59 protein-coding genes and 2 pseudogenes (2 of these 61 running past the window's edge) are annotated in these 54,115 nt (G+C 72.2%); 30 read left to right on the forward strand and 31 right to left on the reverse strand.

Annotated features, from left to right (window positions below; genetic code table 11):
- Both ACIA5D_RS27655 and ACIA5D_RS27660 read right to left on the reverse strand, forming a co-directional pair.
- Positions 1–45, reverse strand: the 5' portion of a protein-coding gene (locus ACIA5D_RS27655; protein WP_396033149.1) for an NYN domain-containing protein. 948 nt of this gene lie to the left of the window's left edge; the window shows 45 of its 993 coding nt (coding positions 1–45); it begins with the start codon at positions 43–45; its stop codon lies beyond the left edge, outside the window.
- Between the two features lie 23 nt (positions 46–68).
- Positions 69–341: pseudogene (locus ACIA5D_RS27660) on the reverse strand (electron transfer flavoprotein subunit alpha/FixB family protein); the annotation flags it as partial.
- A gap of 338 nt (positions 342–679) precedes the next feature.
- Between ACIA5D_RS27660 and ACIA5D_RS27665 the strand changes: the two are divergent.
- The 4 genes and pseudogenes from ACIA5D_RS27665 (at position 680) to ACIA5D_RS27680 (ending at position 2,143) form a co-directional block, all read left to right on the forward strand.
- Complete coding sequence (locus tag ACIA5D_RS27665; RefSeq protein WP_396033150.1) at positions 680–904, forward strand: hypothetical protein; 225 nt, start codon at positions 680–682, stop codon at positions 902–904.
- A gap of 10 nt (positions 905–914) precedes the next feature.
- The gene (locus tag ACIA5D_RS27670; protein WP_396033151.1) at positions 915–1,085 is read left to right on the forward strand and encodes a hypothetical protein; all 171 of its coding nucleotides are present in this window, start codon (positions 915–917) and stop codon (positions 1,083–1,085) included.
- Positions 1,085–1,591: pseudogene (locus ACIA5D_RS27675) on the forward strand ((Fe-S)-binding protein); the annotation flags it as partial. The gene ACIA5D_RS27670 and the pseudogene ACIA5D_RS27675, both read left to right, overlap by 1 nt.
- Before the next feature lie 66 nt (positions 1,592–1,657).
- Positions 1,658–2,143: an alpha/beta fold hydrolase gene (locus tag ACIA5D_RS27680; RefSeq protein ID WP_396033152.1), complete on the forward strand. Its 486-nt coding sequence runs from the start codon at positions 1,658–1,660 to the stop codon at positions 2,141–2,143.
- Here the strand turns inward: ACIA5D_RS27680 and ACIA5D_RS27685 are convergent.
- Positions 2,140–3,327 carry an NAD(P)/FAD-dependent oxidoreductase gene (locus ACIA5D_RS27685; RefSeq protein ID WP_396033153.1) on the reverse strand — a complete coding sequence of 396 codons (1,188 nt, stop codon included), beginning with the start codon at positions 3,325–3,327 and terminating at the stop codon, positions 2,140–2,142. The two genes, ACIA5D_RS27680 and ACIA5D_RS27685, sit on opposite strands and share 4 nt — an antisense overlap.
- Before the next feature lie 99 nt (positions 3,328–3,426).
- Between ACIA5D_RS27685 and ACIA5D_RS27690 the strand changes: the two genes are divergently transcribed.
- From ACIA5D_RS27690 to ACIA5D_RS27725, 8 genes are all read left to right on the forward strand, one after another.
- Entirely contained in the window at positions 3,427–4,008 is a 582-nt protein-coding gene (locus ACIA5D_RS27690; protein WP_396033156.1) for a glycerophosphodiester phosphodiesterase, read from the forward strand.
- A 93-nt stretch (positions 4,009–4,101) separates the two neighbouring features.
- Positions 4,102–5,289 (forward strand): ROK family protein, encoded by a 1,188-nt coding sequence (locus tag ACIA5D_RS27695; protein ID WP_396033158.1) that lies wholly within the window; start codon positions 4,102–4,104, stop codon positions 5,287–5,289.
- A gap of 102 nt (positions 5,290–5,391) precedes the next feature.
- On the forward strand, positions 5,392–6,447 hold the full coding sequence (locus ACIA5D_RS27700; protein ID WP_396033159.1) for an ABC transporter substrate-binding protein: 1,056 nt from the start codon (positions 5,392–5,394) through the stop codon (positions 6,445–6,447).
- On the forward strand, positions 6,444–7,274 hold the full coding sequence (locus ACIA5D_RS27705) for an ABC transporter permease (RefSeq protein ID WP_396033161.1): 831 nt from the start codon (positions 6,444–6,446) through the stop codon (positions 7,272–7,274). Before ACIA5D_RS27700 ends, ACIA5D_RS27705 begins: the two co-directional genes overlap by 4 nt.
- Entirely contained in the window at positions 7,250–7,945 is a 696-nt protein-coding gene (locus ACIA5D_RS27710) for an ABC transporter ATP-binding protein (RefSeq protein ID WP_396033162.1), read from the forward strand. Before ACIA5D_RS27705 ends, ACIA5D_RS27710 begins: the two co-directional genes overlap by 25 nt.
- A complete protein-coding gene (locus ACIA5D_RS27715; RefSeq protein WP_396033163.1) occupies positions 7,942–9,267 on the forward strand; it encodes an LLM class flavin-dependent oxidoreductase in 1,326 nt (441 codons plus the stop codon). Before ACIA5D_RS27710 ends, ACIA5D_RS27715 begins: the two co-directional genes overlap by 4 nt.
- Positions 9,264–10,304 carry an LLM class flavin-dependent oxidoreductase gene (locus tag ACIA5D_RS27720; protein ID WP_396033164.1) on the forward strand — a complete coding sequence of 347 codons (1,041 nt, stop codon included), beginning with the start codon at positions 9,264–9,266 and terminating at the stop codon, positions 10,302–10,304. Before ACIA5D_RS27715 ends, ACIA5D_RS27720 begins: the two co-directional genes overlap by 4 nt.
- On the forward strand, positions 10,304–11,065 hold the full coding sequence (locus ACIA5D_RS27725) for an NADPH-dependent oxidoreductase (RefSeq protein ID WP_396033165.1): 762 nt from the start codon (positions 10,304–10,306) through the stop codon (positions 11,063–11,065). Before ACIA5D_RS27720 ends, ACIA5D_RS27725 begins: the two co-directional genes overlap by 1 nt.
- Positions 11,066–11,250: 185 nt before the next feature.
- Here ACIA5D_RS27725 and ACIA5D_RS27730 read toward each other — a convergent pair whose 3' ends face one another.
- A complete protein-coding gene (locus ACIA5D_RS27730; RefSeq protein WP_396033166.1) occupies positions 11,251–11,514 on the reverse strand; it encodes an ArsR/SmtB family transcription factor in 264 nt (87 codons plus the stop codon).
- Positions 11,515–11,629: 115 nt separating this feature from the next.
- Between ACIA5D_RS27730 and ACIA5D_RS27735 the strand changes: the two genes are divergently transcribed.
- Positions 11,630–12,319 carry a M23 family metallopeptidase gene (locus ACIA5D_RS27735; RefSeq protein WP_396033167.1) on the forward strand — a complete coding sequence of 230 codons (690 nt, stop codon included), beginning with the start codon at positions 11,630–11,632 and terminating at the stop codon, positions 12,317–12,319.
- Positions 12,320–12,341: 22 nt separating this feature from the next.
- Entirely contained in the window at positions 12,342–13,112 is a 771-nt protein-coding gene (locus tag ACIA5D_RS27740; protein ID WP_396033169.1) for an SDR family NAD(P)-dependent oxidoreductase, read from the forward strand.
- Positions 13,113–13,359: 247 nt separating this feature from the next.
- Here ACIA5D_RS27740 and ACIA5D_RS27745 read toward each other — a convergent pair whose 3' ends face one another.
- From ACIA5D_RS27745 to ACIA5D_RS27760, 4 genes are all read right to left on the reverse strand, one after another.
- Positions 13,360–13,977 (reverse strand): TetR/AcrR family transcriptional regulator, encoded by a 618-nt coding sequence (locus ACIA5D_RS27745; RefSeq protein ID WP_396033170.1) that lies wholly within the window; start codon positions 13,975–13,977, stop codon positions 13,360–13,362.
- Positions 13,978–14,000: 23 nt separating this feature from the next.
- Positions 14,001–14,729 carry an FHA domain-containing protein gene (locus ACIA5D_RS27750; protein ID WP_396033171.1) on the reverse strand — a complete coding sequence of 243 codons (729 nt, stop codon included), beginning with the start codon at positions 14,727–14,729 and terminating at the stop codon, positions 14,001–14,003.
- Between the two features lie 7 nt (positions 14,730–14,736).
- Positions 14,737–15,120, reverse strand: coding sequence for a hypothetical protein (locus ACIA5D_RS27755; RefSeq protein ID WP_396033172.1), 384 nt, complete (start codon positions 15,118–15,120; stop codon positions 14,737–14,739).
- A gap of 67 nt (positions 15,121–15,187) precedes the next feature.
- Positions 15,188–15,436, reverse strand: a complete 249-nt coding sequence (locus ACIA5D_RS27760) for an ABC transporter permease (RefSeq protein ID WP_396033173.1) — start codon at positions 15,434–15,436, stop codon at positions 15,188–15,190.
- 91 nt (positions 15,437–15,527) lie between these two features.
- Between ACIA5D_RS27760 and ACIA5D_RS27765 the strand changes: the two genes are divergently transcribed.
- The 3 genes from ACIA5D_RS27765 to ACIA5D_RS27775 are packed head-to-tail and all read left to right on the forward strand — an operon-like array spanning position 15,528 to position 18,997.
- Positions 15,528–15,833, forward strand: a complete 306-nt coding sequence (locus ACIA5D_RS27765) for a hypothetical protein (protein ID WP_396033175.1) — start codon at positions 15,528–15,530, stop codon at positions 15,831–15,833.
- 5 nt (positions 15,834–15,838) lie between these two features.
- Positions 15,839–16,402, forward strand: a complete 564-nt coding sequence (locus ACIA5D_RS27770) for a carboxypeptidase regulatory-like domain-containing protein (RefSeq protein WP_396033176.1) — start codon at positions 15,839–15,841, stop codon at positions 16,400–16,402.
- 12 nt (positions 16,403–16,414) lie between these two features.
- The gene (locus ACIA5D_RS27775) at positions 16,415–18,997 is read left to right on the forward strand and encodes a hypothetical protein (RefSeq protein ID WP_396033178.1); all 2,583 of its coding nucleotides are present in this window, start codon (positions 16,415–16,417) and stop codon (positions 18,995–18,997) included.
- Positions 18,998–19,024: 27 nt separating this feature from the next.
- Here ACIA5D_RS27775 and ACIA5D_RS27780 read toward each other — a convergent pair whose 3' ends face one another.
- On the reverse strand, positions 19,025–21,262 hold the full coding sequence (locus ACIA5D_RS27780; RefSeq protein ID WP_396033179.1) for a HelD family protein: 2,238 nt from the start codon (positions 21,260–21,262) through the stop codon (positions 19,025–19,027).
- 110 nt (positions 21,263–21,372) lie between these two features.
- Here ACIA5D_RS27780 and ACIA5D_RS27785 point away from each other — a divergent pair, with 110 nt between their 5' ends.
- The 3 genes from ACIA5D_RS27785 (at position 21,373) to ACIA5D_RS27795 (ending at position 22,461) form a co-directional block, all read left to right on the forward strand.
- The gene (locus ACIA5D_RS27785; protein WP_396033180.1) at positions 21,373–21,714 is read left to right on the forward strand and encodes a hypothetical protein; all 342 of its coding nucleotides are present in this window, start codon (positions 21,373–21,375) and stop codon (positions 21,712–21,714) included.
- On the forward strand, positions 21,711–21,941 hold the full coding sequence (locus tag ACIA5D_RS27790; RefSeq protein WP_396033181.1) for a hypothetical protein: 231 nt from the start codon (positions 21,711–21,713) through the stop codon (positions 21,939–21,941). Before ACIA5D_RS27785 ends, ACIA5D_RS27790 begins: the two co-directional genes overlap by 4 nt.
- Positions 21,942–22,101: 160 nt before the next feature.
- The gene (locus ACIA5D_RS27795) at positions 22,102–22,461 is read left to right on the forward strand and encodes a helix-turn-helix domain-containing protein (RefSeq protein ID WP_396033182.1); all 360 of its coding nucleotides are present in this window, start codon (positions 22,102–22,104) and stop codon (positions 22,459–22,461) included.
- Positions 22,462–22,525: 64 nt separating this feature from the next.
- On the opposite strand, the gene ACIA5D_RS27800 is transcribed toward ACIA5D_RS27795, so the two are convergent.
- The 6 genes from ACIA5D_RS27800 to ACIA5D_RS27825 form a co-directional block, all read right to left on the reverse strand.
- Positions 22,526–23,143: a ClpP family protease gene (locus ACIA5D_RS27800; RefSeq protein ID WP_396033183.1), complete on the reverse strand. Its 618-nt coding sequence runs from the start codon at positions 23,141–23,143 to the stop codon at positions 22,526–22,528.
- Entirely contained in the window at positions 23,140–23,748 is a 609-nt protein-coding gene (locus ACIA5D_RS27805; RefSeq protein WP_396033185.1) for a ClpP family protease, read from the reverse strand. The genes ACIA5D_RS27800 and ACIA5D_RS27805 overlap by 4 nt, the downstream gene beginning before the upstream one ends.
- A gap of 127 nt (positions 23,749–23,875) precedes the next feature.
- The gene (locus ACIA5D_RS27810; protein WP_396033186.1) at positions 23,876–24,907 is read right to left on the reverse strand and encodes an LLM class flavin-dependent oxidoreductase; all 1,032 of its coding nucleotides are present in this window, start codon (positions 24,905–24,907) and stop codon (positions 23,876–23,878) included.
- Between the two features lie 69 nt (positions 24,908–24,976).
- The gene (locus tag ACIA5D_RS27815) at positions 24,977–25,489 is read right to left on the reverse strand and encodes a hypothetical protein (RefSeq protein WP_396033187.1); all 513 of its coding nucleotides are present in this window, start codon (positions 25,487–25,489) and stop codon (positions 24,977–24,979) included.
- 91 nt (positions 25,490–25,580) lie between these two features.
- A complete protein-coding gene (locus ACIA5D_RS27820) occupies positions 25,581–26,297 on the reverse strand; it encodes an MMPL family transporter (protein WP_396033189.1) in 717 nt (238 codons plus the stop codon).
- Positions 26,298–26,639: 342 nt separating this feature from the next.
- Positions 26,640–27,254 (reverse strand): LysE family translocator, encoded by a 615-nt coding sequence (locus ACIA5D_RS27825; RefSeq protein ID WP_396033190.1) that lies wholly within the window; start codon positions 27,252–27,254, stop codon positions 26,640–26,642.
- Between the two features lie 103 nt (positions 27,255–27,357).
- Here ACIA5D_RS27825 and ACIA5D_RS27830 point away from each other — a divergent pair, with 103 nt between their 5' ends.
- Positions 27,358–28,413: a LysR substrate-binding domain-containing protein gene (locus ACIA5D_RS27830; protein ID WP_396033191.1), complete on the forward strand. Its 1,056-nt coding sequence runs from the start codon at positions 27,358–27,360 to the stop codon at positions 28,411–28,413.
- A 136-nt stretch (positions 28,414–28,549) separates the two neighbouring features.
- Here ACIA5D_RS27830 and ACIA5D_RS27835 read toward each other — a convergent pair whose 3' ends face one another.
- Positions 28,550–28,807, reverse strand: coding sequence for a hypothetical protein (locus tag ACIA5D_RS27835; protein WP_396033192.1), 258 nt, complete (start codon positions 28,805–28,807; stop codon positions 28,550–28,552).
- 449 nt (positions 28,808–29,256) lie between these two features.
- Between ACIA5D_RS27835 and ACIA5D_RS27840 the strand changes: the two genes are divergently transcribed.
- Positions 29,257–29,493 carry a BRCT domain-containing protein gene (locus tag ACIA5D_RS27840; protein WP_396033193.1) on the forward strand — a complete coding sequence of 79 codons (237 nt, stop codon included), beginning with the start codon at positions 29,257–29,259 and terminating at the stop codon, positions 29,491–29,493.
- Positions 29,494–29,500: 7 nt separating this feature from the next.
- Here the strand turns inward: ACIA5D_RS27840 and ACIA5D_RS27845 are convergent, their stop codons facing one another.
- The 3 genes from ACIA5D_RS27845 to ACIA5D_RS27855 are packed head-to-tail and all read right to left on the reverse strand — an operon-like array spanning position 29,501 to position 31,345.
- Positions 29,501–29,932 carry a LuxR C-terminal-related transcriptional regulator gene (locus tag ACIA5D_RS27845; protein ID WP_396033194.1) on the reverse strand — a complete coding sequence of 144 codons (432 nt, stop codon included), beginning with the start codon at positions 29,930–29,932 and terminating at the stop codon, positions 29,501–29,503.
- On the reverse strand, positions 29,896–30,993 hold the full coding sequence (locus ACIA5D_RS27850; RefSeq protein WP_396033195.1) for a sensor histidine kinase: 1,098 nt from the start codon (positions 30,991–30,993) through the stop codon (positions 29,896–29,898). The genes ACIA5D_RS27845 and ACIA5D_RS27850 overlap by 37 nt, the downstream gene beginning before the upstream one ends.
- 4 nt (positions 30,994–30,997) lie before the next feature.
- The gene (locus ACIA5D_RS27855) at positions 30,998–31,345 is read right to left on the reverse strand and encodes a hypothetical protein (protein ID WP_396033196.1); all 348 of its coding nucleotides are present in this window, start codon (positions 31,343–31,345) and stop codon (positions 30,998–31,000) included.
- A 424-nt stretch (positions 31,346–31,769) separates the two neighbouring features.
- Between ACIA5D_RS27855 and ACIA5D_RS27860 the strand changes: the two genes are divergently transcribed.
- Positions 31,770–32,591 (forward strand): alpha/beta fold hydrolase, encoded by an 822-nt coding sequence (locus ACIA5D_RS27860; protein ID WP_396033197.1) that lies wholly within the window; start codon positions 31,770–31,772, stop codon positions 32,589–32,591.
- A 41-nt stretch (positions 32,592–32,632) separates the two neighbouring features.
- On the opposite strand, the gene ACIA5D_RS27865 is transcribed toward ACIA5D_RS27860, so the two are convergent.
- Positions 32,633–32,929: a hypothetical protein gene (locus ACIA5D_RS27865; RefSeq protein WP_396033198.1), complete on the reverse strand. Its 297-nt coding sequence runs from the start codon at positions 32,927–32,929 to the stop codon at positions 32,633–32,635.
- On the opposite strand from ACIA5D_RS27865, the gene ACIA5D_RS27870 reads away from it, so the two are divergent.
- Genes ACIA5D_RS27870 through ACIA5D_RS27880 form a run of 3 tightly spaced genes read left to right on the forward strand, consistent with a single transcriptional unit; the run spans position 32,924 to position 36,186 of the window.
- Complete coding sequence (locus ACIA5D_RS27870) at positions 32,924–33,457, forward strand: TetR family transcriptional regulator (protein WP_396033201.1); 534 nt, start codon at positions 32,924–32,926, stop codon at positions 33,455–33,457. The two genes, ACIA5D_RS27865 and ACIA5D_RS27870, sit on opposite strands and share 6 nt — an antisense overlap.
- A gap of 9 nt (positions 33,458–33,466) precedes the next feature.
- On the forward strand, positions 33,467–35,593 hold the full coding sequence (locus tag ACIA5D_RS27875; RefSeq protein ID WP_396033202.1) for a prolyl oligopeptidase family serine peptidase: 2,127 nt from the start codon (positions 33,467–33,469) through the stop codon (positions 35,591–35,593).
- The gene (locus tag ACIA5D_RS27880; protein WP_396033203.1) at positions 35,590–36,186 is read left to right on the forward strand and encodes an HD domain-containing protein; all 597 of its coding nucleotides are present in this window, start codon (positions 35,590–35,592) and stop codon (positions 36,184–36,186) included. The genes ACIA5D_RS27875 and ACIA5D_RS27880 overlap by 4 nt, the downstream gene beginning before the upstream one ends.
- Here ACIA5D_RS27880 and ACIA5D_RS27885 read toward each other — a convergent pair.
- The 5 genes from ACIA5D_RS27885 to ACIA5D_RS27905 all read right to left on the reverse strand — a co-directional run bounded on the left by ACIA5D_RS27885 (position 36,154) and on the right by ACIA5D_RS27905 (position 43,223).
- Positions 36,154–37,578 (reverse strand): DHA2 family efflux MFS transporter permease subunit, encoded by a 1,425-nt coding sequence (locus tag ACIA5D_RS27885; RefSeq protein ID WP_396033204.1) that lies wholly within the window; start codon positions 37,576–37,578, stop codon positions 36,154–36,156. The genes ACIA5D_RS27880 and ACIA5D_RS27885 overlap by 33 nt on opposite strands.
- Before the next feature lie 96 nt (positions 37,579–37,674).
- Complete coding sequence (locus ACIA5D_RS27890) at positions 37,675–37,854, reverse strand: YegP family protein (protein WP_396033205.1); 180 nt, start codon at positions 37,852–37,854, stop codon at positions 37,675–37,677.
- Between the two features lie 61 nt (positions 37,855–37,915).
- On the reverse strand, positions 37,916–40,357 hold the full coding sequence (locus ACIA5D_RS27895; protein WP_396033206.1) for an ABC transporter permease: 2,442 nt from the start codon (positions 40,355–40,357) through the stop codon (positions 37,916–37,918).
- Positions 40,354–41,076, reverse strand: coding sequence for an ABC transporter ATP-binding protein (locus ACIA5D_RS27900; protein WP_396033208.1), 723 nt, complete (start codon positions 41,074–41,076; stop codon positions 40,354–40,356). The genes ACIA5D_RS27895 and ACIA5D_RS27900 overlap by 4 nt, the downstream gene beginning before the upstream one ends.
- Before the next feature lie 107 nt (positions 41,077–41,183).
- Positions 41,184–43,223 carry a serine/threonine-protein kinase gene (locus tag ACIA5D_RS27905; RefSeq protein ID WP_396033209.1) on the reverse strand — a complete coding sequence of 680 codons (2,040 nt, stop codon included), beginning with the start codon at positions 43,221–43,223 and terminating at the stop codon, positions 41,184–41,186.
- Positions 43,224–43,304: 81 nt separating this feature from the next.
- Between ACIA5D_RS27905 and ACIA5D_RS27910 the strand changes: the two genes are divergently transcribed.
- The 3 genes from ACIA5D_RS27910 to ACIA5D_RS27920 all read left to right on the forward strand — a co-directional run bounded on the left by ACIA5D_RS27910 (position 43,305) and on the right by ACIA5D_RS27920 (position 47,048).
- Entirely contained in the window at positions 43,305–45,995 is a 2,691-nt protein-coding gene (locus ACIA5D_RS27910; RefSeq protein ID WP_396033210.1) for a TIM-barrel domain-containing protein, read from the forward strand.
- A 106-nt stretch (positions 45,996–46,101) separates the two neighbouring features.
- Positions 46,102–46,380 (forward strand): hypothetical protein, encoded by a 279-nt coding sequence (locus ACIA5D_RS27915; RefSeq protein WP_396033211.1) that lies wholly within the window; start codon positions 46,102–46,104, stop codon positions 46,378–46,380.
- Positions 46,380–47,048 carry a class I SAM-dependent methyltransferase gene (locus tag ACIA5D_RS27920; RefSeq protein WP_396033212.1) on the forward strand — a complete coding sequence of 223 codons (669 nt, stop codon included), beginning with the start codon at positions 46,380–46,382 and terminating at the stop codon, positions 47,046–47,048. Before ACIA5D_RS27915 ends, ACIA5D_RS27920 begins: the two co-directional genes overlap by 1 nt.
- A 115-nt stretch (positions 47,049–47,163) precedes the next feature.
- Here the strand turns inward: ACIA5D_RS27920 and ACIA5D_RS27925 are convergent, their stop codons facing one another.
- From ACIA5D_RS27925 to ACIA5D_RS27935, 3 genes are read right to left on the reverse strand one after another with little or no spacing between them, the layout of a single operon-like run.
- Positions 47,164–47,361, reverse strand: coding sequence for a hypothetical protein (locus tag ACIA5D_RS27925; protein ID WP_396033213.1), 198 nt, complete (start codon positions 47,359–47,361; stop codon positions 47,164–47,166).
- 56 nt (positions 47,362–47,417) lie between these two features.
- Positions 47,418–48,818, reverse strand: a complete 1,401-nt coding sequence (locus tag ACIA5D_RS27930; RefSeq protein WP_396033214.1) for an FAD-dependent oxidoreductase — start codon at positions 48,816–48,818, stop codon at positions 47,418–47,420.
- A gap of 46 nt (positions 48,819–48,864) precedes the next feature.
- Positions 48,865–49,866 (reverse strand): LLM class flavin-dependent oxidoreductase, encoded by a 1,002-nt coding sequence (locus ACIA5D_RS27935; protein WP_396033216.1) that lies wholly within the window; start codon positions 49,864–49,866, stop codon positions 48,865–48,867.
- A gap of 88 nt (positions 49,867–49,954) precedes the next feature.
- On the opposite strand from ACIA5D_RS27935, the gene ACIA5D_RS27940 reads away from it, so the two are divergent.
- On the forward strand, positions 49,955–50,548 hold the full coding sequence (locus ACIA5D_RS27940) for a hypothetical protein (protein WP_396033217.1): 594 nt from the start codon (positions 49,955–49,957) through the stop codon (positions 50,546–50,548).
- On the opposite strand, the gene ACIA5D_RS27945 is transcribed toward ACIA5D_RS27940, so the two are convergent.
- The 3 genes from ACIA5D_RS27945 to ACIA5D_RS27955 form a co-directional block, all read right to left on the reverse strand.
- On the reverse strand, positions 50,508–50,933 hold the full coding sequence (locus ACIA5D_RS27945; RefSeq protein ID WP_396033218.1) for a DUF6010 family protein: 426 nt from the start codon (positions 50,931–50,933) through the stop codon (positions 50,508–50,510). The genes ACIA5D_RS27940 and ACIA5D_RS27945 overlap by 41 nt on opposite strands.
- A gap of 74 nt (positions 50,934–51,007) precedes the next feature.
- Complete coding sequence (locus tag ACIA5D_RS27950; protein ID WP_396033219.1) at positions 51,008–51,454, reverse strand: type 1 glutamine amidotransferase domain-containing protein; 447 nt, start codon at positions 51,452–51,454, stop codon at positions 51,008–51,010.
- Between the two features lie 37 nt (positions 51,455–51,491).
- Positions 51,492–54,115 carry the 3' portion of a diguanylate cyclase gene (locus tag ACIA5D_RS27955; protein ID WP_396033220.1) on the reverse strand. It continues 2,665 nt past the right edge of the window, so 2,624 of the gene's 5,289 nt are visible here — the last part of the coding sequence; its start codon lies beyond the right edge, outside the window — the gene reads right to left on this strand; it ends in the stop codon at positions 51,492–51,494.

Genomic DNA, 54,115 nt, shown 5'->3' on the forward strand with positions numbered 1-54,115 from the left:
GTTTTCGTAGTCGATGAACAGGGCGATGCGTTCCTCGTGATCCACGCCGCCCAGCCTACTGCCATCGCTCACTCGCGCCTGCGGATCTCCTCCGCCGCCTGGGGCACGACCTGGAACAGGTCACCGACGACGCCGTAGTCGGCCAGCTCGAAGATGGGCGCCTCGGGATCCTTGTTGACCGCGACGATGGTCTTCGACGTCTGCATGCCGGCCCGGTGCTGGATCGCCCCCGAGATGCCCAGCGCGATGTAGAGCTGCGGTGCCACCGTCTTGCCGGTCTGCCCGACCTGGAACTGGTGGGGGTAGAAGCCGGAGCCGACTGCGGCGCGGGACGCGCCGACCCCACCGCGAGCGGCCGTCCACGGGTGACCCGGACTTCACGACGACGGTGCCCGCGAAGACGGCCTGGGTGGCGGTGCCGTCGGGGTCGAGCGCCACCGCGTCGGTGATCAGGCCGTTGTGCAGTCACCGCGTCGAAGCCGGTCGCGAAGACCAGGATGTCGAGATCGTACGAGGCGGCGGCGGTGCGCAGCCCGGTCGGGGTGATCTCGGCGATCGGGTCGGCGCGGATGTCGACGAGCGTGACGTTGTCCCGGTTGTAGGCCTCGAAGTAGCCGGTGTCCATGCAGATCCGCTTGGCGCCGATCGGGTATGTCCGAGGGCAGACCAGCACGGCGACGTGCTGATCCTGGGCGACGGGCGGAACAACCACCGCGCCGCGCAGGAGGACCGGTTGCGCTTTTTCGCCCGGCGCGTCGCCCACGTCTTCTGGCTCAACCCGGAGCGTCAGGTCAACTGGGACACCGGCGACTCGGCGATCCGGCTCTACGCCCCCCACTGCGAACGCGTGGTCGAGTGCGCCAACCTGGCCCAGCTCCGCGACTTCGCCGACCACCTCGTCTGAAGGGCACCACATGGGCACTGCGCAGATTGTCGCCACCGTCTTGGCGGGCGCCGTCACGGTCACGGCTGTGGTGTTGGCGGTGCGGGCGGTTCTGACGATCACGTCGGTGATCCGGCTGGGTCAGCCGGCGCCGGAGCGGTTCGCCGGTAAGGGCGCCCGGACGAAGACGGGGCGGGGGTGAAGAAGATCGTGGCGACCTGCCCGCATTGTTTCAACACGCTCGGCAACGAGTACGAGCAACTCGGCCTGAAGGTCGAGGTGGTGCACCACACCCAACTCCTCGCGCACCTCGTCGCCACCGGCAGGTTGACGCCGGTCGAGCCGATCGGCGGTGAGGTCACCTACCACGACCCGTGTTATCTGGGCCGGCACAACCGGGTCTTCGACGCCCCCCGCGAGGTCCTCGGCGAGGCCGCCGGCCTGGTCGAGATGCCCCGGAGCCGGGAACGGTCGTTCTGCTGCGGGGCCGGCGGCGCCCGGATGTGGATGGAAGAGAAAATCGGTAAGCGGATCAACATCGAACGCACCGAGGAAGCCCTGTCCACCGGCGCCAAGACCATCGCGGTCGGCTGCCCGTTCTGCCACACCATGATCGGCGACGGCGTCACCGCCAAAGCCGAACACGACAACGTCGAAGTCGTCGACGTCGCGACGGTACTGCTCCGCTCACTCAAACAGGAGGTTTGAGCGCTTCACGGGGCCGTCGCAGGGGTATAGCCGTCGCCAACCTCCCGTCACGGAAGTTGATGAGATATGCGTCCCCTTCGCTCGACCCACGCCGCCGGCAGCCCGAAGAGCATGCTCGTCTACGACCGCTGGGGGGAGTTCGGCCGCCCCGTCCTGCTGCTGCACGGCCTGCTGCACGACCGCACGGTGTGGTGGCCGCTCGCCGCCGACCTGATCGCGGTGGCGAGCTGCACGGTGATCGCGCCCGACCTGCCGGGGCACGGCCTGAGCCCGGCCCGCGACGGCTGCCCGGTCGAGGGCCTTGCCCGTGACCTCGACCGCCTGGTGGGCGGTCTCGGACTGCTGCGCGCGCCGATCGTGGTGGGGCACGGCGCGTCGGCGGCTCTCGCCATGGCGTTCGCCGACGCGTACGCCACGCGGTGCGTGCTGACCTTCGACGAGGACCAGCAAGGGATCGAGGACGCGGTGCTGCGAAGCGTGGGCCGGTCAGGTTCCATGCTGCACCTGACCGACCCGCAGGGCTTCGCCGCCGAGATCCGGACGCTGCTCTAGGAGGAGAGCAGCTTGCCCACGTTCTCGGGCGCGAAGAACTCGACCGGCGACGTCACCCCGGAGTTGAGGCGGGCGAACGCGTCCATGGCGGGCTGCTTGCCGGCGATCCCCGAGACCAGCTGGATCATCTGCTCGTCCGGCGGCTGCAGCGACGCGATGCCCAGCGTCATCTGGTAGACCGGCATCGCGCGGGTGTCCCGGTGGGACCGGTAGGCGCCCAGCGCGTCGGCCCACCGCGCCCGGCCGCTCAGCGCCTCGTCCAGCGACAGCGCGAGCTCCTCGGCGTCCAGGAACGCGTCGGTGATGCCCTGCGCGGTGATGAAGTCGCGGCTGTAGCCGGCGTCGCCGACCAGCGCCCAGCCCTCGCCGTACGGAACCCGGAAGTAGTTGGGCACCGACGCGCCGACGATCCGCTCTTCCCGCTTCGCGTCGCGGATGCGCTCGAGGAAGGCGGGGGAGAGCGCGAACGTCTCCATCAGCGTCTCCTCGATGTTGTCCCGGTGCGATGCGAGCTCCGCGTGCGGCCAGCCGCCGATGACCAGCGTCAGGTCGTCGTTCGTCGGGCAGACCGCCCACCCGCGCCCGGGCCGGCTGTACGCCTCGAACGTGTCGGCCGGCAGGTTGCTCCAGTACGAGTAGTAGCCGACGGTGAGCGGCGGCACCTCCTCGTACGAGGCGGGGTTCAGCGCCTTGGCGACCACCGAGTTGCGTCCGTCCGCGCCGACCACCACGCGCGCCCGCTCGGTCACGCCGTCAGCGCCGCGGATCCCGGTCACCTTGCCGTCGTCGACGAGCACCTCCTCGACCACGAACCCCTCGCGAATCTCCGCGCCGGCCGCCCCCGCGGCGTCCAGCAGGATCTTGTCGAGAAGCGTGCGGCGCGGCGCGTACGCGTACGGGGAATCGGCAGTGCCCGGCGCCCCGGCGAGCGTGACCGGTCCGAAGTCGAAGGAGTAGCGCCCGACCGGCGGGCAGCCGGTCGCCGTGACCTGGTCGAGCAGGCCCCAGCGCTGCAGCGCGGCCGCGCCCGGCGGGTGGATGACGTGGGTCGAGACGGTGTCGCTCGGAAAGGTGGCCCGGTCCACCAGCAGCGTGCGGTACCCGCGGCGGGCGAGCAGCATCGCGAGCGGCGACCCGGCGCAGCGGGCCCCGACCACGATGACGTCGTACGTCGAATCGGTCATGCGGCCATAGTGGTCGATGGTGGCGATCTCCCAAAGAGGGCACTCGCGATCTTCTGCACATCGCGACGCCACTCACCGCCACCGGGCAGACTTGATCGCATGCTCGCGGTGGCCCATCGGGCCGGAAACTCCGTTGCCGGCCTGAGGGCCGCCCTGGCTACCGGCGTCGACCTGGTCGAGGCCGACGTCTATCTGCGGCGGGACGCTTTGGAGGTACGGCATGGGCGGGCCCGCCGCGGCACGGTGGCGCCGAGCCTCGACGAGATCCTCGCCGTTGCCGGCGACGACCCGCGCCTGATGCTGGATCTCAAGGGCCGCTCGATCGAGGTGGCGTCCCGGGTCGCGCAGGCGCTGCGTGCGGGACCGTCGGTCGCGGTCTGCACCAAGCAGTGGGCGATGCTCGAGGCGTTCGCCGGCGACCCGAACGTGCGGCGCATCCTCTCCGCCGCCAACCGGCTCCAGCTGGCCCGGCTGCGCGCCCGCCTGCGCCGCTCACCGGCTGACGGCGTGTCGATCCGGTTGCGGTTGCTCACCGAACCCGTGGTGGCCGAGCTCCACCGCGCCACCGACCTGGTGCTGGCCTGGCCGGTCGACACCGAGGCCGACCTCGCCCGCGCCGAGCGCCTCGGTGTCAGCGGGGTGGTCAGCAAGAGCCTGCCGCTGCTCAGCCGGCTCGCTTGAGCTCGTACGCCGCAAAGATCTGAGCATTACCGTCTGTGAAACGAGTGGTAACGCGACGGGGATTCGCGCGCAAGGTCGCGTTAGCGTCGTTCCATGCCGGTGGGACTCGAGCGCACGACGCGGCGCGGCGACCTGCCGGCGCAGGCGTCCCGCCGGCCGCGCGACTCGGCGGCGGCGGTGCTGCGCGCCATCCTCGAGCACGGCCCGATCGCCCGCAGCACGGTCGCCCGGGCGTCCCAGCTCTCCGCGGCCTCGGTGACCGGCATCGTCGCCTCCCTCCTCGAGCGGGGGCTGATCCGCGAGGCGCCGGAGGCGGCCGGTCCGCCCGGCAACGGCCGCCCGCACGTGCCGCTGGACATCGAGCCGGATCGGGTCGCGGTGATCGGGGCGCACGTCGCCGTTCCGCGCACCACAGTGGCCCTGCTCGACCTGCGTGGCCGGGTGCTGGCCCAGCGCCAGGACCCGCACGGCGCGTCCGACCCGGGCAGTGTCCTGGCGGCCATCGCCGTCCGCGTCGCCGAGCTCAGCGACAGTCCCCGCGAGATCCTCGGCGTCGGTCTCGCCACCGGCGGCTGGGTCGACCCGACGACCGGCACGGTGGTCGATCACCACCTGCTCGGCTGGCGCGACGTTCCGGCCGGCGCGGTGCTGGCCGAGGCCACCGGCCTGCCCGTGTGGGCCGACTGCAACTCGCGGGCGCTGCTGCGGGCCGAGCAGCTCTTCGGCGCGGCCGTCCGCCGCGCCGGCGCCGTGCACCTCTTCGTCGGCAACGTGGTCGATGTCGCCTTCTCCACCGACGGCGTGGTCCACCAGGGCCCGCGCTCTGCGGCGGGCGTCGTCGCGCACCTCCCGGTCGAGGGCTGCACGGTGGTCTGCGCCTGCGGCCGCAGCGGCTGCCTTCAGGCCGCCGTCTCCGAGCAGACGCTGGTGCGCCGCGCCCTCGATGCCGGGCTGATCGACCGCCCCGACTTCCGCGCCCTTCTCGACCTCGCGCTCCACCGCGCGCCGGCCGCCGTGGCGCTCTTCGAGGAGCGCGCACGCCTCGTCGGCCGGGCGGCGGCGGTGCTGCTCGACCTCTTCGATCCCGAGGTCCTGGTGGTGGGCGAGGCCGGCGTCAACCGGATGCCCGGCTGCCTCGCGACGCTGCGCGCCGAGGTGGCCGCCCGATCGTCGGCCGCCGATGTCGTCCGCCGCTCCAGCTTCCCCGGCAATGTGCTGGCGATGGCGGGCGGGGCGGTCGCTCTCGACCGCGTGTACGCGGCGCCGCTCGCCTGTCGGTGACCTGAGTCACATGGATGGCCGTTAATTCAGTCCGGCGCAAAGTTGAAACCTACTAATCCTATAGCCATGATATGGATTAAGCGACGCCCTGAAAGGATGGCCATGAAGAAGGCGCTAGCCTCTCTGTCTGTTTTGTCGGCTCTACTGGTCCTGTCCGCCTGCGGGAGCAAAGACGCCGCCGCCACCCTCGAGCTGGGCGCGGCGCTGCCCGAGAAGGTTCCGAGCGGCACCGAGATCCGCATCGGCGATCCGTCGATCCAGGCCGTCCTGGGGGTCTCCGGCCTCGGCAAGGAGCTCGCCGACGCCGGCGTGACCGTCGAATGGGCCAACATCAGCGGCGGCCCGCAGAGCATCCAGGCCTTCCGCGGCGACAAGCTCGACTGCAGCGCGGTCGCCGACATCCCCTCGCTCTTCGCGGCCTGGACCGGCACCCCCACGAAGATCGTCTTCCAGTCCGTCACGATCGACCCGCTCCAGCACCCGACGTACGAGCTGGGCGTCGCGCCCGGTTCGCCGGTCGCGTCACTGGCCGACCTGCGCGGCAAGAAGATCGCCTACAGCGCCGGTCAGGCGCAGGGAGCGCTGGTCCTGCGGGTGCTGCAGAAGGCGGGCCTGACCCAGCAGGACGTCACGCTCGTCGACCTGACCAGCACCGGCGACTCGTACCGGACGGCGCTGGGCAGCAAGGCTGTCGACGTGGCCCCGCTCGGCACGTCGACCGTGCGGACGTACAAGTCGAAGTACCCGGGCGCCACCACGATCCCGACCGGCATCCGCGACGACGCGTCGACGCTCTACTGCCTGACCAAGGCGGTGCAGGACTCCGGAAAGGCCGCCGCATTGAAGGCGTACGTCGCCGTGCGCGCCAAGGCGTTGCTGTGGTCCAACGACCACCCGGACGAGTACTCGAAGGCGTACCTCCAGGACGTCCAGGGCCTCAGCGAGGCCGACGCCAAGGCCTACCTCGCCGACAGCGGCGACAAGGGCATCCCGGCGACCTGGGACAACGCCCAGGACCGGCTCCAGGCGACCGCCGACCTGCTGGCCACCGAGCAGAAGCACGACAAGCTCGACGTGAGCACCCTGGTCGACCGCCGCTTCGAGAAGGTCGAGGCGGACGCCGCCGGCGGCAAGGTGGTCACGGGTGACGCGTCATGACCGCCGTTCTCGAGGCGCCGGCGCGTGACACCGCCGACGTCCGCGTCGTCCGCCGCCGCCTCGGTCCGGGCCACCGCATCAAGTTCGCCTTCTGGATCGGCCCGATCGTCCTGATCGCGCTCTGGGCCACCGGCTCCGCCACCGGCCTCATCAACCCGGCGATCCTCACCGCGCCGTGGGACGTGGTCACGGCGTTCCGTACCCAGTGGACCGAGCACGAGCTGCTCGGCGACATCCTGGCCTCGCTGCACCGGGCCGCGCTCGGACTGGCGTTCGGCGTCCTGGCCGGCACCGTGCTCGCCGTGGTCTCCGGCCTCTCCCGGGCCGGGGAGTCGCTGATCGACGGGCCGATCCAGATCAAGCGGTCGGTGCCCACGCTGGCGCTCATCCCGCTGCTGATCGCCTGGTTCGGCATCGGCCAGGAGATGAAGGTCCTCACCATCGCGCTGATCAGCGTGATCCCGATCTACATCAACACGCACAACGGCCTGCGCGGCATCGACGGCCGGTACGCCGAGCTGGCCGAGACGATCGGGATCAGCCGCGGCGAGTTCGTCCGGCACGTGGTGCTGCCGGGCGCGCTGCCCGGGTTCCTGCTCGGCCTGCGGTTCGCGGTGACCTCGTCGCTGCTCGGCCTGGTCGTGGTCGAGCAGTACAACGCGACCGCGGGGATCGGCCACATGATGACGCTCGCCGGCGAGTACGGGCAGACCGACGTCATCGTGGTCGGCCTGGTCATCTACGGCGTCTTCGGGTTCCTCGCCGACACCGCGGTGCGGCTCATCGAAAGGAGGGCGCTCGCATGGCGACGGACACTCGAGAACTGACCGCGGTACGCGTACGCAACCTGCACCGCAGCTTCAGCAAGAACGGCGGCGTCCTCGACGGCCTCGACCTGGACATCCCGGCCGGCGAGTTCGTGGCGCTGATCGGGCGCTCCGGCACCGGCAAGAGCACCCTGCTGCGGGCGCTGGCCGGCCTCGACCGCGACGTCGACGGATACGGCCAGATCCAGGTTCCGGACGCCGTCTCGGTGGTCTTCCAGGACTCCCGGCTGCTGCCCTGGAAGAGGGTGCTGGACAACGTGACCTTCGGGCTGCGCGGCGCCGACGCCGGCCGGCGCGGCCGGGAGGCGCTCGCCGAGGTCGGTTTGGCCGGACGCGAGCGCGCCTGGCCCTACCAGCTCTCCGGCGGCGAGCAGCAGCGCGTCTCGCTGGCCCGCTCCCTGGTCCGCGAGCCGCAGCTGCTGCTGGCCGACGAGCCGTTCGGCGCGCTCGACGCCCTGACCCGCATCAAGATGCACGCCCTGCTGCGCAACCTCTGCGCGGTGCACAAGCCCGCGGTGCTGCTGGTCACCCACGACGTCGACGAGGCGATCGAGCTCGCCGACCGGGTGATCCTGCTCGACCACGGCGTCGTCCACGCCGACGTACGGGTCGACCGCTCGCCCGCCGAACTTCGCAGTTTCCTGCTCGACAAGCTGGGGGTCGCTCGATGAGACAGCTGCACTTCAACCTGTTCCTGCACGACACCGGACACCACGAGGCGTCGTGGCGGCTTCCCGAGTCCGACCCCCGCGCCAACCTCTCGCTGGCCGCCCACCAGCACCTCGCCCGGGTCGCCGAGGACGCCAAGTTCGACTCGGTCTTCCTCGCCGACAGCCCGGTGCTGTGGAGCGACCCCGGCCGCCGCCCGTCCGGCAAGCTGGAGCCGACGCTGCTGCTGGCCGCCCTGGCCGCGACCACCACCCGGATCGGCCTGATCGCGACCGCCTCCACCTCGTACAACGAGCCCTACAACCTGGCCCGCCGGTTCGCGTCGCTCGACCACCTGTCGGGCGGCCGGGCCGGCTGGAACATCGTCACCACCGCCGGCGACGCCGCGGCCCGCAACTTCGGCCTCGACGACCAGCCGCTGCACCGCACCCGGTACGAGCGGGCCGACGAGTTCCTCCGGGTCTCCACCAAGCTATGGGACAGCTGGGCCGACGACGCGATCGTCGCCGACAAATCCGCCGGCGTGCACGCCCGGCGCGACCGGGTGCGGGCCATCGACCACCGGGGGACGTTCTTCCGGGTGGACGGTCCGCTGAACCTGCCGCGCTCGCCGCAGGCTCATCCGCTGCTGGTGCAGGCCGGCTCCTCGGAGGACGGCAAGGAGTTCGCCGCGAAGTGGGCCGAGGCGGTCTTCACCGCCCAGCCCACCCTCGCCGAGAGCCAGGCCTTCTACGCCGACCTCAAGCGTCGCGCCGTGGCGGCCGGACGCGACCCCGACCACGTGGTCATCCTGCCCGGCATCGTGCCGGTCATCGGCGACACCGAAGCCGAGGCCCTCTCGCTGGAGGCGGAGCTGGAACGCCTGATTGCACCGGAATACGCGCTCGCGACGATCGCGCACACCCTGAAGGTCGACCCGTCCCGGCTGCGGCTGGACGAGCCGCTGCCCGACGATCTGCCCCGCGAGGACGAGATCGAGGGCGCCAAGAGCCGCCGCACGCTCATCGTCGACTGGGCCCGCCGCGACAACCTCACCGTCCGCCAGCTGATCGGCAAGCTCGGCGGCGGCCGCGGGCATCGCACGTTCACCGGCACACCCGTCCAGGTGGCCGACACGATCCAGCACTACTTCGAGAACCACGCCGCGGACGGCTTCAACATCATGCCCGCCGTGCTGCCGTCCGGACTTTCCGCCTTCGCCGACAAGGTGATCCCGATCCTTCAAGAACGAGGCCTTTTCCGTACGGAGTACGCAGGCGCGACGTTGCGCGAGCACTACGGCCTTCCCCGCCCGTCCAACGTCTTCGCCGAGGTGGCCCGATGACCTTCCTCTGGTACATTCCCAACACGGTCGAGCCCGGCCACCGCCTCGACGACGCCGTCGAGGGGTACGGCACGCTCGACCACTCCGTCGAGCTGGCCCGCACCGCCGAGGAGCACGGCTGGTCCGGCGCCCTGATCGGCACCGGCTGGGGACGGCCCGACACGTTCACGGTCGCCACCGCGATCGCCGCGCGCACCACCACGTTCCGGCCGCTCGCCGCGATCCGGCCCGGCTACTGGCAGCCGGCCCACTTCGCCAGCGCCGCCGCCACGCTCGACCACCTCAGCGGCGGCCGGCTGCTCATCAACATCGTCAGCGGGCAGGACAACCTAGCCGCGTACGGCGACGCGGAGGGCGACCAGGCCCAGCGGTATGCCCGCACCAAGGAGTTCATGCGCCTCGTCCGTCGCTTGTGGACTTCGGAGAACGTCACCTTCGCCGGCGAGTACTTCCACGTCACCAACTCCACGGTCGTCCCTCGTACGCGTGGCCCTCGCCTGTATTTCGGCGGCGCCTCAGCGGCCGCCGAGCGGGTCGCGGCCACCGAGGCGGACGTGCAGCTGTTCTGGGGCGAGCCCCTCGAAGGCGTCGCCGACCGGATCGACCGGCTGCGCCGCCTCAGCAAGGACCTCGACCGTGACCTGCCGCCGCTGGAGTTCGGGCTGCGCATCACCACGCTCGTCCGCGACACCACCGAGGAGGCCTGGCGCGACGCCTTCGCCCGCGTCGAAGCCATGGCATCCCGCTCGGCCAAGGAGCAGCTTCGCGCACCGGCCGTCGGCCAGCAGCGACTGCTCGACCTGGCGGCCCGCGGCGAGGTGCTCGACAGCTGCCTCTACACGGCACCCGGCCGCTACGGCGGCGGGGGAGCGGGCACGACCTGGCTGGTCGGCTCGGCCGACGACGTGGCGGCGGCGCTCGCCCGCTACGCCGACCTGGGCATCACCCACTTCGTCCTCTCCGACACGCCCTACAAACAAGAGACGGCCCGGGTGGGCGACGCCCTGATCGGCCGGCTCCGAGAGGTGGTGGCCTGATGCCCGGGGTCGCCGGCAACGAGGTGCTGGCCCTGCAGTTGGCGCGCCGCTCGGTGCGCCGGTTCGGCCCGCGCCCGGTCACCGACGAGGAGCTGAGCGCCCTCGTCGCGGCCGCGCAGTCCGCGCCCACCTCGTCCAATCTCCAGCCGTGGAGCGTCGTGGCGGTGCGCGATCCCGACCGCAAGGCCCGGCTGGCGGCGCTGGCCGGCAACCAGGCGTTCGTCGCACAGGCGCCGTTGTTCCTGGTCTGGGTCGCCGACCTGAGCCGGGCCCGTCGCCTCGCCGCCGGCGCCGGGGTTGAGCTGGCGGCGACCGAGTACCTGGAGACCACGCTGATCGGCTTCGTGGACACGGCCCTGGCCGCGCAGAACGCGGTGCTGGCCGCCTCGTCGCTCGGGCTGGGCTCGGTGTTCGTGGGCGCGATCCGCAACCATCCGGCCGAGGTGGCGGCCGAGCTGGGCCTGCCGCCACACGCGGTGGCGACCTTCGGTCTCGCGGTCGGCACGCCCGACCCGGACGAGCCGGCCGGGGTCAAGCCGCGGCTGCCGCCGGCCGCCGTGCTGCACCGGGAGCGCTACGACGCGGCCGCCGACGAGCACATCTCCGCGTACGACGAGCGCCTCGCCGCCTACAACGCCCATTACGGCTTGGCGGGGAACTGGAGCAGCCGGGTGCTGGCCCGGTTGCGCGGCCCCGAGTCGATGGCCGGCCGGCATGTGCTGCGACAGACCCTCGAGGCGTTGGGCCTGCCGTCGCGCTGAGCGCCTCGCATAGTCAGGCCGGCCCTGACTGTGGGGCGGGCCCTGACTGTGGGGCGGGCCCTGACTGTGGGGCGGGCCCTGACTGTGGGGCGGGCCCTGACCGTGGGGCGGGCCCTGACCGTGGGGCGGGCCCTGACCGTGGGGCGGGCCGCATTGCAGCGGCGGCCCGCATCGTGGGGCGTTGGTCATCGCTGGGCGCAGGCGATGATCACTAGGAGGGGGATGATGCGCTCGGGCGGGATCGAGTAGCGCGCGCGGCCCTCGGTGCGCAGCCAGCCGGCCGCTGTCAGCTGCCGCACGTGGTGGTAGAGCTGGCCGGTGCTCTCGATGCCGTCGATCGCCTGCAGCTCGGCGGCCGCGCCGGCGCCGCGCAGCACCTCGCGCAGGATGTGGACCCGGGCGGGGTGGGACAGCGCCGCGAGCACCGGCGTCTGCTCTCCCCAGTCCACCGCTCGGGAGGAATCATGGCTCGCCTGGCCGCCCGCGTACGAATGCCGCTCTTGTTCCTGGTTTTGCTGGTTCTGCTGGGCCAGATGGTTCTCGACTACGACGTCCCGTGGGTGGGTGTCGATCCCGGCGCTGATCGGGGCGATGGCGCTCTCCGCCTTCGTCGGCCGTGTTTGCGCCGAGCCGGTGCTGCTCGAACCCCCGGTCCGCGGGCCCTGGCGCGCGGCGAACAGCCCGGCCAGCCGGGTGCCCAGTCACAGTTTGCACGCGTACGGACAGACGTACGCGATAGATCTTGTCTTTGATCCTCCCGGGGTTGAGCGTCCCGCATCGTCGTGGCGTCGGCCGGCCCACCGCGCGACCGAATTCCCCGGATTGGGCCAGCCGTTGTTTGCGGCGGCGTCCGGCCGCGTCGTGCGGGTGTCGCAGTGGCAGCGTGACCACTGGAGCCGCGCCTCGGTGCCGGGACTGCTGTATCTGCTGGTCGAGGGCATGATCCGCGAGCTGTCGGGCGCGGGCCGGGTGATCGGCAACCACATCGTGGTCGACCAGGGTGACGGCCGCTATGCGCTCTACGGCCACCTCCAGCGTCACTCGGCGATGGTCCGCCCGGGCGATCAGGTGGTGGCCGGGCAGCAGTTGGCACGCTGCGGAAACTCGGGCAACTCGACCGAGCCCCACCTGCACTTCCAGGTGATGGACCACCCGCGGCCGGCCTTCGCGGCCGGGCTTCCGTTCGAGTTCGCCGAGGGCGTGCCGCCCAACGGCACTTTGCTGGACACTTCGAGTTCGTTACAGTCGCTGTAACGAACTCGAAGGAGGCCCGGCCGTGGCGATCGACGGGGGTACGCGCGTGGTGCTGGTGACCGGCGCGAGTCGCGGCATCGGGGCCGCCACTGCGCGGGCGTTCGCCGCGGCCGGGGCTTCGGTGGTGCTCGTCGCTCGTGACGAGCAGCGCCTCGGCGCGGTCCGGGACGAGATCGTCGCGGCCGGCGGGACGGCGCTCGCGATGCCGGCCGACGTCAGCGAGCTCGCCGCGACCGAGGGGATGGTCGAGCGTACGGTCGGCCGGTTCGGGCGACTCGACGTCGCGGTGAACGCGGCCGCCGCGCACGGATCACGACCCCGGCCACTGGCCGAGGTTCCGCCCGGCGAGTTCGACGCCGCCCTCGCGGTGACCTTGCGAGGCACCTTCCTCTCCATGCGCGCCGAGATCCCCGCGATGATCACGGCCGGCGGCGGCGCCATCGTCAACGTCTCCTCGACCGCCGGCCTCCGCTCGATCTCCGGCCTGGCCGGCTACGTCGCCGCGAAGCGCGCGCTGATCGGGCTCACCGAGAGCGCGGCGCTCGACTACGCCGCCCACGGGGTGCGCATCAACGCGATCGCGCCCGGCCCGATCCACACCGAACAGCTCGACCGCGCCGGCGCCGCCGCGCGCGAACACGTCGCCCGGGCGGTCCCGGCGCACCGCCTCGGCACCGTCGACGAGGTGGCAGCGGCCATCCGCTGGCTCTGCGATCCCGAGGCGGCGTTCGTCACCGGCAGCACGCTCGTCATCGACGGCGGGCTGCTCGCCGGAACGCCCACCTTCGCCTGAACCGGGCCGGGCATCGGACGGTCCGGTTTGTCGGCAAGGTGGGCGGGACGCTTCGGGTCGGCGCCGCACATCTGTCGTCGCCGGCGTCGCGGTCTTCGGCATCGCCGGCGCAGGCGCGGTGGGGCGGGGTGCAGCGCGGCGGGGATGGGGGCGCGACGCGGCGGGGCGACGCGGCGGGGGCGCGACGACGGGGCGGCGGCAGGCGCGGGGCAGCGGCAGGCGCGGCGGGGTGCGGGGTGGCGGCACCCTACGGCCAGGCGGCCAGGCCGTCGGCCAGCAGGTCGAACGCCTCCTTGGCGGCGCTGCGCATCCGCTCGTCGAGCTCGGCGGCGGGCTCCCCGGCCAGCAGCCCTTCGCGGTACCCGGCGATCACGGCCTGGTGGACCGCGATGAGGGACTGAGCGGCCACATCAGGCCGCAGATCGCCGGGCCGGGCGTCGATGTCGGCCGCGATCTGGTCGCGGAGGCGGTCTGCGTAGCGGGCCAGGATCTCGCGCTCGCGCACCCGCAGCGCCGCGCTGGACGCGAGCAGGGCCGCCAGCGCGGTCGCCCGGGGTTGCGTGCCGCGCGCGTACGTGTCGAGAAGAAACATCCGCACAGCGGCCAGGACGGTGGCGCCCGAAGCCCGTGACCGGACCGCCGCCAGCAGGGCGGCCTCGAACGCCTGATCGCCGGAGTAGACCAGGTCTTCCTTCGTGGCGAAGTGATTGAAGACCGTCTTCTCGGTGACACCCGCCGCGGCGGCGACCTCGACGACGGAGACCCGCTCGAAACCGCGCTCGGCGAACAGATCCATGGCCGCGGCGGCGATGCGGGCACGGGTCTCTTCCTTGCGCTGCTGGCGCAGGCGGGGCGGCGCGTTCATTACGGTCACTGTAAGCCCGGCGATCAGGAGGTCGGCGGCCACGGGGCGCTCTGCAGCCGGCGCAGGCGGGCGGCGGCGCTCACGTGCAGAACGATGCCGGCGATCAGCGTGAACGAGCCGAGCGCGGCCAGCGCGAATCCGATGGCGCCGAGCGGGATGCCGCCGATGACGTCCGGACCGAGCGGCGACGGCGCGTCCGACGGCTGCGTCTCCGGGCCCAGGTCGGGAACCGCCTGGATGAACGCGATGACCCCGTACCCGAAGAGGCAGAAACCTACGGCGAGGCAGAGGAAGCCGAAGGAGACCAGCCATCGCCCCTTGGTCTTGGTGGCGGAGATGTCGGCGAGGAAGCTCTCCCGCTCGGCCCGGATGTAGTTGATCTGGTCGCGACCGGCCATGTTGATCTGGTTGGCGTTCTGCTGCCCCGCCTGGAACGAGACGTCGTGCCGGCCGCCGTCGGAACCGGCGACCCGGGCGCTCACGCTGCCGAAGGAGACGACGTCGCCGGCGCGGATCTCGGCGGAGCCCTGGATCCGGCTGCCGTTGACGTAGGTGCCGTTGAGCGAGCCGAGGTCGTGCACCGTCATCCGGCCGTGGCCCAGCTCGATGGTCGCGTGCCGCCGGCTGACCGTCGGGTCGTCGAGCCGCGCCGCGAGGTCGGCGTCCCGGCCGACCGTCGTCGTGGCCGAGCTCAGCGGGATCCGGACGTGGCTGAGGTGCGGCGTGGTCACCTCGAGGGCGGGCTCGGACATGGAGCGCTCAATGCAGCAGGCTGAGCACCGCGGCGCCGGCGGGGCCGAGCCAGCGTCCGAGGGTGGTGAGCGGTGCGACGAGCGCCGCGCCGGCGGACGCCAGCGCGCCGTAACGGCCCAGCGACTCGGCCACGCGCTCGATGAGCCGGGCGGACTCCTGCCGATTCGGCGCCCCTGCGGCCAACTCACGCTCGACCGCGACGGTGTCTGTCAAAACCTGCTCGCGTACGCCCGGCGGCAGGGCAACCTGCGCGACCGCGGCCCGGAGAGCCCGCGCGGCCGCGTACGCATCGTGCAGTTGGATTGTCGTGCCCTGCGGGCCGGTGACGTATTGATTGCCGCCCGCCATATTGATCTGCGCGGCATTCTGATTGTTGATGTTGAATACCATGTCGACTTCTTCCGGGGAGTGTTCTACCTGGAAGGCTAGTCGCGGCCGCGCGCGCGGGACCGGATAGTCATTGATCCGTCAAGCGGAGGTTCCGGCGCCATTCCATGCGGGCCAGAAGGCTGAACGCGATGGTGGCGACGGCCAGCCCGATCACGATCGCCCACTCCAGCGCGCCGTTGCCGTGGTCGGGATCCCAGCCGGTGAGCGCCTCGATCCATTCGCGCGAGATCGCGGTGACCACGGTCAGGACGGCCGTGATCGAGGCGAGGACCGCCTCGGCCCAGAATCGCGTCGGCAGGCCGCGTGATCGATTCATGGCTCCATTGTGGTGCGGCCGGATCGGCATTCCCGGGTTCGTCCTAGATCCGACCGTTGCTTTCCGGACCACCGGCGTAATTTCGGTAGTCATGGCGAGCAAATTGATTGCTTCGACCGGAAAGGTGTCCGAGCTGCGTGTCATCGAGTTGCGCAGCCGCCACGGGCCGGAGAACGACCAGATCGATGTCGAGGTGGTGGCGAAACTCGACTCCGTCCCCGATCGCGGGCTCGGCTTCCAGCTTCGTGACGACGACAACCGGCCGGTCCGGCAGGGCATGCTCGATCTGCTCCGCGATGCCTTCACCACCGGTTGCCGGACCAGGATCGAGTACTCGATCGACCTGGACGCCGGCAAGCACAACGGCATCGTCGTACGCGTGATTCTCCAGAAGTAGGCGTCATGGCGACCGATGCCAGAATCGTCGTCACCGGCCAGGTAGACGCGGGGGTGGGTAGCGCGCGTGCCTGCCTGGCCCGCGGTCATGTCGCCGTGGCGACGGCCGACGCCGACGAGAGTGGCCGGTTCGAGCTCTCCGCGAGCGGCCCGGCCGGACCGCTCCTGCTGCTCGTCCTCGCCGACGGCCGCGACGCCGTCCGCCGCCGCCTGGAGGCCGGGCAACCCGAGTCGGCGGTGGACGTGGGCCGGCTCGAGCTCGTCCCGGTCGAGTGGCCCGCGGGCGTACACGGAACGCTCTGGGACGAGGACGCGCAGGCACCGGTCCCGGGTGGGATGGTGACGCTCTCGACGAGCGACCGGGCCGTCGCCGGGCCGGTGCGGGCCGACCCGGACGGCACGTTCACGATCCGGATGAGCTGCGAACGGCCACTGCCACCGGGCGACTACCGGCTCGAAGCCGTCGCTCCCGGCTGGTCGCCCGCGGTCCGGTCGGTGCGGATCGCCCTGGAGCCGTCCGTCACCTCGACCGGCCGGATCCACCTCGATCCGCTCCCCCGGAACGGCTGAGGAAGGGACGTCGTGCGCATCACCCCGATCGGCCCGCGGAACGACAACACGCACTTCTCCTTCGGCGGCGACTACCAGTCGGTGTCCGGCAAGCAACTGTGCATAGCCTGCTCGCCGGACGGCGGTCGCGCCTACCTCGGCGGCCAGGCCGGCGTCTGGCGTTCCCGCGACGGCGGTCTGCACTGGAACCACCTCGAATGGGCGCAACCGCCGCAGGACCGGCCCCGTCCGCCCGGCGCGCTGCCGGTGACCAACGTCTACGACCTGTGGGTGCACCCCGACCGGCCGGACGTGGTGCTCGCCGCCACCGGCCGCGATTTCCGGCGCCCGGAGGCCGGCGGCGTCTACCGCTCCACGGACGCCGGCGAGACCTGGGCGCTCGTGCACCAGTTCCTGGACGGCGCCGGCAATCCCACCATGGCCTGCACCTTCGGCGGCGCCCCGGACGACCCCGAGTTGGTGTTCGCCGGCGGATCGGGCGGGCTCGCGGCGAGCGCCGACGGCGGCCGTACCTGGCGGGCCGTGGCGGTGGCGCCCTCGGCCGCGGTCAACCACGTCCTGGTGGGCGCGGCCGCCGGCGGCACGCGCCACGTGTACGCCTCCGGGTCCGCCTTCTGGCACTCGGCGGACGGCGGTGTCACCTGGCGTGCCGACCCGGGCGGGCCGGCCATCGGCCCGCCGACCGACGGGGTGGGTGAAAGCTCCCGCGCCACCTGCCTGCACCCGGGCAGTCCTCGGATCGTCTATGCCCGCCGGGTCGTCCCGGCCGGTGACACGAACGTCGAGGAGCTGCTCAAGGGGGACTTCCCGGCCGGCGACGGCGCCGGCAGCTGGACGCGGCTGCCGAATCCGCCGATCGGCTACGCCGGCACCACCGCCAGCGGCGCGAGCTTCGTCCTCGCCCACCGCGCGCCCGACGGTCAGCTGCTTCTCGTCGTCTCCGACCGCCGCACCACCCACCTGGCGGTCGGCGAGCCGAACGAGGTCACCGACTGGATCAGGATCGACGGCGACCCGGTGCACGTCGACCCGCACGGCCTGGCCGCGAGCCGCGACCTGCGGCGCAGTCCCGCGCCGTCGATGGGACGGCTCTTTCTGGTCAGCGACGGCGGCGCGTACGTGTCGACCGATGGCGCCCGCAGTTGGACCCAGGGCCGGGGTCTGTCCACACTGGGCCTGGTCAACGCGGCGGTGCTCTCGGTGGACGGCCGGCCGCGGGGCATCTGCCTGCAGAGCGGCGACAACTCCGGGTTCTACAGCCGCGACGGCGGGACCACGTGGGCGACCCAGGACTACGTCGGCGGGGACAACGACTGCACCTTCGCCGATCCGCGTCAGCCCAGCCGCCTGGTCGTGTTCGCGCCCCGCGCCGGCAACCGCGAGATCTTCCTCTACACCGGTCCCGGCGGCGCCGTGCCCGACGCCGCCCGCGGCACGACCCAGCGGCATCGCGTCAAAGGGCCGCCATTGGAGGACGGCCAGGACAACGCGCTGTGGAACGCGGTCAGCGGCTTCTACTTCGCCGGCTACCGGCCGCTGGTGCTCACCCGCGCCGACGAGCAACCGCTGCCGGACGGGGACTTCGTAGTGATCTGGACGCAGCTCGCGGCCGATCGTGCCCAGCTGTTACGCACCACCAAGCTCTCCTCGCTGACGGCGAGCGACGACTGGGTGACCGCTGCCGTCGCCGACGGCCCGGGCGTCAAGGTCTTCCGGCAGGGCCCGCCGCTGCCGGTCACCGTCGACGTCGTCCAACCGAGTGGGGGCCACGCGCGGCCGACGTTCACGGTCGCCGAGTCCCGCGGCTCCCGGCGCGCGTTCCGGTGGCGGTCGGGCATGGCGAGCTGGGCGACGCTGGTGCCGTCGGCCGGCGCGGGACCCCGTCAGGCCGTCCGGTTCTTCGCCGACCCGTACCGCCCCGACCTGGTCTACGTGCTGGACACCGACCACGTCTGGCGCACCGACGACGGCGGCGGCCATTGGGTCGTCGACGCCGGCCTGGAACGGGTGCTGACCCTCGACGCGTTCTCGTTCGCCCAGCGCGGCTCCGGCGCGCTGCTGCGCGACATGGCCTTCGACCCGCGTCTCGACGTCCGGTTCGCCGCCGGCCCGCGCGGCGTCTTCCACACGGCGGACGGCGCGAACTGGCGGCACCTGGCGTTGAGCTCGGCGCTGGGCGCCCAGGTCAACGGCCTCTTCTACGACCCGGGCGTCACCCCGTGCGACCGATCGCTGTACGCGTCGACGACGGCCCGCGGACTGTTGCGCCTCCATCCGCTCCCGCCCGAGTGGGACACCCCGCTGGGCAGCGTCAACGCCGCCACCGGCCATCTCACCGAACTGCGGGTGCACGAGCTCGGCAGCGGCTTCGGCCCGCCGACCGACCGCCTCGACGCCGAGGTCGTGGTCCAGCTCGACGCCGAGCCCGGCAAGGCCTTCGGCTTCCCGTTGCGGACCGGCAACGGCGAGGCCCAGGCCGGCGGCATGCTCGACCTGTTGCGCGACGTGTTCCGGACCGGCCGCCGGGTGCGGCTCGAATACGTCCGCACCGGCTGCCGCATCGGCACCCTGATCCGGGTGGTCGAGCCCGACTGATCGTCGCGCCGGCTCTCGGCAGCGCGATCAACGAGCGCCGGCGGGTTCGGGCAGGGGCTTGCTGTGCAGGATGGTCAGGCTCGCGACCGCCCGCGTCAGCACGACGTAGAGCCGGTTGAGGCCGCGCGGCTCGGCGGCCACGATGTCGGCCGGCTCGACGACGATCACGTGGTCGAACTCCAGGCCCTTGACCAGGCCGGCCGGCAGGAAGTCGGTCGAGAGGGTCGCGCCGTCCGCGGCGATCACGGCGAGCGTCGCCTCGGCGGGCGCCGCCGCGACGGCTTCCCGCACCGCGGCGTCCAGGTCGTCGACCCGGCGGATCGTGAGGTCGCCACCCGGGCGGTAGGACCGCGTCGGGGTGAGGCCGGGAGCGAGGCACCGCGCCGCGTAGTCGGCGATCACCTGCGGAACCCGGTAGCCGGTGTTCAGCTCGAGCGTGCGGGATTCCCTCTTGCCGAGCCGCGTGACCAGCACGGCCCATGAGCCCGCGGCCAGCGGGTGGGTCGCCTGGCCGAGGTCGCCGACGATCGTCATCGACGCGTGCTCCGCCCTGCGGGCGATCATGCGGCACTCCATCGGGGACAGGTCCTGCGCCTCGTCGAGGATCACGTGCAGGTAGGGCTCCTCGGCCGGGCCGTCGTCGGGTTCCTCGACCGGCAGCGGCTCGGCCAGCAGCGGCACGTAGCCGTCCTCGCCGTGCGGGTCGTAGCCGTCGGTCCAGCCGACGACCTTGTGCCCCTCGCGCAGGATGACGAGCTCGGCCCACCGCTGCGCCACCACCACCGCGTCGTTGTCGATGCGCTGGCCGGCGACCGCGATCGGCGTGGGGTGCCCGGGCGCGTACAGCTCCCAGCCGTCGCGCAGCCCGCAGGAGAGGACGAAGGTGCCGACCGTACGGGTGCCGGAGGTGAGCTCGCGCAGTCTCCACTCCGGCTCGGCCGTCCGGGGCGCGGGCGGCGGGTCGCCGAGAAGCCCGGCCAGCTCATCGAGCAAGGGCACGTCATCCACCGAAAAATCGCGGTTCTCGTACGAGGTGGCAAGCGCGCCCGCCTCGTCGGCGTCCAGGCCCGTCACCCGCTCGGGGGCGGCCAGCCACGAGAGAACCTCGGCGGGGGTGAGCACCGGCCACCACGAGAACAGGAACTGGTGGAACTCGCCGCGCCCCGCGATCTCGTCGATGAAGAGCTTCCGGTCGAGGTGTTCACCGTCCACCCGGGACCAGAGCGCCCCGAGGAGGGCCGCGGCCGCGGCTCGGCGCGCGGCGTTGGGCAGGGTGGCCTTGGCGCGAACCTTGCGGCGCGCGGAGGCGAGGTCGTCCGCGTCGAGTTTGAGCACCTGCCCCGCGTACACGATGCGCATGTGACTTGGCGCTTCCGGCGGCGCCTGCCAGATCAGCTCGCCGAGCACCCCCAGCATCCGTTCGTCACCCTTGACGGCCGCGACCCCGGCGGCGTCGCGCCGCGTCGCCACCACCCCGTCGACCAGCTCGCCGATCGCACGCAGGTGCACGCTATCTTCCCCCAGCGACGGCAGCACCCGGGCGATGTAGCTGGTGAACACCGTCGACGGCCCGACCACCAGGATCCGCCCGTCGGTGAAGCGGCCCCGGTCGGTGTACAGCAGGTACGCCGCCCGGTGCAGCGCCACCTGGGTCTTGCCCGTCCCCGGACCACCGGTGATCACCGTGACGCCGCGGGCGGGCGCCCGGATCGCCTCGTCCTGCTCGCGCTGGATGGTGGTGACGATGTCGCGCATGTGCGGCCCGCGTGAGCGGCGCAGCGCCGCCAGCAGCGCGCCCTCGCCGAGCACCCGCAGGTCGCCGGCGCTTTCGGCAAGCACGTCGTCGTCGAGGTCGAGGACCCGTTGGCCGCGGCAGATGATGACCCGGCGGCGCAGCACGCCGAGCGGGTCGCCGGTGGTGGCCCGGTAGAACGGCGCGGCGGCCGGCGCCCGCCAGTCGATGAGCAGCGGCTCGGTGCCGTCGCGGACGCCCAGCCGTCCGATGTGGTACGTCTCGTGGTCGTCGAAGTCGAGCCGGCCGAAGACGAGCCCCTCCTCCTCGGCGTCGAGAGCCCGGAGCCGGGTCGCGGCCCGGTGGACCAGCGCGTCCCGCTCGACCAGCCCGGTGACCGGTCCGGCGGCGGCCCGGCGGTGACCCTCGTGGGCGAGCGCGCCCGCCCCTTCCCGCATCGCGTCGAGCCGCGCGTAGACCCGGTCGACGATTTCCTGCTCGGCGGCGATCTCCAGCGTTCTGACATCGGGCACGCACCGAGAATATGCGCTGGTCAGGCACCAGAAATCATCATCTGCGACGATTCGGGCGGGGTGGTCGGGCGGCTACAATGAAGGTGGCGGACAGGATCGATGATGAACGGGTGACTCTGCGCCGCCCGTACGCTCATCGCCTGTTCTTCCTGTTTTTCGGGGCATTGTTCCTCACCGGGGCCGTGGCGCTCGCCGGCCTGATGATCGGCGACGGCCTCGGCTGGTGCGGCTGGCTCTTCTGCGGGGTCTCCGCCCTGGTCGCGCTGGGGGTGGGCATCCACTCCCAGCGGTACGCGGTGCTGCCGTTCCGCATCGACATCGACCACCTCGGCTGGACCGTGCGGACCCCGACCTCGACCGCTACCTGCGCTGGGACGAGATCGCCGCGGTGGCGATCGCCGACGGACCGAAGCGGTCCGCGGTCCTGCTCGTCGCGCCGGCGCCCGGGGTGAGCATCGACGTGCCGCCCGCCGCGCGGGCCACCCTCGACGATCGGCCGGCCGTCGAGCTGTTCCGGCTCGACGAGCTGGCCTACGACGAGGCGCGGTTCGCCCACGACCTGGCCGCGCTGGCCGGCGACCGCTTCCAGAACCACGTGGCGCGCCGGACCGGCCGATCGGCGAGGAGCTCAGCCCGTTCCCGGAGGTGCCCGACGACCGCCGGCCGCGGCGGCAGCTGAAAGGCCCGCCCTGATCTTCGGCGCCGTGGCCCGTTCGGGGTGTCGCTGTGGCGCGTGCTGGGGCTGCTCGGCGCGCCGTTGAGGGTGGCGCGGCGTGCCTTCTACGCTCGTGGCTGAACGGGGTTACGGCGGCAACGCCCCGGTCAGTACCGTGTGGGCCATGACCGAGAACGCCCGGCCCCGGCCCCTGCTCCGCACGGTGGTGGGCGAGGCGCTGCGCCGCCATCGGCAAGACCAGCGACGCACCCTGGCCGAGGTCGCGCGCGAGGCCTGCGTCTCGGTGCAGTACCTCTCCGAGGTCGAGCGCGGCCGCAAGGAGCCCAGCTCCGAGATCCTGGCCGCCGTGTGCGAGGCGCTGCAGGTCGAGCTGTCCGACCTGGTGGTCGAGGTGGGGCACGACCTGGCCTTCGACCGGGCCCCGGCCGACGTCGTGCGCCTCCGTCTCGCGTCGATCACACCCATCGCCCCGATGGCGCCGCCGGTGCGCCGTTCCGGCACCACCATGCTGCTGGCCGCCTGACCAGTCGCCCGCCGCGCCACCCTTCAGCGCCGCGCCACCCCTCAGCGCCGCCGCGCCACCCGATTCAGGCGGCGCTGTCGAGGCGGTACGCCCGCGCTTCCCGCCGGGTGATCACCTTGTCGGCCAGGCCGTAGGCGACCGCCTCCGCCGCCGACAGGGTCATGCTGCGATCGGTGTCGGCCCGGATCTTCGCGACCGGGTGGCCGGTGTGGTCGGCCAGGATCTGATCCATCTCGGCGCGCACCTTCGCCACCTCCTTGGCCTCGACCGCCAGGTCGGGCAGCGTGCCCCGCGCCTGGCTGGACGGCTGGTGCAGGGTCACCTTCGCGTGCCGCAGCACCGACCGCTTGCCCGGTGTGCCCGCCGCGAGCAATGCCGCCGCCGCCGACGCCGCCTGCCCCACGCAGATGGTGGCGATGTCACAGCGGATGAAATGCATGGTGTCGTAGATCGCGGTGAGCGCGCTGAACGAGCCGCCGGGCGAGTTGATGTACAGCCCGATCTCTTGTTCCCCGCTCGATTCCAGGTGGATGAGCTGGGCGATCACGACGTTGGCGACGCCGTCGTCGATCTCGGTGCCGAGGAAGATGATGCGGTCGGACAGCAGCCGTGAGTAGATGTCGAAGGCCCGCTCGCCGGTCGCGGTCCTCTCGATCACGGTGGGGATCGTGTACTGGCTCATACGCTCAGTCCCATCGGCTCGCGGGTCATGCCCGGGCGTACGTCGTCGACGCTGTCGAGGATGTGGTCGATGAGGCCGTAGTCGCGTGCCTCCTCGGCGGTGAACCATCGGTCGCGGCGGCTGTCGAGCTCGACCGTGTCGTACGCCTGGCCGGTGTGTTCGGCGGTGAGCCGCAGCAGCAGCGTGCCTATCCGCTCGAGCTGCTCGGCGTAGATCTCGACGTCGGCCGCGGTGCCGCCGAAGCCGGCCGAACCCTGGTGCATGAGGACCTGCGCATGCGGCAGCGCGAATCGCTTGCCGGGCGTGCCGGCGGTGAGCAGGAACTGCCCCATGCTGCCGGCCAGCCCCAGCGCGAGGGTGCTGACGTCGTTGGGGATCAGCCGCATCGTGTCGAAGATGGCCAGGCCGGCGCTGACCGACCCGCCGGGCGAGTTGATGTAGAGGCTGATCGGGGCGCGCGGATCTTCGGCCGACAGCAGCAGCAACTGGCCGCACAGCCGGTTGGCGACCGGGTCGTCGACCTCGCTGCCGAGGACGATGATGCGCTGGTGGAGCAGCCGGGCGGTCACCTGGTCGTCGACGGAAACACCGGTGGCTACTTGCATGACGTTCTCCCTCGGGCTTGGCCGGAACTTCTGGATCCACCTTGGGTCGGTGGGAAGCTCCGGACCAAGCCGATCTGCCATCAGCAGATGCGGGCCTCGAAACGTCTGCCAACAGCAGAAAAAGGGGTCACGAAGAGACGAGCTCGCGGACCATGGGAGCGACCTTCGTGCCGAACAACTCCACGGCCCGGCTGCGGGCGCTCACGCTCTGCGCCCCGGCCGTGTAGATCAGGTCGAAGCGCCCCACGTCGAGCGTCGTGACCGCCTTGGCAATCTTGCGCGCCACCGTGTCGGGCGAGCCGATGTACAGCGACCCGTGCGCGACCTCGGCGTCGAACTCGGCGCGCCGCAGCGGCTGCCATCCCCGCAGCTTGCCGATGCGGTCCCGGATGACCTTGTACGCCGGGTAGAACAGCTCCTTGGCCTCCTCGTCGGTGTCCGCGATGAAGCCGGGCGAGTGCATGCCGACCGGGTGCGCGACCGTGCCGAGCTGGTCGGCTGCCCGCTTGTAGAGGTCGATGTAGGGCGCGAAGCGGTCGGGCTGCCCGCCGATGATGGCCAGCATCAGGGGCAGGCCGTAACGGGCTGTGCGGACCACCGACTGCGGGGAGCCGCCGACGCCGACCCATGCGTCCAGCCGGCCCGACTCGGTCTTGGGGAACACGTCGGCGTTCTCGAGGGCGGCGCGCGTGGTGCCGCTCCAGGTGACCGGTTCCTCGTCGAGCAGCTTCACGAACAGGTCGAGCTTCTCCTCGAAGAGCACGTCGTAGTCGGTCAGGTCGTACCCGAACAGCGGGAACGACTCGGTGAACGAGCCCCGGCCCAGGATCGCCTGGGCGCGACCGTGGGACAGCGCGTCGACGGTCGCGAACCGCTGATGCACCCGGACCGGGTCGTCCGAGCTCAGCACGGTCACGCCGGAGGCGAGCTTGATGCGCTTGGTGCGGATGGCGATGCCGGCCAGGACGGTCTCGGGGGTGGAGATCGAATACTCCGGGAGGTGGTGCTCGCCGAGGGCGATCACGTCGACGCCGAGATCGTCGGCGAGCACGGCCTCGTCGACGACCTGCCGGATCGCGGCCGCGTGGGACACGGGTACGCCGGAGTCGCCGACCGGCACGTCGCCGAAGGTGTCGAGACCGAGCACGAGATCACTCATGATGCTTGTCCTCCTGTAATTGACATGTCAATCAAGCGATCGGCAGGTCAAACACGAAGGACCGCGAACTTATGCCCGCGACTTGCGCACCAGTAGTTGGCGATGGGCGTTCTTCCAGATCACGGTCAGCGTCCAAGTGCTGACCGACGAGATCCGGTCGGATCGGGTGACCTTCGCGCCGCCGGCGTGCTCCTGCGGGCAGGGGTCGCCCGGCGACGGCGGCGGCGTGGTGCCCGAGATCCCCGCGTCCGCGCCGTCGATCCGGAAGCCGGTCACGTCGTGATAGCCGGAACTGGCTCGCGTGACGGCGACCCGCAACTCGTAGTGCCCGTAGTCGTGCTGGTGCACCACGCGGAACGGGCTCGCGCCGCAGGAGACCGTGTAGGTGTCCTCGCCCCAGAACCCGTGCTGGAAGGCGACGCCGGCCGCCCGCGCGGCAAGCGCCGCCGGCGACCAGCCGAACGCCTTCCGGACTTCCGTCGCGCCGACGTACCCGGCGTTCGTCTCGGGATCGAAGGTCACCGGCGCCGGCGCGAGCCCGGCGGCGAGGGCCGCGCCGGCGGCGGCGAGTTGGGAAAGCATGTCCGACTCCTGACCTTGGCCTGCGGTGTTCATCGCACCTAACGATCATTCCCGCCGGGCGGCGCGCCTCGCCGCGAAACCGTCAAAGCCGTCAGCGGGCCGGCGCCGCCCCCTCGACATCGACCGCCGGGACCACCCGGTCCAGCCGCCGGGGCAGCCACCACGCCGCCCGCCCGAACAGCGAGATCGCCGCCGGCACCAGCACCAGCCGCACCACGAACGCGTCCACCAGCACGCCGGCCGCCAGCGCGAACGCGATCGGCGCGGTCACCGGGTCGCCGCCGGCCACGCCGCCCCCGAACACTCCGATCATGATGAGCGCCGCCGCCGTGACCACCTTCGCGCCCCGCCCGAAGCCGCCCACCACCGCCTCCTGCGGCGTCGCGTCGCGCCGGTGCTCCTCGTGCATGCCCGAGACCAGGAACATCTCGAAGTCCATCGACAGTCCGAAGAGGACACCGATCACGATGGTGGGCAGGAAGCTCAGCAGCGGGCCCGACCCCCACTGAAACGCCACGACCGCGCAGCCCAGCGCCGCGCCCAGGCTCAGCGGGAAGCTCAGCATCGCCTTCAGCGGAATCAGAATCGACCGGAACACCACCATGAGCAGCAGAAAGGCGAACCCCGCCACGAGCACGAGATAGACCGGCAACGCGTCACGCAGATGGTCGGAGATGTCGATCGCCACCGCCGTCTGCCCGGTCACCAGCAGCGTCGCCCCGGGAACAAGCCCCTGCTCCCTCAGCTTGGCGACCAGGGTCGCGGTCGCCGCGTCCGAGGGGCCACTATCCGGTACGAGGGTGAGCAAGCATCGTGCCCACGCACGCCGGGGGGAAGCACCCGCGCGACCTCCGGCACTCCTGCGAGCCGCGCGGCCACCTGCTCCGGCTCCGGCGAACCGGCGAACTTGACGAGCACCAGCAACGGCCCGTTCGCCCCCGCGCCGAGCAGCACCACCCAGGCGCCCACCACGAGCCACCGGCGCCGGGCACAGAAGGCGCCGATCCGAGCAAGTATCGCGGCCACGGCGATATCCCTTTCTCTTGGACGTCGCCGTCGATGCTGGTCGCGAAGCCACGGGCAGAGCACCACCCACGGTTGGCAATCCGGGTGGGGAAACACCACCCGGACGGTCCGGCGCTCTGCCGGTTCAGTGGCCGGCAGAGCTGGTGGCCAGGCGGATGGCGACGGTGGCCAGGACGAGGCCGGTGAACTTCTCGATGCGGGCCTTCACCCGCGGGCGGCGCAGCCAGCGTCCGAGGCGCTCGACAGCGGCGACGTACAGCCCGAACCAGGCCAGGTAGAGCGCCGCGAAGATCGCGGACAGCAGGGCGGCCTCGGCCCGGGGCGAGCCGCTGTCGGTGCTGAGGAACTGTGGGAGGAAGGTGACGAAGAACAGCGCCACCTTCGGGTTGAGCGCGTTGGACAGGAACCCCTGCCGCAGGTACGCCAGCCCTTTCCCGGGCGCCGCGCCGGCTTCCTCGGCCGCCGGCAGCCGGCGCGACCACAACATCTGCGCCGCGAGGAACAGCAGGTAGGCCGCGCCGACGATCTTGAGCACCGTGAAGGCCGTCGCAGAGGCCAGCAGCAGCGCCGACAGCCCGAGCGTGGCCGCGCCGGCGTGCACGCTCAGCCCGAGGACGCCGCCGACCATCGTCAGCAGCCCGCCGGACCGGCCGCCGACCAGCGCGTTGCGGGTGATCAGCGCCTGGTCGGGGCCCGGCAGCATGATCAGGACCAGTGCCGCGATCGCGAACGTCATCATCGCCGTCTCCCTCCGCTCTTTCCTGTCGCCTACTGACCCTTCCGTCCCGCAATCGATAAGTCCAATGCCAACTCCCGCGCCATCCCATGACTAGAATTTATGAATGGTGACCCTGGTTCAGCTTCGCGTCATCGATGCCGTCCGGCGGCACGGTTCGGTCACGGCGGCCGCCAAAGAGCTGCTCTACACCCAGCCGTCGATCAGCCATCAGCTGTCCCGGCTGGAGAGCCAGCTCGGCGCCCAGCTGATCCAGCGGGTCGGCCGCGGCATCCGGCTCACCCCCGCCGGCCGCCTGCTGGCCGACCGCGCGGCCGAAATCATCGGCCGGGTCGACTCGGCGACCACCGAACTCGCCGCGCTGGTCGGCCTCAACGCCGGGCGGGTCCGGCTGGCCGGCTTCAACTCGGTGATGAGCTCGCTGGTCCCCCAAGCGGCGACGATCCTGGCCCACCGGCATCCCGGCCTCGAGCTGGGCCTGACCGACACCCACCCCGAGGAGGCGTTACAGCTGCTCCGGGCCGGCCACGTCGAGGTCGCCCTGATCTTCCGCTACGACGACACCACACCCGAGGACGACTCGATCCGCCTGACCCACCTGCTCGACGACCCGCTCTATCTCCTGACGACCACCGGCGGAACGGCCCTAACCGACCACACCCGCACACCATGGATCGCCGGCTGCGAACGATGCCGCAGCCACCTGGTCGAGATGTGCGAGCGAGCCGGCTTCACGCCGCGCCTGTCCTACACCACGGACGACATGGTGGTCATGCAGAGCCTGGTCGCCGCCGGCATGGGCGTGACCACGATCCCCGGACTGGCGCTGCGAGCCCACCGCCACCCCGCGATCACGGCGACCCGCCTCCTGGTCCCGCCCCGCCAGATCTACGCCGCCACCTACGGAGAGCCACCCGACCCACCGGCCACAGGCGCCTTGCTGGCCGCCCTCATCGAGGCAGCCACCACCCAGCCCGCCACCACCCAGCCCGCCGCCACCCAGCCCGCCGCCACCCAGCCCGCCGCCACCCAGCCCGCCGCCACCCAGCCCGCCGCTAGCCGCGGTGCCACCAACCTGCCCGCCATCGCTCGGGGCGCCGCCGCCGATCCCGCCCGCGACGCCGCCGCCGTCCAGGGCTCCGAGGCTCCGCAGCGCGAGTAGCCACCCGCGCCCGCTTGCCCGATGCCGATGCCGGCGAGGTAGTCCTCGGCTTTCGGAGCCCGAACGCCCCGGTCAGCTCGGTGGCAACCCGCAGTCAGCTGGCCCGGTCGTCGTCGCGGGCCGGTCGAGCGCGGCGTCAGCGCCCGTCGACCAGCTCGTCTATTCGCTCCAGCAACGACTCGCAGCTGTCGCCGGCCTCGGCCTCGCCTGTGGGGCGGGGCGCGGCCGGGTCTTCGTCGTCGCGGTCGGGGTGCCGTGGCTTGGGGTGTGGCGGAGGCGGCTGCGTCAAGATGAACCTGTCGCGCGCACGGCGACGCGCCGCGGCGGTGGCCCGCGGGTCGTCGGGACCCGCCTCCACACTCGACCGCTCGGCGGTGCGCTGCGATTGCGTCACGCCGCCCGGTCTGCTCCGCGCACCACCATGGTCACCAGCGCAAGCGGCGATCATGGCACGCCTTCTGAGACAGGTCCTGACTCCGAAAAAGGCGGATCCCTAGTTGCGCACGAGGCCAACGACACGTACCGCCCGGCACCCGTTCGGGTTCCGCCTGTTGTCCACGATGTCCTGCCATTCAGCGGAGGCTTCGCTACCACGCACGTTGCTAGCTTGGCGTTCCCATCGAACCTTTGGGGGCGGACGTTGACGATTGCGGTGGAAAGCCAGGACATCGAGTCCGGTAGCGCGTTGGATTATGTGCCGGGGGTGCGCGGCCACGCGGTGCTCGTCGTGGGTTCTGGAGTGGACGGCTGGGCCTGACCGCGGCCCACGTCGACCAGGCGTTGGCTCTAGCCCGCGAGGCCCCGTTTCCTACGCGCCCGCAGTGGCAGCTGAATCCCGGCGACGTGGTCGTCTTCACCGGCAGCATGAGCCCGCCGCGTGAGAATTGGGAGGATGACGCGGTTGGCCATGGCCTGGTGGTTGGCGACAACGTCACCAAGCGCACCCGCCTGTTGGTCGCGGCCGATCCCGACTCGATGTCCGGCAAGGCAAAGAAGGCTCGCCAGTACGACATTCCGATCGTCCACCCCACCGCCTACCAAACAATGCTGGACACGCTGCTAGCAGTTGCGACGGGTTGAGCGAAATCTATTCGGAGCGGCCCAGTGCGATCGCGGCCGCGTGCGCTCGGTCGCGGGCGCCGAGCTTGGCGAAGATGGAGTTGATGTAGCTCTTCACCGTGGCCACGCTCAGGAACAGCTCGGACGCTATCTGGGCGTTGTTGTGGCCCAGTGTGATGGCCTCCAGCACGTCCGCCTCGCGAGCGGTCAGGGCCGGGAAGCGCTCGCGCAGGCCGGGCTGGGGCGCCGCCGGCGTGAAGCCCTGCACCAGGCGGTCGGCGATCTCCTTGGCGAAGGTGGCCTGGCCGGAGGCGACCGAGCGCACGGCCGCGGCCAGCTCGGCGCGGCCGGCGTCCTTGGTGAGGTAGCCGCGCGCGCCCGCCCGCAGCGCGCCGGAGAGGGAGTCGTTGTCGGCGTAGGTGGTCAGAACCAGCACCGCCGTGCCCGGGACCTCGGCCATGATGCGGGTCGTCGCGCCGGCGCCGTCCAGGCGGGGCAACCGTGACCACCGCCGGGTGAGGTGCCGCGGGGCGAGTGGCCGGCCGGCGTGGTCGCGGTGACGGTCAGCATGGTGTCGTCCCAGTCGAGGTCGAGGGTGGTGGCGGCGCCGGGGGCGTGGCGGCGGGCGTTCGTGAGCAACTCTTGCACGGCCCGGCGCACGGCCTTGCGGGACGCGGGGTCGAGGGCGCCACGGTCGGCGTCGCCGCGAACCGCCACCTCGCCGCCCAGCGCCCGGTGGGTGTCGGCGAGGGCGGCCACGACCGTGGACAGCGCCTCGTCGGGCTCGCGGAGCGCGGTGACGGCCTGCTTGGCCCCGTTCAGGCCCGAGACGGCCAGCTTGCGGGCGGCCCGCACGCGGTCGCGGGCCTGGTCGGGCTGGCCCGACTCGAGCAGGGCGTCGACCGCCTCCAACTGGATGACCAGGCCGCCGAGCGAGTGGGCGAGCACGTCGTGCAGGTCGCGGGCGATGCGGGAACGCTCGGTCAGCGCGGCGACCTGGGCGCGCTCCTGCTCGACCGCGAGCCGCTCCTCGAGCAGGGCCCGGGACTGGGCCTCGGACACCCGGTGCTGCCGGCGGCTGAGCCCGCCGATCCCGCAGAGGAGCAGCAGCGACACCACGCCGATCACGCTGCCCCGCTGGGCCGGCTCGATCAGCAGGCCGATCCCGACCAGCACGATCGACCCGGCCACGGCCGCGCCGACCAGGCGCACGGGAACGATCGGGGCGCCCGCCAGGGCCAGCAGGGCGACCGCCGCGGGAATGAACGCGACGACGTCGGTGGTGACCCCGGCCAGCGACCCACCGGCGATCATGCCGAGGTAGAGGGCGGTGCGGACGCGTACCCATCGCTCGGGGCAGAGAACGACCACCTGCCAGAGCGACCAGGCCACCCAGGCCGCCACCGCCAGGGGAACCGGCGCGTCGCGCAGCGACCGCTGGGCCAGGTCGGAGGCCACCAGAGCGACACCGACCAGGTTGAGGATCACCGCCCACGGGCGACGCGCCGGGAACTGGGGCACGGATCTATCTTCCGGCCATCGCCACCGCGCGGCGCGGCTGGCGCGCCGAGACGACCAGCGCGCTCGCGGCCCGGTTGAGCGCGAGGACCAGCAGGATCGTGCCGGTGGAGACGGCCAGGTCGGAGCCCATCCGGTGGCCGGCGACGTCGAGCGCCACCCGGACCGCGATCAGGCCGATCCAGATGCCGACGCCGAGCCGGCCGGTGCGGCTCTCCACCATCCCCGGGTTCGTCGGCGACGGGCGGAACCGGGCGATCCACCCCATGAGGGCGCCCGAGGCCAGCGCGAACACGGCGGACAGCCCCAGAATCACCACGTCGACGGGGTGGATCGTGGTGGTCTGCCTGGCCACCGAGACGATGCCGACGACGCCGAGGATGAATGGCAGCCTCTACATCCGCGCCGGGTCGACCGGGCGCCAGGAGAGCTGCCGCGAGCAGATGTACGCGATGAGGACGAGGCCGATGCCGAGTTCGATCAGAGTGCTCGAGGTCATGCATCGAGAGTCGGCTCCGCGGCCCGCTCCGAGTACCACCCACGGGTGGTAAAGCGGTTGGGGAAGCCGGGCAGGCGTGAGGCCGCTCACAAGCTGTCTTCGTACCCGTGTGAACGCACCCGGGCTGACCTGGGACCGGTGGGGGACAACCCCACCGGTGTGCCCGCGAAACGGTGTCTCTCCGAAGTGTGAGCAGGGGATCTTCCCGTTCACGGTGGGGGGCGGGGCGGGCAAGCTCTGGTGGTAAGCAACTATCGCCTTGGGGAAAGGGAGCGCCGCGATGCCATACATCACCGCAGCCGACGGGGTCCAGATCTACTACACCGAGCAGGGCACGGGGCAGCCGATCGTGATGAGCCACGGCTGGCCGCTCAGCTCGGACGCCTGGCAGGTCGAGCTCAAGAGGTTCGCCGACGCCGGGTACCGCGTCGTCGCGCATGACCGGCGCGGGCACGGCCGGTCGGAGAAGACCTATTCGGGCAACGACATGGACACGTACGCGAAGGACCTGAGCTCGGTCGTCGAAGCCCTCGACCTGCGCGACGTCATTCTGGTCGGCCACTCGACCGGCGGCGGCGAAGTCGTCCGCTACGCCGCGCGGTACGGCCAGCCGCAGGGCCGCGTCGCCCGGGTCGTCACCGCGGGCGCCGTGCCGCCGCTCATGCTCAAGACCGACGCCAACCCGGAGGGCCTGCCGATCGAGGTGTTCGACGGCATCCGGGCCGGCGTGCTCAAGGACCGCTCGCAGTTCTGGAAGGACCTGTCGGAGAGCTTCTTCGGCGCCAACCACGGCCGCGCGGTGTCGCAGGGCGACAAGGACGACTTCTGGCGGCAGGGCATGCTGGTCAACCTGGCCGCCGCGTACGACTGCGTGAAGGCGTTCTCGGAGACCGACTTCACCGCGGACCTCGAGGCGCTCGAGGTGCCGATCCTCATCGCGCAGGGCGACGACGACCAGATCGTGCCGATCGGCGACTCCGCCTACAAGTCGATCCGGCTGGTCAAGAACGGCACGCTCAAGGTGTACGAGGGCGCGCCGCACGGCATCCAGGGCGACTACCAGGACAAGCTCGACCAGGACATCCTCGACTGGATCAAGTAGAGCTGAGCTGCCGGGCGGGGGCCGGACCGGCCCTCGCCGACTCAGTAGTGGACGCCGGTCAGGCGCTCGGACTCGCGCCAGAGGGCGGCGCGCAGGTCGTCGTCGAGGGCGGCGGGCGGCAGCTTGACGAAGCCGGGGGCGCCGCCCAGCTCGAACGGGCCGGTGGGCGCCACGAACGAGCGGTCGGTCGCGTCGGGGCTGGTCGCGGCGAAGGCGATCGGGTCGGCTACGAACTCGACCGGCTGCCCGAGGGTACGCATGATGAGCCTGCCCGCGAAGCGGTAGAGGGCGCTGCCGGTGTACTGCTGGATGCCGGTCGGCGCGGTGCCGGGGTGCACAGGGACGCTCAGGACGCGGGCGCGGTCGACGCGATCGCCGACCGGGCCGGCTGCAGCGCCGGGCTCGTCTACACCTACTTCGGGAGCAAGGAAGGGCTCTTCGACGCGGTGCTGGCAGAGATCACCGCCTCGACCGTGTCGGCCATCCCGATCACACCCGACGACCTTCCCGGGTACGCGGTGCGCCTCCACGACGCGAACCTGGAGCACCCCGACGTCGTCCGCTTCGTCGCGTGGTACCAGCTCGAGCGCGATCCCGGCGCCACCGCGGCCGAGCCGGCCGTCACCCACAAGATCGAGGCCGTGCGGGAGGCGCAGCGGCGGGGACTGGTCCGCGACGACGTCCCCGCCGAGACGCTGCTGCTGGCGATCCAGTCGATCGCCCGGATGTGGGTCACCGAGCCGCAGACCGTGCTCCGGGCCGTCGATCCCGTGGAGAGCGCGGAGTTCCGCCGCGAGTCGGTGCGCGGCGCGGTGAGCGCCCTGATCAACGGTCGTGGGCCAGCGGGCGCGCCCCGGCGGGTGTAGAAAGACTCGGTGAGCGCCACCGATGCATTCCACGACCTCGACGCGTACGTCCGGCTGCCTCGCATCGGCGGGTTGTGGCTGTCTCCGGACGGCAAGCGCCTGGTCGTCGGCGTGTCCACGCCCGATCGCAAGAACACCCGCTACGTCACCGCGCTGTGGGAGGTCGACCCGGCCGGCGAGAAGCCGGCGCGGCGGCTGACCCGCGGCGCCAAGGGCGAGGCGGCGGCCGCCTTCACGCCCGCGGGCGACCTGCTGTTCACCTCGGCCCGCCCCGAGCCCGATCCCGACCCCGACGACGACGAACCGCGGTCGGCGCTGTGGCTGCTGCCGGCCGGCGGCGGCGACGCCCGGGTGATCGCGAAACCGCGCGGCGGCGTCGAGGGCCTGGCGGTCAGCGAGTCGGGCACGGTGGTGGCCGGCTCGGCGCTGCTCCCGTCGGCCGAGGGCCTCGACGCCGACCAGGAACTGCGCAAGAAGCGCAAGGACGCCGGGGTCTCGGCGATCCTGCACGAGGAGTACCCGATCCGGCTCTGGGACCACGACCTCGGCCCCGACCGGCCGCGGCTGGTCACGGGCGAGCTGCCCCGCGGCGACCAGACGGGCGACCTGCCCCACGGCGACCAGGCGGGCGACCTGCCCCGCGGCGACCAGGCGGGCGAGCTGCCCCGCGGCGACCGGGCGGTCGAGCTGCCCGGCGGCGACGAGGCGCTCGAGCTGCGCGACCTCACCGGGCACGCCGGCCGGGCGCTGACCGACGACGGCGGCTGGGACATCACGCCCGACGGGCGCACGGTCGTCGCGGTGTGGACGGTGGCCGAGCGCGGCGGCTCGGAGCGGACGACGCTGGTGGCGATCGACGTGGCGACCGGCGAGCGGCGGGTGGTCGCCGACGACCCCGATCACGAGTACGCCCAGCCGCGCGTCTCGCCGGACGGCACGCGGGTCGCGGTCGTCGTCTACCGGCGGTCCACACCGGAGGATCCCGGTGACGAGTGGCTCGCCCTGATCCCGGTCGAGGGCGGCAAGGCCGACGACCTGACCGCGGCCTGGGACAGGCACCCGCACGGCGCCCGGTGGACGCCGGACGGCGCCGCGCTGATCGTGTCGGCCGACGACCAGGGGCGCGCCCCGCTGTGGCGGGTCGACGCCGCGACCGGCGAGGTCGCCCGGCTGACCCACGACCACGGCGTCTACGGCGACATCCGGATCTCGCCGGACGGGCGCTGGGCCTACGCGCTGCGCAACGCCGTCGACAGTCCGCCGGCCCCGGTCCGGGTGCCGTTGGATCGTGCGGGCGACGTGGAGCCGCTGGCCGGTCCGGCGCCGGCGGTGGGCGTACCCGGGAAATTGGCGGAAATCGAGGCGCAGGCCGCCGACGGCACGCCGCTGCGCGCCTGGCTCGCGCTCCCCGACGGCGCCGGTGCGAAGCCTCTGCTGCTGTGGATCCACGGCGGGCCGCTCAGCTCGTGGAACGGCTGGTCCTGGCGCTGGAACCCGTGGCTGGCGGTGGCGCACGGCTACGCGGTGCTGCTGCCCGACCCGGCGCTCTCCACCGGCTACGGCCAGGAGTTCATCAAGCGCGGCTGGGGCTCGTGGGGCGACAAGCCCTTCACCGACCTGATGACGCTCACCGACGCCGCCGTGCGGCGCCCCGACATCGACGCCGCGCGCACCGCCGCGATGGGTGGCTCGTTCGGCGGCTACATGGCGAACTGGGTGGCCGGGCACACCGATCGGTTCGACGCGATCGTCACGCACGCCTCGCTGTGGTCGCTCGAGCAGATGATGACCACCACGGACGCGGCGTTCTACTGGGCGCGAGAGCTCACCGCGTCGCGGCTGGAGGCGCACTCGCCGCACCGCTCGGCCGACGCCATCACCACGCCGATGCTGGTCATCCACGGCGACAAGGACTACCGGGTGCCGATCGGCGAGGCGCTGCGCCTGTGGTGGGACCTGCTGTCGCGCTCGAAGAACGACGACGGCTCCAGCCCGCACAAGTTCCTCTACTTCCCGGACGAGAACCACTGGATCCTCAAACCCGGAAACGCCAAGGTCTGGTACGAGACGGTGCTGGCGTTCCTCGACCACCACGTGCGAGGGGAGAACTGGCAGCGCCCTGAGCTGCTGGGATGACCGATCGCAGCAGCGGCAATGATCGGATTGTGCCGCTCCCCAGCGATGCCGAGATCCGGGCCCTGCACGAGCGCCTCGCGCCCGATGCGGCCGCGTTCGACCTGGTGTACACCCACTGCGAGATCGTGGCCGGGATCGCGGCCCGGCTGCTCGCGCCGCCCCTCGACCCTGATCTGGTGCGCGCCGGCTGCCTCGTACACGACATCGGTGTCTATCGCCTCGACGGCGCCTATCTCAGGCATGGGCTGATCGGGTACGAGCTGATGCGCGACCTCGGGTATCCGGAGGTGCTGAGCCGGTTCTGCGCGCACCACACCGGCGTCGGGATCACCCGGGCCGACATCGAGCGACAGGGGTTGCCGCTGCCGCCGGGCGACTATGTCGCGGAGACCGGCGAGGAGCGGCTGGTGATGTACGCCGACAAGTTCCACAGCAAGACCAGCCCGCCGGCGTTCGTCACCGCGGCGACCTACCGCGGCGACGTGCGCCGGTTCGGCCCGGGCAAGGCGGCCGCCTTCGACGCCATGGTCGCCGAGTACGGCGAGCCGGACCTGGCGCCGCTAGCGAGCGCCTACGGGCACGCGCTCCGTTAGGCCCGGCTCCGGTGTGCGCCGGGCGCGGCCGGGCAGCACGAACGAAAGCAGCACCGCGACGCCGGTGAAGCCGACGGTCCACCAGAAGGCGACGTCGAACGCCCTCGCGAGCGAGCCCGTCCCGGCGGCCGAGGTGGCCAGGATGACGGCCAGCAGGGCGACGCCGGCCGAGCCGCCGACCTGCTGCGCGATGCGGGTCACGATGCTGGCGTGCGGCACCTGCTCGCGCTCGAGGCCGACGAACGCGACCATCATCAGCGGGATGATCACCATGCCGAGACCGAGGCCGCGCACGAAGAGCGTCACCATCAGCGCCCAGGTCGCGGTGTGCGCGCCGGCCAGCGCGAACGGCACGGTTGCCAGGCCGACCAGCACGAAGCCGAGGACCGACACCCAGCGGGCGCTGACGCGTTCGAGCAGGCGCACCGCGGCCGTGCGGCTCAGCAGCGAGCCGACGCCCTGCGGGATCAGCAGCAGGCCGGCGCCGAGGGCGTCCATGCCGCGCAGTTCCTGCCAGTAGAGCGGGAGCAGCAGCATCGCGCCGTAGATCGAGGCGCCGGAGAGGAACATCAGCGCGGTCGCGGCCCAAGTCGGGCGCGAGCGCAGCACCTCGAGGTCGACCAGCGCCGTGCCCCGCCCGCGCAGCGCCCAGAGCACGAACGCGACCAGCAGCGCGGCGCCGCCGATCAGCGGGGCGAGCACGTCGGCGTGGCCGAAGCCGCCGTCGCCGCTCACGTTGGACAGGCCCCAGAGCAGCGCGACCAGCGCCGGCGACAGCAGGGCCAGGCCCACCACGTCGAGGCGGCCGCGGCGCGCCGGCTCGTCGGCCGGGATCAGCCGCGCGGCGAGGACCAGGCCGGTCAGGCAGAGCGGGAGGTTCACGAGGAACAGCCAGCGCCAGTCGCCGACGCCGAGGATCAGCCCGCCGATCACCGGGCCGAGGATCGGGCCGACCGCGGTGGGCAGCGCCACCACCGACATCATCCGGCCGCGGTCCTTCTCCGCGGTGGCCTGCATGATCATCGTGGTCATCAGCGGGATCATCGCGCCGCCGCCGAGCCCCTGCACCACACGGAACGCGATGAGGCTCGGGGCGCTCCAGGCGAGCGAGCAGAGCACCGAGCCGAGCAGGAAGAGCGTGAGCGCCATCATCCAGAGCCGCTTGGCGCCGAGGCGGCCCTGCAGCCAGCCGACGGTGGGGATGACGACGCCGAGCGCCAGCAGGTAGGCCGTGCTGACCCACTGGATCGTGCCGACGACGGCGCCGAGGTCGGCGGCCAGCTCATGCAGCGCGACGCTGACGATCGTGGAGTCGAGAATGACCGCGACGCCGCCGGCCAGCACCGCGACGGCGATGCGCAGCGCGCGGGGGTCGATCTTGGTTGAGGCCATCGGGGCCGCCTTAAGGTACGCAGATGTATCTTACGAGGCAACGATAGGTTCCTCACGTAAGATACGCAAGCGCATCTTAAAGGCGGCCTCGGTAGGTCAGGTGACCGTCTGGTCGTCGACCGACGCGACACCCGCGTTCTTCTGAATCGACTCGATCGTGTTCAGCGCGGACGCCTTCTGCTTGTACGACTCGCTGGTCGCGACAACCTGGCCGTTGGTGGCCACCAGGTTGAAGCGGAACTCGCCGTTGGTGCTCTTCTTCACCACGAATTTCATCGAATCACCTCCGCCCCGTAGGTAACCGTTTCGCGTCACCCCAAACCGCTGCCTTCCTGAGCTATTCCTTGATGCCGATGTTGTCGATCGGCGGGGTGCGGAGCAGCCGGCGCACCGGCCAGATCGTCGTGACCAGGGCGAGCGCGGTCACGCCGCCCAGCACCGCCACCCACCCCAGCGGCGGGATGTACGGGATCGGGCTGCCGGTGAGCGCCCGCACGATCGAGCCGAGCGTGAGCGCCGCGATCGTCGCGCCGATCAGGACCGCCGTGCCGAGCAGCCCGGCCTGTTCGGCGCCGACCATCCGGCGGATCTGCCGCCGGGTCACCCCGGCCAGCTGCAACAGGGCGAGCTCGCGACGGCGGGCGAGCGCGGCCATCACCATCGTGGTGGCCGCGGCCAATGCCGCATAGCCGACCATCACGCCGATCAGCATCCGGTTGAGCCATGCCCCGATCGCCAGGTCGGCGCCGATCATCCGGGTGCGCTCGCGCGCGTCGAGCACCGCGCTGCCGGGGTGCCCGGCGCTCCACGCGGCCAGCGAGGAGGCGCCGCCGGGGCCGGTGCGCACCAGCACCTCGTCGTCGGCGTCGCGCGGGAGATGCCCGGCGACGGTCTCCTTGGCCAGCGTCACGTCGCCGAATCCGAGGCCCCGCCGGTAGATGGCGACCACCTTCAGCGACGCCGGGGTGCCGTCGCCGAGCCACAGCGTCGCCGTGTCGCCGACGTGCCGGCCGGAGGAGGACGCCTGCATCGCGGAGAGCGCCACGGTTCCCTTGCCCAGGGCGGCGAGGCTGCCCTCCAGCACGCCGAGGTCCATGGTGGCGGCGAGGCCCGATGGGTCGACCGCCTGAGCGGCGACCGGCTCGATGCCGTCGAAGGACTTCGCCACCACCGTCGTACGCCGTACGCCCGTCGCCGCCTGCACCCCGCCGAGCCCGCGGATCTCGGTGGCCGAAGCGCCCACCACGACGCGGTCGGCCAGCGTGCCCACCCGGTTCTGGGTCGTGGTCTGGCGCGCGAGGTTGTTCTGCAGGAACCACACCGACCCGCCGAAGCCGACCGCCAGCACCAGCGCCGTCAGCACGGTCGCCATGCCCTGCGCGTTCGCCCGCAGGTTCTTGGCGGCGAGGTAGCCGCTGGCCCGCCACACCCGGTTGAGGACCGGCGTCAGCAGCCGTGCCGCGAACGCGTTGATCCAGGGTGCGAGCAGCGCCACCGCCAGGACGAACAGGTACAGCATGCCGACCGCGCCGGCCAGCGCCGCGGTGGCCCCGGTGAGCGCGGACGTCAACCCGCCCGCGGTCCCGGCCGCGATCAGCGTGAGGAGGCCGGAGGCCAGCCGCACCTTTCCGCTGCGCTTCGGCTCGACGGCGATCTCGCCGAGCGCCTCCACCGGCTTGATCCGGGTGACCCGGCGACCGGCGATCAGTGCGGCGAGCACCGCCACGAGCACCGCGGTGCCGACCGCGACGAGGGCGGCGAACACCCCGCCCGCGAGGGGGAACCCGGCCGGGATGAAGCCGCGGTCGATGAGCTCCCCGTGCGCCCAGCGGGCGGCGAGCAGCCCGCCCGGCACGCCGGCGACCGCAGCGACCAGGCCGAGCAGGGCGGTCTCGGCCATCAGCATCCGGCGCAGCTGCCCCGGCGTGGCGGCGACGGCCCGTAGCAGGGCCAGGTCGCGGCGGCGATGCCGCACCGACAGGCCGATCGTGCCGGCCACGACGAAGACGATCAGCATGATCACGTAGCCGCCGAACGCCGAGCCGGCCTCGACGAGCAGGCTGCGGGCGGCGAGGCCGTCCGACTGCTCGGCGTCGCCGCGCTCGTTTCCGGTGTACGTCGTGACGCCGGCGGCACGGGCGACGGCGTCCACATCGGAGGCGTCCACATCGGACGTCCGGACCCCGATCGCGTCGTAGCGCCCGGGATGCGCCGAGAGGCGGGCCGCCTGCGCGCCGGTGAAGAAGACCCGCGGCGCGCCGGTGTCGGCCGTCGCGCTCACCCGGTAGGACCGCAGTGTTCCGGCGACGACCAGCTTGAGGCGGTCGCCGGCGGAGGCGCCGAGGCGGACGTCGGCCACCACCTCGTCGTCGGCCGTCGGCGCGGCGACCCGGGGGCCGCCCGTGAAGGCGTACACGTCGAAGGCGTGACCGGTCGCCGGAGGCGAGTCGATGACGATCCGGTCGTCGCCCGCGACGGCCGTGACCCCCGGCACCTGCCGGATCTTCTCGACCAGCCCGGCGTCGACCGTGCCCTCGGGCAGCGCGGCCGTGGCCGTCGCGGTGTCCCCGCCGAACTCCTTGAAGGTGTGGCTCACCTCCCGGTTCGCGACGACGAGATCGGCGGTGCGATAGAGCGTGGGCGCGGGGTGGAAGCGCAGGCCCGACTCGACGAGCGTGCCCAGCGCGGTCAGGATGAGCACGCCGGCGGCGAGCGCGATCAGCGTGGCGACGGACGGTCCGGCGCGGTGACGCAGCAGCTTGACGGCGAGGGCGGTCATCGCGCGACCCTCCGGTCCAGCGAGGCGAGGTGCTCCGCGATGCGGGCGGCGCCCGGCTGCGGCATGTCCCCGACGATGCGGCCGTCGGCCAGAATCAGGACCCGATCGGCGTACGAGGCGGCGACCGGATCGTGGGTGACCATGACGACCGTCTGCCCCGCCTCGTCGACCGCCGCCCGCAGCAGCGCGAGCACGTCCGCCGCCGTCCGCGTGTCGAGCGCGCCGGTCGGCTCGTCGCAGAAGATCACCTCGGGCCGGGTGGCGAGGGCTCGCGCGATCGCCACCCGCTGCTGCTGCCCGCCCGAGAGCGCCGATGGCCGGTGCCGCAGCCGGTCGCCGAGCCCGACCCGTTCGACCACCTGCCGCAGCCACGCGTGATCCGGCCGGGCGCCGGCCAGCCGCAGGGGCAGCGCGATGTTCTCCTCGACGGTCAGCGCGCCGATGAGGTTGAAAGCCTGAAAGACAAAGCCGATTCGCGTACGGCGAAGCTCGGTCAACCTGGTCTCGGACAATGTGGACAGTTCCGTTTCGCCGATGAGCACCCGGCCCGAGGTGGGCCGGTCGAGCCCCGCCGCGGTCTGGAGCAGCGTGCTCTTCCCCGAGCCGGACGGACCCATCACCGCCGTGAAGGTGCCCCGCTCGAAAGCGGCGTCGACCCCGTCGAGGGCGGTGACCGGGCCGTAGACCCGCCTGAGTTTCTCCACGCGTACCGCGGACATCGTTGTGCCTTCCGTGTCGTCGTTGTGGCGCACGGAAAACGCTATGAAGATTGCCGATGCCGGACCATCCAGCCGGCTACCGAATGGTGGTACAGCCTGCTATACCCCTAGCTCAGATCCAGGCGGGCCACCGAGGTCACCTTGCCGGCTCTGATCGTCACGAGAGCGGGCCACGGGGAGGCGCCGTCCGTGACGGTGGCGAACTCCCGGAAGCTCACCGGGCACGTGCCGGCATGCGTACGCGAATCACGGCACTTCCTGGGGTTCCTGCGGTAGTCGAGGTAGGTGGGCTTGGCCGCGAGGGGCAGGCTGACCGCCGTTGAACCGGCCACCGGCACGTACTTCTGGGAGCACCTGGGTGAGGTGTCGCCGAGGGCGAAGCGCCGGCAGTACTCCCGCCCGGTCAGGAACTCGGTGGGCTCGACGATGGCCACCCCGCCGGCGTCGTAAAGGGTCCACATGCCGGCGGTGAACCGCGCGTCGCCGGTGATGAAGGCGGGCGTGGCGGGGACGGCGGGATCGGTGCCGGACCGGAGCTCCGCGTCGGTGTACGTGACGCGGCCGCTCGATGCGCCCAGCAGAACCCGGCCGCTCACCAGGGAGGACTCGCTCAAGAGGCCGTCGAGGACGGGCGCGCCGTCGATGCTGAGGGTCGCCGTACGGTCGTCGGTGATCAGCTCGATCCGGTGCGCGACACCGGGGGTCGTGGCGCGTTCAGCGGCGGCTATCGGGCTCAGCGCGCCACCGATCGTGCCGGCCAGGCGCACTTCGCCGGGGCAGACGGTGGCGAGGTAGCCGTCGCGGAAGTAGTTGACCTGACTGCCGTCCTCGCCGACGGCGCGGAAGACGATCGCGGCGCAGGAGCGGGCATCGGCCAGAGTCGCCCGGATGCCGATGGTCTGGCTGGGCGGGAACACCACGTACGGCGTGAGGGCGCACATCGCCGCGTCGCTCGTCCTGGCCGTCACGCGCAGGCCGTTGCGATAGGCGCAGGAGCCGGTCTCGTCGGAGGACGTGTTGACGAAGCCGGGGCCGCGCAGCGAGTCGAACAGGGATGGGCCGGCGGCGGCCGTGGCCGTCCCGGAGTTCTCCACCGCGGCCGGCCCGGGATTCTGCTCCGCCGCCGGCTCGCGGTTGGTGCGCAGGAGCGTGCCGGCGGCCGCGGCCGCGACGGTGGCGACGACGATGGCGGCGATCGCGGCCGTGCGGCGCTTGCGGCCGGCGCTGGTGGGGTAACGGCCGGCGCTGGTGGGGTAGCGGCCGGAATGCTGAGCGGCGGCGGCCTCGGCCTCGCGCCGTAGCTCCAGGGGGAGCGGGGGAGCGCTCGGCGAGCCGGGGACGAGCAGGCGGTCGAGCAGCTCCGGCGCGGCCGGGCGGTTCGCGGGCTCCTTCTCGAGCGCGGCGAGGACCAGCTCGGCCAGGTAGGGCGGGAGGTCGCCGAGGCGGGGCGGCTGGGTGAGGATGCGCGCCGCGGTGACGGTGGGGATGTCGCCGCCGAAGGGGGTGCGGCCGGTTCCGGCGTACGTGACGAGCGCGCCCCACGCGAAGACGTCGACCGCGGGCGTGAGGGAGCGGTCGGCGTCCGCGTCGAAGCGCTCGGGCGCCATGTAGGCGAGGGTGCCGACCATCTCCTCGGCGCGGGTGTGGACGCTGGTCGGCTCGAGCGGCCGGGCGATGCCGAAGTCGATGACCTTGGGGGTGCCGAGGGCGAACAACACGTTGCGCGGCTTGAGGTCGCGGTGGATGACGCCGGCGCCGTGGATCGCGGCGAGCGCGGCGGACACGCCGACCGCGACGCCGTGCAGGCGGCCGCCGGTGAGCGGGCCGTTCTCGTCGACGACTTCGTTGAGGCTGGGGCCGTCCACGTACTCGACGACGAGGTACGGCGTGACGTGGCCGGGGTCGGCGTCGAGCACCTCGGCGGTGCAGAACGGCGGGACCTGGCGGGCGCGGTCGACCTCGCCGCGGAAGCGGGCGCGGAACTCGGGCTCGTGCGCGAACTCGGGGCGGATCACCTTGACGGCCACCGGACGGCCGCCGGGGGCCTCGGCGAGGAAGACCGAGCCCATGCCACCCTCACCCAGCCGGGACAACAGCCGGTAACGGCCGACGTACCGAGGGTCAGTGGGGCGTAATGGGGCAGGCACGACAAGACAACGTACCCTGTTCGTCCCCGGCGTCCGGTAGTCCATTGACAGGTGTGACTGTTTCCCGACAGCGTTGTCATCATGGTCGGTCGGGGTTTTGTCGGTCTGATGCTGGTCGCGGGGCTTCTGGCGGTGCCGCACGGAGCCGTACAGGAAAATGCTGTTATTTCGGGAAACGCCCGGTTCGAGGTGCTCTCGCCGACGCTGATCCGTACGGAGTACGCGCCGGACGGCAAGTTCACCGACGCGGTGACCTTCAACGTGGTCGGGCGGGACAAGTTCGCGCCCCCGGCGTTCCGCAGCAGCACCACGAACGGGTGGCTCACCATCGACACCGGCGCGGTGACGCTGCGCTACCGGGTCGGGTCGGGCGCGTTCACCGCCGACAACCTCACCGTGCGGCTGAACGCCGGCCGCCAGGTCGTGCAGGCCGCGCCCTGGGCCGGTCACGTCACCCCCGACTGCCCGCTCGGGACGCTGTGCGAGGTCGAGTCGCTCGCCCTGCGAGGGCCGGGCGTGGCGGCCGACCACAGCGGCTACACGGGGTCGGGCTTCGCGGCCGGGTTCCAGTCGACCGGCGATTCTCTCGGGCTCGCCGTCACGGCCGCGGGCGCCTATCAGCTGAGCCTCCGGTACGCCAACGCCACCGGCGGCGACGGCCAGAACACCACGCGCACCCTCACCGTCACGGTGGACGGCGGCTCACCCCGGACGATGTCGATGCCGCCGACCGGGAGCTGGGACACCTGGGCCGTCGCCACCGTGCCGCTCGATCTCGCTGCCGGCCGGCACGAGATCACCGTCACGCGCACGGCCGCCGACTCCGGCAACGTGAACATCGACAGCGTCGCCGTGGTCCGGCCCGGCGACGCCTACCCGGCGCCGACCACGCCGGGCCCGAAGCCCTGCCCGTTCGGCACGCTGTGCGAGGCGGAGACCGGGTCACTGTCCGGCGGCGCGACGCCGGCTCACGACCACAACGGGTACGCCGGGAGCGGCTTCCTCGCCGGGCTGGAACGGGCCGGGGCCGGCGACGCGATCACCGTCACCGGGGTGCCGAGCGCCGGCGCCTACCGGGTACAGCTGCGCTACGCCAACGGCAAGGCCGGCGCGCAGCCGGTGCAGTCGCGGACCATCACGGTCAACGGGGCGACGGCCACCCTCGCGCCGACGAGTGGCTGGGACTACTGGCGTACGGTGTCGGTCCCGGTCTCCCTCCCGGCCGGAACCAGCACGGTGACCCTGGGCTGTCCGACCGACGCGAGTTGCCACGTCAATCTCGACACCGTGGCCGTCACCAGCGCGGACGCGCCGCTGCTCGCCCCGCACGCGCCGCTCGGCGGCTACCGGCGCGGCCTCGACGGCGTCGACGGCGCCGCGCTGACGGCGCCGGGCCTGCTGTATCAGGACGGCTGGTCGCTGCTCGACGATTCCCTCACCCATCCGGACGGCTACGTCTTCGGGTACGGCCAGAACTACGCCCAGGGCCTGCAGGACCTCTCCACGCTGACCGGGCCGACGAAGCTGCTGCCCCAGTGGGCGTACGGCGTCTGGTACTCCGAGTACTACGACCGCACCGCCGCCGGCTTCCAGCAGATCGTGCAGCGCGCCCGGGCCGAGGGCGTGCCGCTTGACGTGCTGGTGGTGGACACCGACTTCAAGTCCCCCGACAAGTGGAACGGCTGGACCATCGACCCGGCCAAGTTCCCCGACCCGCGGGGCTTCGTCGACTGGCTGCACGCGCAGGGCGTGCGCACCGGCTTCAACATCCACCCGAGCATCCTCGGCTCCGACCCGCGCTTCGCGGCGGCGCAGGCCACCGCGAAGGGCAAGCTCCAGCGGGTCGGCTGCAACGGCGGCGCGGACTGCTACGTCTTCGACTGGGGCGACCCGGACCAGCTCGCCGCGTACCTCCAGCTGCACCGCGCCCTCTTCCCGGGACAGATCGACTTCTGGTGGCTGGACTGGTGCTGCGACGGCTCCCGGTCCTCGCTGCCCGGCGTCACTCCCGACGCGTGGATCAACCAGAAGTACGCCGACGAGACCGGGTTCGCGTTCTCCCGTGCCTACGGGTCGCTGCAGGCCGGCGGCTACAGCGGCCCGACGGCGGTGCCGACCGGGCCGTGGGCCGACAAGCGCACCACCCTGCACTTCACCGGCGACACCACCTCGGACTGGGAGACCCTGCAGTTCGAGGTCGGCTACACCGGCGGCGAGTCGGTGGTGACCGGGCTGGCCGCGGTCAGCCACGACATCGGCGGCCACACCGGCGGCCTTCAGCAGCCGGGGACCGAGCCTGGCAGCACCAGGCTCCCCGACGATCTGTACGCCCGCTGGGTTCAGCTCGGAACGTTCCAGCCGATCGACCGGCTGCACTCCAACCACAGCGACCGCCTCCCGTGGCAGTACGGGACGGCCGCGAACGCGTCGGCGAAGAAGTTCCTGAACCTGCGCAAGACGCTGCAGCCGTACACGTATCGCGCCGCCGCCGAGGCGACCCGCACCGGCACCCCGATCGTCCGGCCGCTCTACCTGGCCTATCCGGGCGAGCAGGAGGCGTACGCGACGGCCGGCGCCGAATATCTATTCGGCCCCGACATGCTGGTCGCCCCGGTCACGACGCCCGGGACCACCGCCACCACCACGGTGTGGTTCCCGCCCGGCAGCACCTGGACCGACTACTTCACCGGCCGGAGCTACGCCGGAGGGACCACCGGCCAGGTGACCGCCACGCTGGACGCCATGCCGGTGTTCGTCCGCAGCGGTGGCTGACCACCCGTCCACGAGCAGGGGAACGATGCCGTACACCGGGCGCCGGACCGCATCCGGGTCACTCTCGGTGCGTCGCGATGGCGGGTGAGCCAGTTACGGTTACACCATGACAACCTATTCCGGCCCGGCCAGGCTGACCCTCGTCGACGGCACACACGTGTCCGGCATGGCCTCGCTCAGCACCAACCAGCGCGGAGGTATCGAGGGCTGGGGCGGCACGTTCCGCCCGGACCAGACCAGCGCCGACATCCGCAACGCGAAAGACGGGCTGTCGCTGGAGTTGCCGTACGACCAGATCGGCTCGGTGGCCGTCACCGGCGTCCGGAAGCTGCTCGCGACGCAGATCCTGGTGTCGCTCGCCGGTAGCGGTCCCGCCCCGTTCTGATGGCTGATCGCGACGATCTGGCGACGTTGCTCGACGAGCAGGCCTCGTTCTACCAGGCGGTCGCGGCCGAATACGACGACCACGCGCTGCCCTTCCCCGGCGGCGGCGAGCTGTCGGACGCGCTGGATGCGTTCCGGCCGGCCGGCAGCGTGCTCGAGCTCGCCTGCGGCCCCGGCACCTGGACGAACCAGCTGCTGCGACACGCCACGGACGTGACGGCCGTGGACGCCTCGGCCGAGATGCTCGGCATCGCCTCGGCCCGGGTGGGCGGGCAGCGCGTGCGGTTCGTGCTGGCCGACCTGTTCGGCTGGCGGCCGGAACGTCGCTACGACGTCGTGTTCTTCGGGTTCTGGCTGTCGCACGTTCCGCCCGAGCGCTTCGCGTCGTTCTGGTCGCTGGTGGCCGACTGTCTGCAACCGGACGGGCGGGTGTTCTTCGTCGACGACGCGTACCGCACCGGCGACGAGCTCATCGAGGGCGAGCATTCCCCGGTCATCCAGCGCCGGCTCACCGACGGGACGGCCTACCGGATCCTCAAGGTCCCGCACCGGCCCGAAGACCTCGAACACCAGCTCGACCAGATCGGCTGGCGCATCGAGGTCCATCCCACCGCCGGGCCGTTCTATTGGGGCAGCGGCAGACGCCCGCAGCCGGCGCAGGTCGCCTGAGCAGACGACGGCCACAAGACAGCGACCGGTTCACGGGCTGCCGGTTCGCCGGGGCTGCCGGTTCGCAGGCAGCAACCTGCTCGCGCGCAAAGTGAGCCGGGCATGGTGTGCGGGGTCAGCGGCGCTTCCGGTCTCGGTACTCGGCGACGGCGTAGGCGACGGCGCCCACCAGGAGGCCGGCCAGCGCGCACAGGAAACCCGTGCCGACGGCCGAGTCGATGGCCTCGTAGCCGCCCGCGCCGAACCAGCCCCAGGCGCAGCCGGCTGCCGCGCCCAGGATCAGGCCGATCACCGGCCACCTCGTTCGACGCATGGCCATATCGTTCCGGGCGGGCGCCGGGTACGCGAGCGCACGCCTCCCAGGAGAAGTCAGGCGGTCGAGCGCGCGCCGATCGCGAGGGCGCGGGCCAGGAAACGCGGCTCGGCCAGCGCGCTCGGGTGGGCGAGCATCGCGGTGACCTTGCCGAGCCGGTGGTTCACCCGCTGGTCGCGCATCGAGGCCTTGAAGATGAGGCCGCTGACCCATTGGATCGCCCGGTACCCCGTGGGGTAGGGGCCGTCCACGTGCGGCAGCGCCAGGTCGGCCATCGTGGACACCTGCCAGGCGGCGTCGACGATCACCTTGACGTCCGCGAAGTACGACCGGGCCGGGCGGGCCAGATCGGGCTCGCCGCGCAGATACTCCGACAGCGCCGAGGCGTGCAGCATCGCGGAGGTCATGCCCTGGCCGTACACGGGATTGAAAGATGCCACCGCGTCGCCCGCCGCGACCAGGCGGGACGGGAACCGGCGCAGCCGGTGGAACTCGCGACGCCGGCTGTCGGCCTGGTGGTAGGTGATGACCTCGCCGCACTGCTCGGCGGTCGTGGCCACCTCGCCGAACTCGCGCGGGAAGTCCTCGACGCAGCGCCGCCGGAACTGGAGGTCGTCGCGCTCGGGGCGGTCGTCGGCGTAACCGGAGATCAGCATCGTCCAGCGGTCGCCCTCGATCGGGGTGAAGCCGCCGATCCGCGCGACCCGGCCGGGGCCGGGGTTGGCGACCGAGATGCACGACCAAACCGACGGGTTCGCGGGGCGGCGGAAGAGGGCGGTGGCGTAGTTGAGCTTGATGCCCATCCGCTTCATCTCGGGCTTGGGGAAGCCGTGCGCCTCGATCCAGTCGCCGAGCCGGGACGACCGGCCGGTCGCGTCGACGACGAAGTCGGCCGGCTCCTCGCCGCCCTCGTGGCGTACCCCGGTGACCGCGTCGCCGTCCATCGTCAGGCCCTCGGCCCGGCCCCGGATCGCGCGCACGTTGGGCAGCGCCAGAACGCGGCGGCGGATCAGCGCCTCGAGGAACGGGCGGCTGGAGATGAGGGCCTGCGGCGCCGAGTCGGACGGCGGATCCTGGCGCAGCCGGCCGTCCATGTAGAACCGGTTGGTGTTCAGGGGCGGGTTCACCGCGCCGGCCGCGATCGCCTCCTCGTAGAAGCCGGGGAACCAGCGCTTCAACTGGTTGAGGCCGGAGGGGAGCAGCGCGTGCACCTGGCTGCCCTGCGGCACGCCGGGGCGCGGCACGGCTTCGGCGGCGACCCGCTCGTCGGGCACGTCGAGGCCGGCAAGGTCGTCCCGCTCGATGATGAGCACCCGTTCGGCGTGGTCGCTGAGCACCCGGGCGGCCATCAGCCCTGCGACGCTGCCGCCCAGCACGATCGCCTGCCGGAACAGCACCCGCTGCCCGGTCGGAGGTTCGGACGTCGAGATGGCGGCGAATCGGCGAGCGGCAGACATTCGGCAAAGATACCTGTCGATTACGACCTAAGAGTTCACGGTTCGCTCACACCCGGCCGGCGGCCGCCATCGCCGCGCCGGTCAGCTCGATCGAGCGCACCCGATCCGCGGTCTCGGACGCTTGGTGCGTCGTGATCACCTCGTCGGCGTGGCAGCCGGCCGCGAACGCCGTCAGGTAGTCGCGGACCTCTTCGGGCGTGCCGGCCACGCTGTAGCGGGTCATCGAGGCGAGCTGTGCGCCGTTCGGCGAGGCCAGGAACTCGTCGATCTCGGCGTCGGTGAAGTTGCCGCCGACCCCGCCGCGCGTGATGAACGCCCGGGTGCGCGCCCGGTAGGCCACCTTCATCTGCTGCGCCGCGACGTCCCGGTCCTCCGCGGCGAACACGTTGACCCCGGCGATCACGTACGGCTCGGCGAGCTGCTCCGACGGCTTGAAGGTGTCGCGGTAGAGCTCAACGGCCTGGTGCAGCGCGTCCGGGGCGAAATGCGAGGCGAACGCGTACGGCAGACCCAGCTGCGCCGCGAGCTGGGCGCCGAACAGCGACGATCCGAGGATGTACAGCGGGACGACCTCGTCGGCTCGCGGCACCGCCTGCACGCCCGGCACCCTGCTCTTGCCGGTGAGGTAGCCCTGCAGCTCCAGCACGTCGTCCGGAAACGTGTCGGCCGCCGTCGGGTCGCGGCGCAGGGCGAACTGCGTGTTCTGGTCGCTGCCGGGCGCGCGGCCCAGGCCCAGGTCGATGCGCCCCGGGTGCAGCGTGGCGAGCGTCCCGAACTGCTCGGCGATCACCAGCGGCGAGTGGTTCGGCAGCATGACGCCGCCGGCCCCGAGCCGGATCGACTCGGTGCGGTCGGCGATGTGGCCGATGAGCACGCTCGTGGCGGACGAGGCGATGGTCGGCATGTTGTGATGCTCGGCGTACCAGACCCGGCGGAAGCCGCTGCGCTCGGCCGCTCGAGCCAGCTCCACCGAGGCCGCGAAACTTTCCCGCACCGACCGGCCGCGCTGCACCGGCGCCAGATCGAGCAGGGAGAGGACAAGAGGCATGATCCCGACCCTAGCTCTGCGGTAGGGGGTCACGATTGGCTCCACGGTGTGACGACCGGCACCGCATCCGCTACTTACGCTCCGCGCCATGACAGCTCTCGGAAACTCCCTCATCGCTTTTCTCATCGGTGCCGACCCACCGCGAATCGGCGGTCGGCGCGAGCGTGTGGCGATCGTTCTGGCCGTCGCGGCGGCGGCCTATCTCGCGTACGGCGCGACGACGTACCTGGATCTGAAGTCGGGCCTGCCGTGGGTGCTGTGCGCGCTGGGCGGCCTGGCGCTGGCCGTACCGATGGCGCTGGTCGTGACGCGGCCGCTGCTGGCCTGGCGGCTGGTGTGGCTGGCCTCGGTGATCACGGGCGTCGCGGTCCAGGCCCATCACCGCACGCCGTTCTCCTGGCACCCCGCGATGCTCGCGGCGCAGGTGGTGATCCTGTTCGTGGTGGCGCGGCGGCTGCCGTACGCCGTGAGCCTGTGGGCCTGGGGGAGCATGGCCGGGCTGGTGTGCCTGTCCTTCTACCCGGCCGACCGGCTGCCGCTGATCGAGCTGATCACCCTCGTCACGGCGATGGCCTGGGGCCTGCGGGGCTTGCGATCCCGAAGGCCCGCCGACGGTCAAGGGGTGGAGCCGAACGCGATCGTCAACGACCCGGACCGGAGCGAACGGCTGTTCTTGCGGTGAGCGAGCGGACGATCTCGGCCGGCGAGCGCCCGCCCGCGAAGCACCACAGGGCGATCACCGGGTCGCAGATGGCGCAGCCCAGCGACGAGTCGTGCACGGACGGGATGATCTGCGCGCCACGGCGGTGATGCAGGATGTCCCACCCGGTATGGAGCAGCCAGCCGATGCCGATGAAATTCCAGGAGCGCAGGCCGAAGTACGCCACGACGACCATCACGGCGGCGAACGCCAACTCCAGCAGGCCGAAGCCGCCGCCGCTGATGTAGACGCCGCCGGCGCCGGCGATCAGGAGGGCGTTCACGCGTTGCCGGTGCGGTTCGGGGATCAGTGACGCGAGCGTGATGAAGATCAGCGCGACCAGGACGGGCATGATGTAGCGAAGCATTGCGGCAGCGTAAGAACGCTGCCGCACGCTCCGACAGAGGACCGATTGCCAGGTTTCCCCGGATTGTCGCCAGGTCAGGCCGGGGCTTTGAGCAGCGCCTCGCCCACGGCCTCGGCGGAGGCGGGGTTCTGGCCGGTGATCAGGTTGCCGTCGACGACGACATGCGACGACCAGGCCGGGCCGCCCTCGAACACCGCGCCGGCCTGGCGCAAGCGGGTCTCCAGCAGCCAGGGCGCGTGGTCGGCGAGCTGCGCCTGCCGCTCTTCCTCGTCGATGAACGAGGTCATCCGCCGGCCGCGGAACAGCCAGCTGCCGTCGGGCGCGCCGGCCGGCAGGAACGCGGCCAGGCCGTGGCAGAGGGCGGCCACGGTCTTGCCGGGGTCGGGCAGCATGGCGGCCAGGACGCGGGCGATGTGGGGGTTGACGGCCAGATCTTGCATGAGGCCGTGGCCGCCGGGAATCACGACGGCGTCGTAGTCGGCCGGGTTCACCTCCTCCAGGCGCGTGGGCTTGTCGAGCACTCCGGCGAGGCCGTCCAGGTAGCTGCGGATCTCGGGTCTACGGCGCCAGGCAGACGCGGTCGCGGCCGGTCTGCTTGGCCTCGTAGAGCGCCCGGTCGGCCCGGGCGAGCAGCTGACGCAGGTCTTGCTCGCCGCCGTCGGGGCAGGCCAGGCCGACGCTGATGGTGACCGGCAACGATCCGGCGTCGGTCGGCACCGGGCGGCCGGACACCGCGAGGTGCAGCCGGCCGGCCAGGTCGGTCGCGGGCATCGAGGCCTGCGGGGTGACCACCGCGAACTCCTCGCCGCCGTACCGGCCCAGGACGTCGCCGTCGCCGATGATGTCGCGCAGGCGCCGGGCGACGACCCGGATCACCTCGTCGCCGACCGGATGCCCGTACGTGTCGTTGATCCTCTTGAAGTGGTCGATGTCCACCATGATCGCCGCGATCTGCCGCGGGACAGTGTCGAGCAGCCGGCCGGCCTCGCCGAAGAAGTGGTTGCGGTTGTAGAGGCCGGTCAGCCCGTCCCGGGTGGCCATCCGGCGCACCTGGCTGAAGAGCCGCGCGTTCTCGTACGCCGTCATGCCCTGACGCGCGATGGCCGCGGCGATCTGGATCTGCGCCTCGGTCATGACGTCCTCGCCGGTCGCGCCCACCACCAGGATGCCGTACGGCTCGCCGCCCTGAGCGACCTGGATGGCCCACCAGCAGCGCGGGGCGCCGAGCAGCCCGCCGAATGGCGGCCGGTCACCCGGGAACACCGAGCGCACCCGCGGGCCGGTCAGCTCCAGCAGGTCTGGTGGCGGGACGGGCAGCCGCGAGCCGGCCGCGGCGGCGGCGCCGTGCGCGGCCGCGACCACGAGCCCGTTGGCGCTGGGCCCGGTCAGCAGCACGGCCGTGTCACCGCCCAGCGTCTTGGCGAGGCTGGTCAGCAGTCGGCGCATCACTTCGTCGGGGTCCAGCGACGAGCTGTGGTCGGCCATCGCCGCGTTCAGGGTCTCGGCCACATTGCGCTGCCGGCGCGCGGCCTGCACCTCGACCTCGAGCTGCGCGGCGCGGGCCGTCTCGAGCGACACCGCGACGTGGTTGGTGATGGCCTTGAGGATGTCGACGTCGGCGCTGGTGAATACGCCCTTGGCTATCCTGCTGTCGAGATAGACCACGCCGCGCAGCAGGCCGTTGAAGCGCAGCGGCGCGATCATGATGCTGCGCAGGCCGTGGACCTGGACGCTGTGCGCGCCGAGCGCCACGCCCTCCTCGCTGCCGGTCACGACGAGCGGCTCGCCGGTGTGCCGCACCCGGTCGACGAGCGTGGTGCTGTAGCCGGTCAGCTCGTGGATCTCGTTGCCCCGGGCGTCCCGGCCGACGTGCGGGACCAGCTCGTCGCGGTCGCGGTCGAGCAGGAAGAGGTACGCCCGCTCGGCGCCGAGGATGCGCAGGGTCTCGTCGAGCGCCACCCGGGACAGCGAGGCCGGGTCGAGCACCGTCGCCGACGCGAGGCTGACCTGCTGGAGCGCCTCGAGCCGCCGTTGGTACCGGCCCGGGTCGCTGCCCGGCGTGCGGGGCCCGGCCTGGTCGGCGGGGTTGATGGTGATCGATCCGGGCTGCGTCGACTCGTGCCCGCTCACCCGGAACTCGTCGGCGACCCACTGGGTCCGCTGCGGCCACTTCTGCTCGATGGCGATCATCTGGGCGAGCTTGGCCTGCTGCACGGCCGAGGCCGGCTGGTCGAGGGCGGCCAGCGCGCGGGCGCGTACCCGGGCCGCCTCGTACGTGATCAGCGGCGCGTCCAGCGGCACGAGCGCCACCTCGACGCCCGCGAGGGTGCGCAACGCGTCACCCGGCCGGCCCTCGATGATCTCGAGGTCGGCCCGGGTCACCAGGTGGAAGGCGCGTAGCGGCTTGGTGTCCGCCATGGTCGCGAGCCCGGCCACGGCCGCCTCCGCGGCGGCGCGATCGGCGGAACTGTCCGCGCCTCCGCCCCCGGCGGAAGCGCCGCCGCGGCACCGGGCGAGCCGGCCCAGCGCCTCCCACACGTAGTACACCCGCTGCTCGGGGACCATGGCCTTCGGCTTGAGCCCGAGTACCGCGAACTCGGCGGCGAGCCGCTCGAACGGCTCGCCCAGCAGGCCCTCTTCGACCAGGGCGACCATGCGGGCGCCGTACAGATTGATCAGTTGCATGGGGTTGTCGGGGTTCGACCGCACGAACCGGCGCATCTCCTCGATGCGGGCGTCGGCCTCCTCGGGACGGCCGCGCAGCGCGGCGAGCACGGCGGCCACGGCCCCGATCGCGGCGCCCTCGGCCTGGGCGCCCGGTCCCAGGCGGGCCAGGCCACGCCGGTACCAGGCCTCGGCCTCGGTGGTGCAGCCGCGCTTGAAGAACTGCATGCTCACCGTGGACACACCGGTCAGGTAGTCGCCCAGCTCGAGCCAGCGCTCGTGCTCGACCAGCGCCCGGCTCCACACCTGACTCTCGTCGTCGTGGCCGCTCAGGTGGCTGCCCGCGCCCCGCTTCCACTCGACGTACCCGACCAGCTCGGGGTCGCCGACGCCGGCCGCGACCCCGGCGGCCTTGTCGTAGAGGCGGGTCGCGAGCTTCCGCCGGCCGGCCACGTCGGCGATCACCCCGAGGCCGGCCATGTGCTGGGCGTACTCGCGGCCCGGGCCGAGCCGGTTGA

The sequence above is a fragment of the Actinoplanes sp. NPDC051513 genome (assembly GCF_044454685.1).
Classification (GTDB): domain Bacteria; phylum Actinomycetota; class Actinomycetes; order Mycobacteriales; family Micromonosporaceae; genus Actinoplanes.

Excerpts from the sequence above, each read along its gene's own strand:
- ACIA5D_RS27845 (WP_396033194.1), bottom strand. The coding sequence starts at position 29,932 with ATGGCCGAGGTCCCGGGCACGGCGGTGCTGGTTCTGACCACCTACGCC.
- ACIA5D_RS27890 (WP_396033205.1), bottom strand. The coding sequence starts at position 37,854 with ATGAAATTCGTGGTGAAGAAGAGCACCAACGGCGAGTTCCGCTTCAAC.
- ACIA5D_RS27705 (WP_396033161.1), top strand. The coding sequence starts at position 6,444 with ATGACCGCCGTTCTCGAGGCGCCGGCGCGTGACACCGCCGACGTCCGC.
- ACIA5D_RS27925 (WP_396033213.1), bottom strand. The coding sequence starts at position 47,361 with ATGCGTCGAACGAGGTGGCCGGTGATCGGCCTGATCCTGGGCGCGGCA.
- ACIA5D_RS27760 (WP_396033173.1), bottom strand. The coding sequence starts at position 15,436 with ATGAATCGATCACGCGGCCTGCCGACGCGATTCTGGGCCGAGGCGGTC.
- ACIA5D_RS27765 (WP_396033175.1), top strand. The coding sequence starts at position 15,528 with ATGGCGAGCAAATTGATTGCTTCGACCGGAAAGGTGTCCGAGCTGCGT.
- ACIA5D_RS27755 (WP_396033172.1), bottom strand. The coding sequence starts at position 15,120 with ATGGTATTCAACATCAACAATCAGAATGCCGCGCAGATCAATATGGCG.
- ACIA5D_RS27700 (WP_396033159.1), top strand. The coding sequence starts at position 5,392 with ATGAAGAAGGCGCTAGCCTCTCTGTCTGTTTTGTCGGCTCTACTGGTC.
- ACIA5D_RS27725 (WP_396033165.1), top strand. The coding sequence starts at position 10,304 with ATGCCCGGGGTCGCCGGCAACGAGGTGCTGGCCCTGCAGTTGGCGCGC.
- ACIA5D_RS27910 (WP_396033210.1), top strand. The coding sequence starts at position 43,305 with ATGGTCGGTCGGGGTTTTGTCGGTCTGATGCTGGTCGCGGGGCTTCTG.
- ACIA5D_RS27940 (WP_396033217.1), top strand. The coding sequence starts at position 49,955 with ATGACAGCTCTCGGAAACTCCCTCATCGCTTTTCTCATCGGTGCCGAC.
- ACIA5D_RS27935 (WP_396033216.1), bottom strand. The coding sequence starts at position 49,866 with ATGCCTCTTGTCCTCTCCCTGCTCGATCTGGCGCCGGTGCAGCGCGGC.
- ACIA5D_RS27685 (WP_396033153.1), bottom strand. The coding sequence starts at position 3,327 with ATGACCGATTCGACGTACGACGTCATCGTGGTCGGGGCCCGCTGCGCC.
- ACIA5D_RS27770 (WP_396033176.1), top strand. The coding sequence starts at position 15,839 with ATGGCGACCGATGCCAGAATCGTCGTCACCGGCCAGGTAGACGCGGGG.
- ACIA5D_RS27795 (WP_396033182.1), top strand. The coding sequence starts at position 22,102 with ATGACCGAGAACGCCCGGCCCCGGCCCCTGCTCCGCACGGTGGTGGGC.
- ACIA5D_RS27885 (WP_396033204.1), bottom strand. The coding sequence starts at position 37,578 with ATGGCCTCAACCAAGATCGACCCCCGCGCGCTGCGCATCGCCGTCGCG.
- ACIA5D_RS27800 (WP_396033183.1), bottom strand. The coding sequence starts at position 23,143 with ATGAGCCAGTACACGATCCCCACCGTGATCGAGAGGACCGCGACCGGC.
- ACIA5D_RS27670 (WP_396033151.1), top strand. The coding sequence starts at position 915 with ATGGGCACTGCGCAGATTGTCGCCACCGTCTTGGCGGGCGCCGTCACG.
- ACIA5D_RS27880 (WP_396033203.1), top strand. The coding sequence starts at position 35,590 with ATGACCGATCGCAGCAGCGGCAATGATCGGATTGTGCCGCTCCCCAGC.
- ACIA5D_RS27915 (WP_396033211.1), top strand. The coding sequence starts at position 46,102 with ATGACAACCTATTCCGGCCCGGCCAGGCTGACCCTCGTCGACGGCACA.
- ACIA5D_RS27680 (WP_396033152.1), top strand. The coding sequence starts at position 1,658 with ATGCGTCCCCTTCGCTCGACCCACGCCGCCGGCAGCCCGAAGAGCATG.
- ACIA5D_RS27895 (WP_396033206.1), bottom strand. The coding sequence starts at position 40,357 with ATGACCGCCCTCGCCGTCAAGCTGCTGCGTCACCGCGCCGGACCGTCC.
- ACIA5D_RS27750 (WP_396033171.1), bottom strand. The coding sequence starts at position 14,729 with ATGTCCGAGCCCGCCCTCGAGGTGACCACGCCGCACCTCAGCCACGTC.
- ACIA5D_RS27690 (WP_396033156.1), top strand. The coding sequence starts at position 3,427 with ATGCTCGCGGTGGCCCATCGGGCCGGAAACTCCGTTGCCGGCCTGAGG.
- ACIA5D_RS27815 (WP_396033187.1), bottom strand. The coding sequence starts at position 25,489 with ATGCTTTCCCAACTCGCCGCCGCCGGCGCGGCCCTCGCCGCCGGGCTC.
- ACIA5D_RS27720 (WP_396033164.1), top strand. The coding sequence starts at position 9,264 with ATGACCTTCCTCTGGTACATTCCCAACACGGTCGAGCCCGGCCACCGC.
- ACIA5D_RS27900 (WP_396033208.1), bottom strand. The coding sequence starts at position 41,076 with ATGTCCGCGGTACGCGTGGAGAAACTCAGGCGGGTCTACGGCCCGGTC.
- ACIA5D_RS27930 (WP_396033214.1), bottom strand. The coding sequence starts at position 48,818 with ATGTCTGCCGCTCGCCGATTCGCCGCCATCTCGACGTCCGAACCTCCG.
- ACIA5D_RS27710 (WP_396033162.1), top strand. The coding sequence starts at position 7,250 with ATGGCGACGGACACTCGAGAACTGACCGCGGTACGCGTACGCAACCTG.
- ACIA5D_RS27715 (WP_396033163.1), top strand. The coding sequence starts at position 7,942 with ATGAGACAGCTGCACTTCAACCTGTTCCTGCACGACACCGGACACCAC.
- ACIA5D_RS27695 (WP_396033158.1), top strand. The coding sequence starts at position 4,102 with ATGCCGGTGGGACTCGAGCGCACGACGCGGCGCGGCGACCTGCCGGCG.
- ACIA5D_RS27945 (WP_396033218.1), bottom strand. The coding sequence starts at position 50,933 with ATGCTTCGCTACATCATGCCCGTCCTGGTCGCGCTGATCTTCATCACG.
- ACIA5D_RS27920 (WP_396033212.1), top strand. The coding sequence starts at position 46,380 with ATGGCTGATCGCGACGATCTGGCGACGTTGCTCGACGAGCAGGCCTCG.
- ACIA5D_RS27830 (WP_396033191.1), top strand. The coding sequence starts at position 27,358 with ATGGTGACCCTGGTTCAGCTTCGCGTCATCGATGCCGTCCGGCGGCAC.
- ACIA5D_RS27745 (WP_396033170.1), bottom strand. The coding sequence starts at position 13,977 with ATGAACGCGCCGCCCCGCCTGCGCCAGCAGCGCAAGGAAGAGACCCGT.
- ACIA5D_RS27860 (WP_396033197.1), top strand. The coding sequence starts at position 31,770 with ATGCCATACATCACCGCAGCCGACGGGGTCCAGATCTACTACACCGAG.
- ACIA5D_RS27825 (WP_396033190.1), bottom strand. The coding sequence starts at position 27,254 with ATGATGACGTTCGCGATCGCGGCACTGGTCCTGATCATGCTGCCGGGC.
- ACIA5D_RS27805 (WP_396033185.1), bottom strand. The coding sequence starts at position 23,748 with ATGCAAGTAGCCACCGGTGTTTCCGTCGACGACCAGGTGACCGCCCGG.
- ACIA5D_RS27810 (WP_396033186.1), bottom strand. The coding sequence starts at position 24,907 with ATGAGTGATCTCGTGCTCGGTCTCGACACCTTCGGCGACGTGCCGGTC.